The sequence below is a fragment of the Dyadobacter sp. CY351 genome (assembly GCF_021502625.1).
Classification (GTDB): Bacteria; Bacteroidota; Bacteroidia; order Cytophagales; family Spirosomataceae; genus Dyadobacter; species Dyadobacter chenhuakuii.
In genome coordinates this window covers 634,385-692,055 of record NZ_JAKFFU010000002.1, presented here as the reverse complement: position 1 = coordinate 692,055, position 57,671 = coordinate 634,385, and the positions used below count along the sequence as shown (strand labels likewise).

Sequence of the window (57,671 nt, the reverse complement as noted above, 5' to 3'; positions counted from 1 at the left end):
ATTTGTAAACCATACTGTCACGAGGTATACTACCGGATCGGCGACAAGAATTATTTCGCTGCCGGTTTCCAAAACCGGTCGGGCGGCTATGAGCTGAGAAATGCCTACTTCAAGGGCTCGACATCTCCGAAGGACATGTCCCATATCGAGAATGGTCATAGCTCGGTCTGTGTGCTGGAAGGCTTTATTGATTTTTTGTCGCTTCTCTCGCTTCGAAAACAGGAGCAGATCCAGACCGACTTTGTAGTGCTTAATTCGGTGAGTCTGGCAGAGCGAAGCGTGGACATTGTCAAAGGTTACAGCACCGTTTTTCTATATCCGGATCACGATGCAGCTGGGAAAAAGCTGCTTGAAAAATTCGATAGCGCGGGGCTCAATTGCGTTGACGCCTCTGGAATTTATCGGGATTACAAGGATCTGAACCAGATGTTGGTTGCAAGCAAACAGTTGGAAAAGCAGCCCCAGCATCGACACCGTCCCAGCAGATCGCGAGGACTGGGCTTCTAAGTTTCTATAAGGGAGCAAGTTTGTGTTTTCGCTTCGCAAAAACTCGTTCCGGCCGCGCCGGAACTCAAACTTGCTTTTACTCCCGATGGTCGCAAAAGATATTTTACAGACTCTGTAAACAAGATGAAAGAGGTAGAAAGCATGGAACAAAAGTCACACAAATCCAAAGGTGGAAGGCCGCCCAAAAAGGTCAAACGAAACGCGCAACTGATGGTCCGGCTTTCAGAAACCGAGCGGTTTTTGATTGAGTCCAAAGCCAGGGACGCAGGCCTTCGGCCAAGCACTTGGCTGAGGCAAGCGGCCAGGAAAGCCAGGGTTGTTGCGCGGCTCTCCGTGGAGGAAGCAGGTTTCGTCAGAATGCTGGCTGGCTTGGCCAATAACTTAAACCAGCTGCTCAGGTTAACGAACATGCAGGGACTGCTGCACGAGACAAAACAGGCCGCACAGCTTCTATCAGACATTGATCATTTACTCAAAAGACTCACTAACCATGATCGGTAAGATAATGATAGGATCAAGCTTCGGTGGGGCGATCAGGTACGTCATGCAGAAAGAAAAAGCCGTTGTGCTTCATGGCGAAGGGATCAGGACTCAGGATGTAAAGTCAGCTATCCATGACTTCAATGGTCAGCGCCTGATGAATCCCGAGCTGGGCAAGGCTGTCGGCCATTTGGTGCTGAGTTGGAGCGCGTTCGATAAGGATAAACTCTCACAAAAGATCATGGTCCACAGGGCAGCCGAATATATGGCCAAAATGAAAATCCAAAACACCCAATATTTGGTCGTTGAACATCGCGATACCAATCAGCCGCATATTCATATTCTCTACAACCGGGTTGACAATGCTGGCAAATCCATTTCGGACCAGTTCCAGAAGCGAATGAATCAGAAGGTTTGCAAGGAGATGACTCTGAAACATGGCTACTACATTGGTAAGGGAAAGACGTTGGTTAATCGGGGCAAGCTTAGAGGAAAGGATAAAATTCGTTACGAGCTGGCAGATCAGATTAGAATCGCTAGCAGATCGGCAGTGGATTGGAAACAATTGGAAGGCGCGCTTTCATCGAGTGGAATCGCCCTCATCTACAAATACAAGTCTGGGACTAATCAAATACAGGGTATCAGCTTCGAAAAGGACGGAAAGGTGTTGAAAGGGTCAAAGGTAGACCGAAGCATGAGTTTTCCGGCAATCGATAGAACACTGCGGGAAAATTTTCAGCACCAGCTGGCGGTGAGGTGCCGAATGTTGGATCGGGGGATACTACCACCGGCGCAAGAGAAAATGCAAACTCACCGATATGGTTTGCCGAACTATCCTGAGGAAAACTTGCTGAAAGACTTGATGGATCCTGTAAATCAACGTGAGACGATTAATCCAGAGCTTAACCGAAAACACAAACGCAAAAAATCGAGAGGACTACATTTATGAAAGATATTGAAGACAAACTTGACAGTTTTGAGCAGGTACTGGCTATTCTGGTCAAAAAAATCTCAGTGTTGGAAAGCCTAATGACTGATCCAAAAATCCAGGTCCATGATTTAGCTCGCCAAATGCTGGCCGAAATTCAGGCTAGTTTAGCAAAGGCGCCGTCAGGGAACATGATGCTTTCCGAGCTAGCTGCCATTCGAAACCACCTTGACGCATTATCGTATGCTCTGGGAAATCCCAAGCCAGTCACTTTTGACTTGAAGGCTAAAAGTTATCTCGTTTCGTTGGCGGTACTCTTTTGTACTACCGCTGCTTCGCTAGCGACAGTTAAATGTTCGAATGAGGAAATTGAGCAGGGTCGTCGAACAGCGGCAAGGTATGAAGTGGCTCAGCAATTATCTCCTCGTTTAACGAGCATGATTGATCAAGCCTTCGACCAAGAAGTTGAACCCTCGGTAGATTCTCTTAGGCATGCATGGGAGGTACTGGATGCAGATTCACGCAAGCTTGTAAATAGCAAACAAAAACAACGATGACATAGTACGGTTTAACGTCTATACATGTAGTATGCTGTACTTTGATTTCGTGTATCACAAAACTGTGCTGGTAACGACCCGATTTCAAACATTCGTGCTTCCACCTGTGAGCAAAACCAGAGTACAAAAACGACCGTATTTTTAAGGGATCATTGACTGCATACTCCTTTATCCCGTCCTACTGATTCGCTCAAAGTTCCACTATATCAAAAATTTGCTATTGAGCATTTTTGATGTAGTTAGGTGATTCACATTCTTGCCAGTACTCTACAATTTTCACTATCATTTTTTTCAATTTATCATAGTTACTTGGCTTGATAAAGAATCCTTGAATAGACCTTGAATAAGCATTGATCACATGCTCTTGTTCTGCACTTGTAGAAAAGAAAAGATATGGGATGGATTTCAATCTCAAATCTTCGTTGTTATGAATTTTTTCATATAATTCCATCCCATTTAATTTTGGCATATTTATGTCCGAAAGGACTAGAAAAGGTTCTATATCTATATTTGTTAAGTACTCCAAAGCTTGTACACCATCTCCAAAGAAAACCAGCTTATTCTTATAATTCAGTTCTTTAAAGATTTCAGACAGGATATCCTGATCATCCATGTCATCTTCTATAATTACAATAGGTCCTTTTTTGTTCATAATCGCTTACTGTTCTGATGTTTAATTAAGTACTGAAAAAAAGTGTTCATCACCTAATAATTTTCGATCTACCAAGCTACTAAGCCAGAGCCGACGCTTTAATTCTTGTCTCAAAAACCCTGATTTACACGACGTAATCAGTATGCCCACTGCACGTCTAAGTTAGTTAAGTGGGTGTATCCTGAGCAGTCCCCTTGTCATCAGCAAGCAGGATTGCTTTAATCCGGTCAATGTGTACCTGGGACAGTTCTGCTCTTTCGAGCGCCGATTTTTTGATTGCCCCACTCTGTTCTTTGGCAAAAGTGGTTAAAAGATTTCTCCTTTCCTCAAACATGCGAAGGGCTGTCCACATAGTCTCTTCAATTTTCAAAGTTTGCTCGGCGATTAAGGCTTGCGCAGTATAAGCGTGGCCTGTGTGGCAGCGGTAACGCGTTAAGGGGCCTTTATCCACTTTCCATAAAACACCACCACACCCCGGACAATTGAAGGGCACCTGGTCTCCGAGGGAATTAACAGCCGGTAAATCGCTTAACACGCGTTTGGCAATCTTTGCTTCGATCATTATATCTTGGGGAATAGGCTTCCTTTTTTCTGGTTTTACCGCCAGGAGCTGATACAGTAAACCGCCCATTTCCATAAGGGGCAAGCAAAAATCAACATCGACCTGTTTGATGGCATTGGCAGGCATATCAGGATATTCTGCATCTGCCGGATCTTGAACTATGCACGTACCGCCGCACCGCTTGATAGCGATCATCCCGGCTGTGCCATCATCCAGATAACCCGTTAACAAGATCCCAATTACGTTGCTGCCAAACACAACAGCAGCCGAGCGGAACAATGGATCAATCGCTGGACGCGAGCGGTTTTCCTGCGCGCCTTTGGTGACAAGGATCTTCTGGTCGTCACTGATCATCAGATGGTGATCAGAAGGTGCCAGGTACAAATGCCCGTTTTTAAGGATTTCCCCATTTACGGCATGCTCACAGTGGATATTGGTCTGCTTGTTAAGCAGGTCCAAAAGAACGCTGCCCGTCGCGTCCGCTGAAATATGCTGGACAACAAGTATAGGCGCTGGAAAATTTTCTTGCAGCTGATTGATTAGTGTTTTTAATGCATTAAGGCCGCCGGCAGACGTGCCGATGACTACAACTTTTCCTGACGGGGCAAGTTTGTTTTTTGCCATAGTAATTTGGTGATAGAGCGTAAATGATCTTGGTAAACCGTAGTACTCATTAGCTGTCTATTATTGCAGCCCAGCTACCGGGAAATAGATCACAAATTTGCTTCCTGTACCGGGTGCGCTTTCCACCCGGATACTGCCACCGGCAGCATCGATTATTTTCTTTGCCAGATAAAGCCCTATGCCCTGCCCTTCATGATCAGTTTGGAGCCTGTGGTACTTATGAAAGATCTTATCAACGTCGCCTTCGGCCATGCCAGTCCCATTATCCTGGACTGTCAGGGCAGTGAATTCACCGCCACGCAAAGTTTGGATGGTGACAACAGGTGTATCCTCTGATCGGTACTTGATCGCATTTGAAACCAGGTTGAACAAGATGCTTCTCAGGTTCTTTTTAGAAAAGAGGATCTGGCCCACTTTCAGATCACTTGTAATCACCGCCCCACTCTGCTTGATCTTATCGCCCAGGCTCCACAGGATGCTCTCCAAAATTTCATTCATATCTACCATCTCGGTCGAAATGCCTTCGTCCTCAATTCTAGCTACTGTGCCAATATCATGGATCAGTGCCCCAAACTTTTTCACTGAATTGCCAATAATGTTTAAAATGGGCCTTAGCTCCTGGTCGTCTGCACGCATTTCAGTCAATAGGCCAATACTAACACCTATATTACTCAGCGGCCCCAGCAGGTCATGAGATGCCGTATGTACAAAATTGTCCAGGTCGCCGTTTATGCGGGTCAAGATTTCATTCTTTTTGTCCAGCTGGTGTTGTATTTCTTTCAGGCTGGTAATGTCATTGAAAGTAATGATGGCGCCAGTCCTTTTATTACCAAGCTGCTGGACATAGGGCATCGTCATAACCTGGTACCATTTTCCATCATTGGATTGTACTTCCCGGGTAATAGGATAACCGTTTTCCAGGACGTGTGTTATATCATCAGAAAGAGTTTCAAACCTGAAATTAGTCGAGATATTACTGATAGGGCGTCCGATGTCACTTTCAAGCAAATTGATATGGCGGACGGTCCCCGGCGAAAACCGCATCAAGCGAAACTCTGAGCTGACAAAGAGCTGGCCATTGATGTTGCTTTTGAAATAGTTGTTCAGATCATCATTAAGCTCCAACAGCTCCCGGTTTTTTAACTGATAATCCGTATTGATCGTGTGCAGCTCTTCATTGATAGACTGCATTTCTTCGTTGGTGCTCTGCATTTCCTCGTTGGCTGAGAGCAGCTCTTCATTAAAGGACTGCATATTCTCGTTGAGTGCAAACAGCTTTTCGCTTCCAGCAGCCAGTTGCTCTTTCAGGTCTTTGTTTTCTTGCTCCAAAAACCTGGTATAATCGTCCAGATAAAGCTTCTCGTCAAACTGCATTGCGCCTGCTGGCTGGCCGGAACCTTCATCCTCTGTGAACTGTACGACTAATAACCCATTAGGCCGACCTTTAAGGACCATCGGACTAACCGACAAGTTTACTTTGATTGTCTGCTGTCCTTGCTGAATCTGCACCCCTGTGACCACTGCTTTTTTATGGGTTTCATTAACCTTCTTGCAGGCTGTCTTGAAGGCAATGTTTAAGGGGCCCGGCAGAAGTTGGGACAGATCTGACGTTAAAATCTTTTGGGTAAGGAACCTGTCGGTTGGGCCATAAGATTTAAGGACCCTGTTGTTTTCATCAACACAAATCAGCAGGCTCTGGTCTTCGTTAAAGATGGTTTCATGGATTGCCCCATCCAGGGTGCGGTCGGGGATTTTATTTGTTTCCGGCGGAGACGCCCCTAGGCTGGCAGGCTTATGGTATGTATATTCTGGCAGTGTAAACGTTTCAAAGTTTACGGATGGGATAGCATCCAGTTTCTTATAGATCTTTGCATTTTTATCAATGACTTTAAGGCTTTTTAATATGGGCGACGGGTTCTCACTAGACCCTAGAAACAGGTAACCCTCCGGTTTAAGCCCGAAAAGGAGCATGTGATAAATTTTCTGTTGCAGGATCGGGGTCATGTAGATCAAAAGGTTGCGGCAGCTGATCAGATGCATATTGCAGTAGGGCGGGTTTTTTACCAAATCGTGCCTGGAAAAAATAACCATTTTCCGCAAGGCAGCAGTTACCTTGTAATCTTCCCCTTCCTGTACAAAGTAATTTTCCAGGTAGGATTGTGGCATTTTCGATACCACGGCAGCAGTGTAAATGCCTTTGCCAGCATGTGCCAGGGCAGCAGTGTCAATATCGGTAGCAAAGATTTTTACATCATGAGCTTGAATCTTTTCCCCCAATAGCTCCCGCGCCAGGATAGCCATCGAGTAAGCTTCTTCGCCCGTTGCGCAGCCAGTAACCCATATCCTGATCTCCTGACCAGTGGAAAGACTTTTAATGATAGAAGGAAGTACCCGTTTTTCTAGCACCTCAAATGCTTCCATGTCCCTAAAAAAAGCAGTCACGCTGATCAGGAAATCTTTGGCAAGCGCATCTATTTCATTAGGGGAACCTTTGGCGAATTCCAGGTAAGCTTCCAGGTGTTCAAAGTTGTTATATGCGGCCCTTCTTTTAATCCGGCGCAGGATAGTAGACTGCTTGTAATCTGAGAAATCCAATGGCAGCTGCTGGCTGATAAGCTCTATCAAACCAGCCATGTTTTCCCCATCGGAGATGCTGGCAGCCAGTAGTTCAATTTCTCGCTTAACATATTCTTCAATGGCGCCGGGCATCGCCTCGGGCTCCACAATGAAATCCACCATTCCAGTGGCGATTGCATTGGAAGGCATGCTGTTGAATTCGGTGGTTTCCGGGTTTCGGGCAATCACCATCCCGCCTGCCTTCTTAATTGCTTTCACGCCATCGCTGCCATCAGAGCCCAAGCCCGACAGGATGACGCCAATCGCCTTGGAGCCGTAGTCAGCAGCAAGGGAAGAAAAGAAGGTATTGATGGTCATATGGGGACCACGCACGTTGTTTTTATCACTTAAATGTAAATGTCCCCTTTTAATGGTCATAAACTTATTTCCGGGGATCACGTAAACAAAGTTAGACGCAATGCCCGTCCCTTCTACTGCCTGCACCATGGTCAGCTTACTGTACCGGGACAAGACTTCTGCCAATCTGCTTTCATAATCAGCAGATAAATGCTGGACTACAATGTACGCAACGCCATCCAGGGGTGTGTTTTCAAAAAAGGTAATTAGCTCATCCAGGCCCCCGGCCGATGCGCCTATGGCTACGATGTGATTTGGTTCGATTGAATTCATTAAAAGGTAAGGTAGGTGCATGATATGACTATAAGTCCCACATCATCAAATAATTATTCCTATAAGGTACAGAATGTTATTGGGGGTGGCACAATGTTTTTCGCATTAAGCAACCAGCATTAACTAATTACATACCTGTTTGAACATAAGCTATGTGTATCTGACTTAATATAACAAGCTTCATAAGTAGGTGTTTAACCTACGCTAAACTTATTATCAAATGGATAAAAATGGCCCAATTATCATTATAGAAGATGACCCTGACGACAAATTCGTATTGGAAGAAGTTTTCGGTGAATTAGGATACCCCAATCAACGAATGTATTTTACGGATGGCCAATCGGCATTGGATTATCTTTATACCAGCAAAGACCTGCCTTTTATTATTATTTCAGATATCAACCTGCCACAATTAAATGGATTGGAGCTTAGAAGAAAGGTCCAAACTGATGCAGAACTTAGCCTTAAGTGCATTCCCTACGTTTACTTTACCACAGCGATCAACCAGCAGGTCGTTATCGACGCATATAGTACATCTGCACAGGGATTTTTTGTCAAGCCAGGCGAGTACGATGAGATTAAGGCAACGATTAGAGTGATGATTGACTATTGGAAAAGGTGCGCGGCCCCGAATAATTTCTGAAGGCACCACACGACATCGGCTTGGCTCATTTCACGAACCCTCCTTTATTTACTACAATCCAGTTAAACAGTTGACAATGAATACCAGAAGCATACGTCTTCCCAAGTTACATTTAAGGTGGGTGCCATCTCTGTTTGCTATACTAAAAAGCCTAGATTCAGCTTCTATTTCAAGTAAGTCGCATGAACCTCGCCTCTTGGACGAATTTCGAAAAAATACCATCGCATAATCGAACACTGAGTTTTGTTAGTCGATTTAAATAATTCGCTTTTGATGTTTTAGCAGAAGTCGAAGCCTAAAAATGGGTGAGATAAGTGCGAACGGAACCAGAAAAACTCAATGAACTTGACTAAAAATGTTCGACCTATGTTCGACCTAAATAAAAAAACCACTTACAAATAATTTGTAAGTGGTTGATAATAAGGTGGAGAATAACGGATTCGAACCGTCGACCTCTTGCATGCCATGCAAGCGCTCTAGCCAACTGAGCTAATCCCCCATTTCAAGTATGAATTCCCCTCTGTTGAAGGGAGTGCAAAGATGAAACGGAGAAAGCTTATAAGCAAGCTTGCAGCAAACTTTATCTTTTGGCAGAAAGGTCAGTGCGAAGTAATAAATTACCTCCTACCGCCTCCGAATGCTTTTGACAATGCCCAAATTACGATTGCAATTACAGCAACCACGAGAATGACACCCGTCCAGACGCCACCTTTAAAAATGCCGCCAACAACTTCACAGCTTGTAAGTGTAACGGTTAATAGCAAAACGATGAGGAAGTTGATGTATGCTTTCATGTGACGGTAAATTTAGGTTGGTACTTTCCATCATTTACCTAAAGAATCATTCCAAACGGTCCTATCGCACTTATTTAAGCATAAAATCCATAGGGATCAGACTGTTGCGGTCGTTAAAGAGCAGTTTTTCAAATAGTTGGACAGTTGCAGCTGCATCACCGTGAGCACGGTGGCGATTTTCAATATTGATTTCCAGACTTTCGCACAGATTTCCCAAACTGTAAGATTTCAGTCCCGGAAATATTTTCCTGCTCAACTGAACGGTGCACAGTAAATCGCGCTGGAAATATTCATCCAATGCGCCAAACTCGCGTTTGATAAAACCATAATCAAACTTTGCATTGTGGGCAACAAACCAGGCATCCTTGGTCAATGCGCGAACGGAGTCTTGCACATCATAAAATGTCGGCGAGTCTTTCACCATCTCGTTATCTATCCCGGTAAGACGGGTGATAAATGGCGGGATATAAATCTCGGGATTGATTAGGGAATGGAATATATCGACGATCTGCTGGCCGTCGTGCCGGAAAACGGCAATTTCGGTAATGCGTGCTGCTCCTCCCCCACCTGTTGTTTCAATATCTACTATCGCGTACATTAACCTGCTACCTTCCCATTTTGATTTGACTACAAAAAAACAAAAAAATCCCCGGCAAAGCGAGGATTTTTTCAATAACAAGGAGGCATTTACGCAATGCCGTGTGCAACATTTAATTGAGCTGGAAACTGATAGGCAATGTAAAGCGAACCTTTACAGGCACTCCGGCTTGCTTACCGGGAGCCCAATTTTTCATCAGCTTCACAACGCGTACTGCCTCTTCGTCACAGCCAAACCCAATTCCTTTGATTGCAGTTACATTTTCAACTTTTCCATCAGATGCAACGGTGAATTCAACAAATACCTTTCCCTGAATGCCAGCTTGTGCTGCGGGGGCCGGGTATCTCAGGTTTTTTTGGAGGAAAGCACCCATTTCCGCCAGTCCACCTTTATATTGAGGCGCTTGTTCAACGCTCCTGAATATTTCTTCTTTTCTTGTTTCTAATCCTGCTGTGGCCGGCTTTGATGAAGCAACTTCGGGCGCCGGAGGCATGATTAGCGTGATTTCCTCAGAGCCATCCAGCGTTTTTTCTGCTGGCTGCGCATTTTCCAGCTCTTCAATGGCCGGTGGGAGATTTTCAACGGTTACCTGTTCATCCGGCAAAACAACCGGCGGCAGCGAACGGACCGTTTTAGGCATTGGCGCTACTTCCTCTTTCACTGGTGGCTTAGGAAGCATTTCCGGCGTAATGTCAATCGGGTTCGCTTCTACGATATACGCAATATCATCCGGCTTTGACTCCGGCACCAGACGTGCGTACAGGTTGGGAAACATGACCAGCAGCAGGAAAAGCGTCACGCCCATCAGCACGGAGCGCTGGATGGTTTGCCCGTAACTTTTTCTTAAATCATAAGCTCCGTAAAGTTTGTTGCGGCCTTCGAAAACGATGTCATTTAATGATTTTTTCATGGCTAACAGATTTTGGTGATCAACACTCAGGTTCAGGAGCGATTGCCGATCAGCCGTTTCCATCATATTATGATAGATCTGCTCAAACGGTTTCCCATCCCAAAGACGCTCTTCTGCTTCACAAGCCAAATGGTCGAGGATCTCCGGGAGGAGTTCCGGATCCAGTTTGCTTGATTGCAAATATTTATTAATCAAATCAATGCGACTTTCCTGAAGGCGTTTCATCGGATTATCTGTTTAGATATGAGCCATGTAACAAGGTTTTACTCAGTTGCCAAACTTTTCGGGGCCAATAATAATCTTACAGCATCTATAAAACGTTCAAGGTCATTGGTTTTATTACGGGCAGCCTCATTTCCAGGGGTTGTCAGTGAATAATATTTTCTCAAACGTCCATCCACCTCAACCGACTCCGTGATCAGCATTCCTTCTTGTTCCAATTTATGTAAAACAGGATATAATGCGCCAAATGTCAATGCGATAGCGCCGCCTGTTCTTTCTTTTACCTCCTGGGTTATCTCATATCCGTACATCCGGTCATGCTCAGCCAATAGGTTCAAAACTATGGTTTTCAATGTACCGCGTACGTACTCGTTACTCGTTGCGTTATTCTCCATGAGTGATTTTGTTTCTGAACAAATATATATAAGTTTTTTATATATACAATACAAAATTATCAGATTTATTTTGCTCTGCAAATGATTGTCTCAAATTTTAACTCTCGGCCAGCGGAATGGAGCGGTTAATGCGCTCTTCAAGGGAAATGAAGGTTTCGGTTCGCTGGATGCCGTTTACCTTCTGGATCTTGTCGTGGAGGATTTCACGCAAATGTCCCGTATCACGGCATACGATCTTTAAGAATATACTATAAATACCTGTCGTATAATGAATGTTCACAACCTCCGGAATGCCTTCGAGCTCGGTCGCCACTTGTTCGTAGAGCGAGCTCTTATCCAGGTAAATTCCTAAAAATGCACTGATGTCCCACCCCAGTTTGGCAGGGTCGATGACGAGCTGTGAGCCCTTTACAATACCCATCTGTTCGAGCTTTTTCATGCGAACGTGTACGGTACCGCCCGATACAAATACCCTTTTTCCAATTTCTGTATAGGGCAGTGCCGCATTTTCAATAAGCAGAGAAAGTATGCGCAAATCCGTGCTGTCTATATCTGAATATTTCTGCATTTAACATTCAATGTTTGAATTTTTCATAATAATCCTATCCAAATTATGAAACAATTGTAAATTTTAACAATTTTAAATGAAAATATTTTATATTTTAGTCTAGAAGTTTTAGTTTTGCAGAACCAAAGTATGAGGCATGTTTAATAAATGCCTCTTGCAATGAGAAATGTCACATTGTAGGGTGATGAAATTGGCAGCCATGCCCTCCTGTCTCGGGGGTGGTGAATAAGGGATAAACGCGGCATAATGCCGACGCAAGTCGACTGGGGTGGACCACCAACAGTATTTGTACCGTAGCTAACCGCACCGTGGGTGGTTCGAATCCCCCTCCTACAGCAAAAAAAACTTGACAAGCGAATTTTTTCGTATTAGTTTTATTTGGTTTTTAGTTTGTTGATGAAGTGTAATTTGACACGCGGGTTCATTTTGAAACCTGCGTGTTTTTTTTACACCTATTTCTCATCAAGCACCTTACCAATCAGCATTTGGCTCTCATGATTTTCATGCGAATGCATTTTTCCTAACTTGTCATTCAGGCCCTTCAAAACCTTTTTCGAATCTTCTGTCCCGATGGCAGCCACGCGTTGGATGGTATACGGCAGAATTTTCGGCAATTTCGCTTTCTCGGCCATTTGCAATGCCCTTTTCATATCCAATGCCGCCAGCGGTTCAGCAGCATACCAGACCATGAGCGGCAGGTTATGGTCATCTTTATCCTCTTCTTTCTGCATCAACGCACCCACCACATCCCAACGCTGAGCGGGATCAAGCCGGAGCATTCCTGACGCCAGATAAAGCCTTACCATGGCAGATGGGTCATTCTGGGCCATTTCTGTGAATTTCTTTAATGCTTCCGGCGAGACTTGTTTGTCTTCCGTAAGCAACTGCACAGACCAGCTTCTGATGTATTCGTTTTCGTTGCCCAGCAACTCCATGAGATCTTTGTCTTCCAGACCTTTGGTCACATGCAGCGTCCACAATGCACGCAGCTTGCGGGTTACGTCCGGGTTCTTGGCTAACATCTCCTTTAATGCTTTGTGCACTTTCTTATTGGGACCCCGCTCCTGCAAAAGTGTGCGCGCCTGTCTTACGTAGTAATCGTTATCATTAAGCTGATAATTAACCAATTCCATATCCGATTCCTTCGTAAGGTCCACTTTCACCCACTTGTCGTTTTCATGCGTGATCTTGAAAATTCTACCCATCGTTTTGTCATGCACATCCGGGTTAGGACTGTGACATTGGTTTTTGTCGTACCAGTCAATCGCCCAAACCGAGCCACTTGCATCATATTTGAAATTCAGCCATTGCGACCAGGAATCGTTCATTGCCAGAAAATCCGGCCGGTGCTGCGCTACATAACCTGACCCTTTTTTCTCAAAATGGTCAATATTCATGCGCGCGCCGTTAATGTTGTTCATGAAGATTTCATTGCGATATTCCTTTGGCCAGCTGTTTCCAAGATAAATCATCGCCCCGGCATGCGCGTGCCCGCCGCCAGCAGCAGCCGAACGGAAGTTGCCCGCATGCGGACCGCGTTCGCCTAACCAGTGGACGTGGTCGCCGATGGTCTTGATATCGTCGTAAGTATATGGATTAAAGTGCTTGCCCGCCTGACGCTGGTAACGCGCGCCTTGAATGACATGATACATATGCGGGATCACGCACACCGTAATAAACGGATGCCCGTAATCATTGAAATCAATGCCCCATGGATTGCTCGAACCTTCTGCAAAAACCTCGAATTTCTGCAATGTGGGATGGTAACGCCATACGCCCCCATTGATTTTTGCTCTGTCTGCCGCTGGTGTTCCCGGCTTGCCAACCACAGAATTCGTAAAAACGCCGTGCGTTCCGTAAAGCCAGCCGTCAGGTCCCCAGCGGAAGCTGTTCAAAACTTCATGCGTGTCGTCGAGTCCCCAGCCGTCCAGCAAAATTTGCTCGGAGCCAGCCGGTTTGTCCGTTTTAGGGTCAATTGGAATAAAGAGCATATTAGGAGCCGAACCCAGCCAAACGCCGCCCATGCCCACTTCTATCCCACTAATTAAATTGAGGTTTTCTGCAAAAACTTTTTTACTATCCAATGTGCCATCACCATTCGTGTCTTCCAGGATTAAAATGCGGTCCCTACCCTGCCCTTCCGGCGCACGAACGGGATAAGTATGCCCTTCCACCACCCATAACCGGCCTTTTGCATCAATTGTAAAAGCAATAGGCTTCACCACTTCCGGCTCCGATGCGGCCAATGTGACTTTGAAACCTTTCGGCGGCGTCATGGCGGCAGCCGCTTTTTCGCCCGAAAGTCCTGCATTCAGGACCGGGTCCAGCGGCGGGAGGATAATGATATCTTTTTGTTTGAGCTCATTGGGAAATTCGGGGCGGCTTGGGTAAAAAAGGAATTCATCAAAATTGATATGCGCCCATTTATCGTCTGCGATGTAAGGAATTTGCGATATACCCGTCTCATTATCAATAATTCGGATGAAGATTTCTTTGTCTAAGTATTTTTGTAAATCAACAACTGCAGGCTGTAAAGTGGCGCGCCCTTGCCCGGTGATGTGATAAATAATGCTGTCCGTCCCGGCCAGGATCAGCTCCACGCGTGTATCCGCCAATGCGCCGCCCGAAACTTTAAATGCCGCGAAAGGTTGTGTCACTTTAAATGGCGCTGAGGTTAAGGTTCCCGTCGCTTTGTAATTTTTATTGCCGCCGCTGCTCAGGAAATATTTGCCGTCAAAACCGATTTTCATATCTTTTTCATGCACCGGCGAGGGATCCTCGCTGAGTAACGGATTTGTAAAAGCATCGCCCTTTGCCGTCCAGTCATCCAATGTGCCCGTTTCAAAATTCAGGTTCAGTGGCTGGCCGTCCTTCATAGGCAACTGTCCGGCAACTGTCATTTCGTTCACATTCCCTTCCACTACTTCGAAGCTTCCTACCATGCCCGCCGCGCGGTGTCCCGGCACGGAACAGAAATAAGTATCACTTTCCTTCGCCACGAAGTTGATGCTCGTACTAGAACCCTTTTCCAGGATCACCTTGCTTTTAAGCCCCAGTTTTTCCAGCGATATGTCATGCGTCATCAGCTCGCCGTTGGTGATTTTTATGCGGACCTTATCACCCTTATTAGCCTTCAATGTAGGGTTACGCGCACCATCCGGAGCGAAGTAGCCAAGCATGGTCGCCTCTAATGCATATTCCCGATCATATTTACCGGTGTCCGGTTTGGTCTCAGCTGCTTTGGCTGGTGAAGCTTTCGGCTTTTGCGCCATGAGCGGTGTTTGCAATGCCATCAAGCCAACAATAAATGACAGCAACAATGATTTTGGAAGTGTGGACATAGGAATTAAAATATTGGAGCTAAAAATAATCCATTTAAAATCAAAAAAAGCAATAGATATGGCCCAGTTGCAGTTGAGTTTACACCACACTAAACTTTTCAACAATCCGGGACGAGAATAGAGGAGTTTTTTAAAAAGGACGCGACGGCAAGGTTATACTTATTGGCATAAGCCGTCGATAGAGGAGCATTTAAATGTCAGGACTTGGTGTTTTCTTCCAATCGCCAGGCGACAATTTTAGCGATAAGTTCTAGCGGCATCGGTTTGTCAATCGGAAAATGCACCGAACCTCTCGTGCCTTTATAGCCTTCAAGATCCGCTTTCAATGATTCTGCCAATGCCGCAGAAACAGGATATAACGCAATATGCTTTTTCCAAGCCGCGAAATAAATCAGATAAGTCCCATTCAGATTAAATGTTGGCATATCGTAAGCAATGGTCTCCTCCGCCTCCGGAGCAGCCTCCCGCACCACTCCCCGAATCTGCCGCAAAGCATCCTGCACTCCCGAAGGGAAGTTAGCAATGTATTCATCGATGTTTTTTGGTTTTGAGGACTGCATATCAGGCATTAGTTAGGGAACGTAAGTGCTTTGGGTTCCCTAACTTAGTACAGTTTAATGAATCGTAACGCTTAAAAACGAAAAAAGCCCAGATTTCTCTGAGCTTTCTGCGGTCTGGTGGTACGGCATTCCGGCGGGACTCGAACCGTGGCCCGCTTCCCTGCGTGACAGCCTGCGCTGCCCGGCCAACTATTCTACCCAGCTGAACAACCAAACGAAACGCTTAAAAACGAAAAAAGCCCAGATTTCTCTGAGCTTTCTGCGGTCTGGACGGGACTCGAACCCGCGACCCCATGCGTGACAGGCATGTATTCTAACCAACTGAACTACCAAACCATTAAATAAAGAACTTCACTTTTTGCCATCCTTGCAGATAACACTTTAACTCTTCTGGCGGTCTGGACGGGACTCGAACCGGGCTGCGTAAGTCCGCGACCCCATGCGTGACACCTAACGTAGGCCGGGCATGTATTTTAACCAACTGAACTACCAAACCAATAATTTCAAAACTTCAACTTTTCTGGCGGTCTGGACGGGACTCGAACCCGCGACCCCATGCGTGACAGGCATGTATTCTAACCAACTGAACTACCAAACCAGAACAATTTCACAGCACTTTCCTGTAAAACGTGGTGCAAAACTAGTATTATTATTTTCCATTGCAATACTTACGACGCCAATTTAGTTATTTATTTGCAAAATATTAGTGTCAGATTAATGAAGAATCTGAAAGTGAAACAGTTGTATCTTACACAAAAATGACATTTATAAAAGAAATTATTCAGGTTCTCGAACAACTGGCTCCCCCGGCCTATCAGGAAAGTTATGATAATGCCGGATTAATCGTAGGGTCAGGCCAGGTTGAGGTCTCCGGCGTATTGCTGACGCTGGATGTGACTGAGGAAGTGGTTGCCGAGGCGATCGACCGGAATTGCAACCTGATTGTAGCGCATCACCCCATTATTTTTAAAGGGCTTAAAAAACTGAACGGCAAAAATTATGTGGAACGGACTGTGCTGAAAGCCATCAAAAACGATATTGCCATTTATGCCACCCACACCAACCTCGACCACGTTACCAACGGCGTAAACTGGCAAATCGCAAACTTGCTTGGACTGGAAAATATCCGTGTACTAGCGCCGAAAAAGCAGATTTTGTCCAAACTAACATTCTTCTCGCCAGTCGCAAACACGCAATCCATTCTTAACGCGCTTCACGATGCGGGCGCAGGGAACATTGGCAATTATTCAAATTGCAGTTTCAAAACAGAAGGAACGGGAACATTCAGGCCGAATGCTGCGGCCAATCCGGTCATCGGCAAAAATGGCGAGCAAGAGGAAGTGAGGGAACATAGGGCTGAGCTCATTTTCCCTTCCTACCTGGAATCCCCTATCCTACGCGCACTGCGACAGGCACATCCGTATGAGGAAGTGGCCTATTATCTCTCCTCGCTGGAAAACGAAAACCAGGAAGTGGGCGCGGGTGCGTATGGCGAGTTGCCGGAGCCCATCGGAACGGAAGCATTTCTGCATTTGCTAAAAGAAAAAATGAATTTGCATGTGATCAAGCATACCAAACCGGTGAGAAATGCGGTCCAGCGGATTGCTGTTTGCGGAGGGGCCGGGAGTTTTTTATTGCCGAACGCGATTGGGGCAGGTGCAGATATCTTTGTAACCGCCGACTACAAGTACCACGAGTTTTTCGATGCAGAAAGCAGCATTATGATCTGCGATATCGGACATTACGAGAGCGAAGTGTTTACGAAAAATTTACTGTATAACTATTTATCGGGAAAATTCCCTAATTTTGCACTCTGTTTGTCAGAAGTCAATACCAATCCGGTACGATATTTTGTTTAAACCTTCACTTTACGCATTGAAACAAGTCCATTAAAGACATACATGGAAAACACAATCGCACAAAAATTAGACGCTCTCCTGAAATTGCAGGAAATTGATTCAAGCCTTGACGAAATACTAAAAACGCGTGGTGATCTTCCTGAGGAAGTACGGGATCTGGAAGATGAAATTATTGGCTTTGAAACACGTTTAGGCAAGTTTAGAAGTGAAATCGCCAACCTGAACTCTGAGATCGATAATTTCAAGAACGCTCAGAAAGAAGGTGAAAAACTGATCAAAAAATACAAGGATCAGCAAATGAACGTTCGCAACAATCGTGAGTATGATGCGATCACCAAAGAAATTGAATTGCAAGAGCTTGATATGCAATTGGCTGATAAGAAAATCAACGAAGCCAAAGCCCGTATCCGCCTGATCGAAGATGACGCAAATCGTGCGGAGTCCGTTTTAAATGAAAGAAACGAAGATTTGAAAGCGAAAAAAGGTGAATTGAACGTCATTACAAGCGAAAGTGAAGCTGAGGAAAAAGCACTGATCGTAGAGAGAGAAAAGCATGTCAAGAAAATCGAGGACCGCTTATTGAAATCTTATCAGAAAATCCGTGATAACTCAATGAATGGTCTGGCTGTCGTGCACGTGTCACGCGGTGCTTGCGGAGGATGTTTCAGCATCGTTCCCCCACAACGCCAGGCTGATATCCGTGAACGCAAAAAACTGATTGTTTGCGAACATTGCGGACGTATCCTTGCAGACGTTGAAAGTGTTGAGCCTGTTCATCAGCGCAGATAACATTCCATATAAAAGATTAAGAGGTTGTCTTACCCGGACAACCTTTTTTTATGTGCTTACAAACATGAATTGGAAAAGTATCCGGCATATTTCCGTAACTGCATTTCTGGGGCAAGCAATGCTGGCTTTGCTGCTTACATGCGCTTTTTCCGTGCAAGCCGAAGACTTACAATATGACGTTATCTTTACCCCAAAGCTTCAAAAAGCATATTTTGACATTCAAAAATTGCGTTTACCATCTGCCCGGGCATTAATCAATGCGGAACGCAACACGGAAAAGACCAACGCATTTATTCCTTATCTTGACAATTATGCTGACCTGCATTATTTACTGATTTCCGAGGATAAAAAGTCTTATAAGGAATTGTCACAGCTTGAAAATCCCCGTTTACAGGCCATCGGAAATCTGCCTGATAATTCTCCTTACAAACGTTTTCTGCAAGCCGAGATCCGCCTGCATTGGGCATTTGCCAAGCTTAAATTTGGAAATGAAGTCAGTGGATCATGGGAAATTATCAAGGCTTATAAGCTTTTGGAAGAGAATCGAAAACGCTTTCCCGATTTCCTTCCCACACTAAAATCACTAGGGCTTTTACATGTCCTAATCGGCTCTATTCCAGAAAACTATGGATGGGTAGCCAAAATTCTGGGCTTAAAAGGCAACATTCAAAATGGGATCAACGAGTTGCGCATTGTTGAAAAAGAGGTGCCTTTTTTCAAACAGGAGGCCGAGCTGATCGACTTACTATTGCACGCCTACACATTACAACTCTCCCCTGCCCAGCAAACGCGCCTGCGGCAGTGGCCCAAGCAACAGCCGGATAACCTGCTGATACATTTCTTTGCAACAACTGTTTTGATGAAGGAAGGCAAGAGCGATGAAGCAGCACAGTTCCTTGCCGACGCGCCTTCCGGAGATCCGTACATTTCCTTCCCTTTTTTGGAATATTTAAAGGGGGAAATCAGCTTACAAAAGGGTAATTATAAGCAAGCTGGTGAGCATTATACATTATTTTTGAAGCAATATAACGGCTTCAACTACATCAAAGACAGTAATCTTAAACTGTTTATGTCGCACTGGCTTAATGATGAGGACCAGCAAGCGAATGTTTATATTAAAAAAGTTAAGGCAGCCGGCAGTGCAATCATCGAAGCCGATCAACTCGCGGAACGGATTGCGGCAGAATTCCTGTCCGGAAAAATAAATCCACGTCAAAAAATTCTTTACAAAGCACGATACGCGACGGACGGAGGTTATCTGAAAACCGCTTCATCGCTGATGGAAACGGTTACCGAAAAATCATTCATATCGACCGAAGAGAAAGCGGAATTTAATTACAGGAAAGGAAGGATTCTTCAAAAATCGGGTCAGGCTGCATCTGCAATTCCCTATTATAACAGGGCGCTTACCATCGCACAGCAAGAGGCCGCTGGCTTTGGAGCAGCCTCTGCGTTGCAGCTGGGCTATATTTTCTTAGAAAAAAACGACAAGCCCAACGCCATTGCTCACTTCAAGAAAGCAATGGCATTCAAGAAACACGAATACAAAAACAGCATTGACAATAAGGCCCGCGCCGCGCTCACTACACTAGGCCAATAATTTTTTGTGACCATTCTCCCGTAACCACGTCTAAAAGGAAAAGTCATCTATTTCCTTTATGTCAAAAAACGGATTCAAAAACCCTCTGAAAATTTTAAGCTGGTCTGAGGAAGACCGCCCGCGTGAAAAATTCGTTCACAAAGGCAGGACCGCGCTGTCCGATGCAGAACTGATCGCCATCCTTATCGGATCCGGAACGCCTAGCATGTCCGCTGTGGACCTCGCAAAAATCATCATGCAAACTTGCGGCGATAACATTAACGAACTTGCAAAGGCTACTGTCAACGATTTAAAAAAGCATCCCGGGATTGGCGAAGCGAAGGCGATCGCGGTGCTGGCGGCGCTGGAACTAGGCCGCAGGCGAAATGACCTCATAGGCAAGCAAAAACGGAAAATCACGAGCTCGAAATGTGTGTATGAGGAAATGAAGCAATATTTGCTGGATAAGCCCAATGAGGAATTCTGGATCATCCTCTTAAACCGGGCGAACCAGGTGATGCGGTGCGTTCAGATCAGTGTTGGCGGGGTTTCAAGCACGTCGGTAGACGTTAAAGTAATTTTCAAACTGGCCGTAGACAACCTGGCCAGCTCAGTCATTTTGGTCCATAATCACCCGTCGGGCCAGCTTGTGCCGAGCAAAGCCGATACCGCACTTACATTACAAATAAAAGAGGCAGGCCGATTGCTCGACATGCCCGTTCTGGATCATATGATCTTTACAGATAATGGTTATTACAGCTTTATGGATGCCGGTGAAATGTGATCAGAAAACCTTATCGCGGTCAACCACACCATTCAGCTCGGCATAAGGAATTGTAAAATGAATGGCCCCGCGTGCATATGCGGCAATTTCGTAGGGATTGTAATAAAACAAAATTCCGTCAGGCGTGAAAACGTAAGCAACCGGAAGTACAAACTTATGATTCAGCAGGAAATAACCAGCCTCTTCCAGGTCGGTTTCCGCGCTTAGCTTTTCTGTTTTTCTGAATGCCTTGTCAACCAGGCTTAGCAGTTTTGTAGAATCGGAAATGAAGTCTTTCATCTCAATTTCGGCTCCTGTTTTTGTATTAAAAGCATGGTAGGAACGGAATGTATTGGGATGAGCGCCTCCGGTGAAAGCGTAATGATCGAGCTGGTAAAACAAGATTTTAGATGTAGAAAAAGTCGTATCGCCTTTCAGCTCCACTTCCCAGCAACCAGGAGCGTCGGGAAAATCCTTTTTGAAGTCGTTGTAATTTTTCTCAAAAACTTCAAAGGCGCTTTTAATGCTTTTTCCTGCTTCCGGGTTTGCAGCAATGCTGGCCGAATCTCCATAAGAGTTGATTCTTTGAAGGGATTTCTGTGTTAATGTTGCCCGGATTGCCTTTGCAGCCTCGCTGGAATCGGATGGCTCCCATAAATTAAGTTTGATAGAAATGCCTTTGCTATTAGCCGTGTCACAACCTCCAAACTGTGAACTTACTTTGCTGCCAACGAGTTTTTGCTGACCGCCTTCCGAATTTTCCCGCTCGCCGGAACGATTACAGGCCGTAAAAAACGACATAGCTAGCAGGAAAGCACCAATTTTAATCAAATGCATTATATTTTCGATGAAATGGGAAAAGCAATTATAAACTCATCAGCTCCTTAAACCGGATGGCCTGACGGCGCGAAATCTCGATTTTGTCGCCGCCTTGCAGCGTAACAAGCAGCCCGCCGCTAAACCAGGGTTCTATTTTTTCGATCCAGTGCAGGTTTATAATGTGCTTGCGATTGGCGCGGAAGTACGTGTTGGGTTCCAGCCGCTCTTCCAGATTGTTCAGCGATTTCAAGACCAAAGGCTTTTGATCATCAAAATGCAGGCGAACGTAATTTCCCATGGATTCAAAAAGGCGGATCTTGCCCAGTTTTACAAACCAGCATTTCTCACCATCTTTCACGAACACCTGATCATTCTCGCCAAGCACTTTTTCTGCACGTTCATGCGCCTGGGCAGGTGCCTCCGGCTGCGCCTGATTTTCCTCGATGCGATGAATTGTATCCTTTAAACGCTCAGAATCAATTGGTTTTAACAAATAATCCAATGCATTAAACTCAAATGCTTTGATCGCATATTCATCATAAGCAGTTGTAAAAATCACCTCCGGGCTTTTTCCTTCGATGGACGAAAGCAATTCGAAACCATTTTTGCCAGGCATCTGAATGTCCAGGAACAGCAGTTCCGGCTGTAATTCTTCAATCATTACCAAAGCCTCTTCCGCATTGGCCGCTTCCCCTACAATGTCAATCTTGGTATAAGGTTCCAGCAATCTTTTCAATTCGTTTCTTGCAAGGCGTTCGTCGTCGACAATAAGAGTCCTCATAACAGGTCAGTTAGGAATTAAATGAAGTTTAATAATTGATGTAAGCTGTCAGTTGCGTTTTCCTGTCTCCTCACCCACCATCATCACGCCTTCCGACAACATTGGAATCCTTACTTCGGAGCAAACCACGTCTTGTTTCTCCTGAAAAATGCGGAAGGCTGCGCCCTTACCATATAAAATAGACAGCCGCTCGGCCGTATTCTTTAAACCAACGCCTCCCGAATCCGTGTTACCCAGATTTCCCGAATTCAGAATGGTAATAATCAGCAGCTCGTTTGCAATTTCCGATTTTACATCGATAAATCCACCACCCATTTCCTTTGAAACGCCATGCTTAATGCCGTTTTCGACCAAAGTTTGGAGCATCATAGGTGGGACCTGCCAGTAAATGGCTTGCGGATCTGTTGCTATGGAGTAACGTAGACGATCTTCATAGCGGACCTTTTCAAGTTCCAGATAATCTTCAACAGTTCTCAGTTCTTCTTGTAAATCAACCGTTTTGCGTCTGTCGGCAAGTAAAGAATTTCGTAAAATATTGGATAGCTGCGTGATACTGAGCTGTGCTTTTTTAGGATCTTCATACACCAGTGCGCGGATGCTGTTCAATGCATTGAAAGTAAAATGCGGGTTCAACTGTGAACGGAGGACCTTCGCTTCTGCTTCCCGCATGGACATTTTCAGCATGATCTTCTCATAGCCGGCAAGCCTGGTTTGTTCTATATAATGATAAACCGTGTAAGACAAGATCCAGGCAAGAAGGTTTTTGCACCAGTTGGCGTAGTAACCCCAGAAAACAAGCGGCTGATTCAGTAAATTTTGTTCAAGCACTTTCCTGTCCATCGGCTGATTGACCAGTGTCATAATCAGTCCCAATAACAAAACGGAGCCGATCACGCGCAATGAAAGCCGCGGAAGCGGTAAAGAAGACCAGTTCCATTTCCGGATCACAAGCCTGTACACGTGCGTGAGGCAAATGCCTAAAAGAATGTTGGCTAATGCTGTGTAAAATACTCCGACTTCAAAACCAAATTCAAGCGCATAAGGCACATACTCGAACATGATCAGTAAGGTCCAGCCGAGAATTTGTAACGTCCAATAAGTACGTTTTTTGGACATAAAGTTTTTTCTGTTGTGCTGTTTGAACTTTGGCAAATGTATCCCTGTGAACTGCACCTCAGTTCACAAATACACCAAAGGAAACGAATGTACACAAACGGTTTTTACAAAGTTTGAGGAATTTCTAGGGACAACAGGTGGGTAATGTTGTTGGCCACTTCCAGCTCAAACTTCCCTGTGTCGTAAGAATAGTTGATTTTGTACAAACACAGGTTACTATGCTCGTAATCATCCATATTAACAAGAGGCTGATTGAAAAGCGTGGTAAGCAGCACCCGCATGGCGCGGCCGTGCATGGCAATCAGGATATTTCTTTCGTGCGGCCGGGACAGAATGGTCTCGATCACCGGGATCTGGCGCTCGCGCACCTGCAAAGGACTTTCTCCTTCTTCCGCCGCAAGATCAACCTGACCGTTTTTCCAGGCAGTGACCAGCTCGCGGTAATAGTTGTTATCACCCGTGTTCGGTTCGCGGCCCTCGCGGTTTCCCCAGGAGATCTCGTTCAGCCCTGCATAGCTTTCATGAGGGATACCAAGCCTGATGAACCCACGAACAGTTTGATGTGTTCGTTTTAAATCAGAGGTGTAAATTTTATCAAAAGGAACATGTTGATAAGCATTAAAAAAAGCGGCAGCCTGGGCTTCGCCCCATTCATTCAGCAAGGAATCAACACCGCTTCCCTGAACCACTCCCCTGCGGTTAAAATCTGTTTCACCGTGACGAATGAGGTAGATAGACTTTCTTTTCAAAATAATAGGATTTTTTAAATATTAATTTTGCAAATACCTTGTTTTTAACCTTTACAGCAGATACAAATTTATACAATTTTTAGATATGTTCACCAGATCCATTACGTTAGATGCACTTCATTCTTTTAGTCAGAATACAATTTCCAACCATCTCGGAATTGAGTTCACAGAAATTGGGAATGATTATATAACTGCAAGAATGCCAGTGGACAAGCGTACTCATCAGCCATTTGGAATTTTACATGGCGGCGCATCTGTTGTTCTTGCAGAGACATTGGGCAGCATTGCATCATTTCTTTGTCTGCCCGATCCCGATAAACAACATGCGGTGGGTCTGGAAATTAATGCAAATCATATCCGATCTGCCAGGGCGGGTTTCGTCTACGGAACTGTGCGACCGATCCACCTGGGCAGGACGACTCACATTTGGGACATTCAAATCACCAATGAAGAAAGAAAGTTGGTATGTATCAGCCGCCTGACAGTTGCTATTGTGAATGCCGACCGCTGACATTATTTTGCAGAAAAATAACCTAACGATTAGATTAAAGACTAAATGCTTTCAGTACAAACCGACACACGACTTTCCATATTTGAGGGATTACAGGTTGAGGAGCTTTGGACAGCATCCAGACAATTGGGATTTCCGTCGGCATTATGGAGATTACCGCACAGGAATGAAATTCAGCTGCTGATTTCAGTTCGGGACGGAATCCGAAAATGTCAGCCTGAGCTCGAAAAACTCTCACCCGGCTTCGTCGTAAGCAACTTTCATTGGGAAACCGATCAGGAGGTGCTGTTTCTGGAAGGCGACATTATTCTGACTTTTTCTGACGATAATAGTATAAAAGACATCGAAAATAACGTCAGCGAGGAACATCCGGACGTGATAAAGCTGGTAACGCTGGCCACTGAAATTGCCAAAGATGCGAATCCAGATGCCTATCACAATGCTATTGCCATCAAAGAATTACCGGATCTGGATGCCCGCGACCGTTTTAAAAGGACGGTCGAGCTGGCTGTATCTGCTATCCGCCAGGGGAAGTTTAAAAAAGTAGTTTTATCCCGCACAAAGGACTTAGCCTATTCCGAAAACTTTCAGCCCGCCAAAGCATTCTGCAAGCTGGCAAAGGTATATCCGCATGCATTTGTTTCGCTGGTTAACCTGCCCGATCAGAATGAGTTATGGCTTGGGGCCAGTCCGGAGGCATTGGTACGCCAGGATTCGAATGGCACTTTCAGGACAATGTCGCTCGCGGGAACGCAGAACGCGCGGAATGACGCTGGTGAGCTTATCCCAAAGTTTGATATTCGCTGGGGCGAAAAGGAGATTGAGGAACATGCGCTGGTCAGCCGTTACATTGTGGAATGTTTCAAGAAAATCCGCCTTCGGGAATACACGGAGACTGGCCCTAAAACAGTTTTGGCCGGTAATTTATATCATTTAAGGACTGATTTTGAAGTGGACACGGCGACATTGAACTTCCCTGAGCTCGCGTCTGTCATGCTTAAACTCCTGCACCCGACGTCTGCGGTTTGCGGCGTACCCAAGCTTCCCAGCCTGCAATTCCTTACCGAGATCGAAGGCTATGACCGCTCATTTTATAGTGGCTTTATCGGGCCGGCACAAGTGGGCGGCGATACAAATCTTTTTGTAAACCTGCGGACGGTGAGGTTTAAAGATGGAAAAGCAACATTTTTTGCGGGCGCCGGCATCACCGAAGATTCCATTCCTGAGCGGGAATGGGAAGAAACGGAGATGAAATGTGATACACTTCTGAAAGTAATTGCTCAGGAATTCTAAAAATATATTTTCTGCTATTAAACTTTTATAGTAGAAAAAAGTCCAATAGGTTTTAGATTAATATATAATTTTGGGAAAGACCCGAATTTCGATATTATTCACAACAACGCCCCCTAAACCAAAGCTCTGGAATTATTATTTTATGAATCCAAACACAAAGTCTGTATTTTCGAAAATACCGAATCTGAATAAAACCCTCTCCTCTGTAATCCTCTCGGGTACGCTTCTCTTCACATTTTCATGCAAGGAAAAAAAGGACACTTTTCAGGCGAAGGGTGGCGGCGGACCTACGATCGTTGACGTCATCATTGCCAAAACTGAAAATGTAAGCGATAAGGTCGAAGTTAACGGAACAATTGTTGCTAATGAATTTGCCGAGCTCAGACCGGAAGTAAGCGGACTGCTCACATTTCTCAATGTGCCTGAGGGACAAACTGTTTCCAAAGGAACGGTGATCGCCAGGATCAATAATGCGGATTTACAGGCGCAGCTGAACCGTACAAAAGTGCAGCTCGAACTTGCAGAAACCACTGAAAAGCGATTGAAACAGCTTGTGGCCGTAAACGGCATCAACCAGGCCGATTACGATCTGGCTGTGAACCAGGTCAATACATTTAAGGCGGATATGGCTTACACGCAGGCTTTGATCGACAAAACCATTATTCGTGCGCCATTTACCGGTGTTATAGGTTTAAGAAAAGTAAGTGAAGGTTCTTACGTGACGCCAACGAACGTCCTTGCTACCATGCAGCAGCTGGCCAATCTGAGGATCGATTTTACAATTCCCGAAACCTACCAGAAATATGTAAGGAAAGGTGCCAATGTAGAAGTGCTCCTGGACCAGAATTCCGGAAAAAGAGAAAGTGCACGGATTATCGCCCTGGAACCGCAGGTTAACCAGTCTACCAGGAATATTACGGTAAGAGCTGTTCTGAATTCCGGCTCCACAAGTCCGGGTTCGTTTGCGAAAGTATATTTGAATGCGAGTACGAATAAATCCAGTATCCTGATCCCAACCAACTGCATTATACCGGAAGCGATGGGCAAAAAGGCGGTTACCGTGAAGGGCGGCAAGGCGGTTTTTGTAGAAATCCAGACTGGTGACAGACGTGAAGAAGTAGTTGAAGTGACCAGTGGCCTGAGCGTTGGGGATACCGTAGTTGTTTCGGGCGTGTTATTTGCCCGTCCTGATGCCCCAGTGAAAGTGAGAAGCGTAAAAAGCTTGAATGCTGTGAAGTAATTACGGCGGTAGAACAACTATTTCCTTGAACCTGACCTATGAACATTTCTGAATTATCATTAAAACGGCCCGTTTTGGCCGTAGTTATGAACCTGCTCATCATCCTCTTCGGTGTGGTAGGCTATAACTTTCTCTCACTCCGCGACTACCCGGCCATTGACCCTCCGGTTGTAAACGTCCGCACGAGTTACACGGGTGCAAACGCCGATATCATTGAAAGCCAGATCACTGAGCCGCTTGAAAAAAGCATCAATGGTATTCCCGGTATTAAAAGTATCAGCTCATCCAGCCAAATCGGGTCCAGTAACATTACTGTTGAATTCAACCTGGAATCGGATCTTGAAGGCGCAGCCAATGATGTTCGTGACAAAGTAAGCCAGGCGCAGCGCAACCTCCCGCAAGATGTGGACGCGCCGCCGGTGGTAAGCAAGGCGGATGCAAACAGTGATTTTATCCTGCTTCTTGCGGTTCAAAGTCCTTCCAAGGGTTTATTGGAATTGAGTGAATATGCAGAAAACGTATTGCAGCAAAGTCTTCAAACGATTGACGGCGTAAGTGCCATCAATATTTTCGGGCAAAAGCGTTATGCCATGCGCATCTGGCTTGATCCGGATAAAATGAGCGCCTATGGCATCTCTTTCAATGATATTTCAACAACATTAAGCTCTGAAAACGTCGAGTTACCGGCGGGAAAGATTTACGGAGCAAACACCGAGCTGACCATCAGGACAATGGGCCGGCTTACCAGTGAAAAAGAATTCAGCGACCTCGTTATCAGAAATGACAGTGCAGGGATTGTGCGTCTGGCTAATGTTGCAAAAGTAGAGCTTGGCCCTGAAAATGAGGAACAAAGCTGGAAATACAACGGTATGTACGCCGTTGGTCTGGCTGTAATCCCGCAACCGGGAGCCAACTATGTTGAGATTTCAGATGAGTTCAACAAAAGGCTTGCAGAGATCCAGAAATCAAATAAATCGGACATTACATTCAATGTCCTCTTGGATAATACGCGACTGGTTCGTCAGTCTATCCTGGAAGTTGAGGAAACCCTGCTGATCGCCTTTTCACTCGTGGTAATCGTTATCCTGTTCTTTTTCAGGAGCTTTATCGTAGCAGTCCGGCCATTGATCGATATTCCGATATCGCTGGTTGCGACGTTCTTTATCATGTATCTTTTCGGGTTTTCAATTAATATATTGACCCTTCTAGGTATTGTACTGGCAACAGGACTCGTGGTTGATGATGGAATTGTAGTCACGGAAAACATTTTCCGAAAGCTTGAAAGCGGCCTTCCGATAAGGCAGGCTGCATTGGAAGGAAGCCGCGAGATCTTCTTTGCTGTAATTTCTACGTCGCTTACGCTTGCTGTTGTGTTCCTGCCCGTTATTTTCCTCGAAGGTTTTGTCGGGAGTCTGTTCAGGGAATTTGGTATCGTCGTAGCTTCCGCGGTTTTGATCTCAGCATTCGTTTCGCTTACGATCACCCCGGTTTTGAATGTGTTTTTAAATCGTAAAAGTGCAGGCCATGGCTGGTTCTACAATAAGACAGAGCCATTCTTTACAGGCATGGAAGATGGATATAACCGTTCACTGCGCGGCTTTATGAAGGCACGCTGGCTTGCCTGGGTTTTGGTGGCGGCCTGCGGTGTACTTATTTATTTTACCTACACTAATTTACAAAGTGAGCTGGCACCAATGGAAGATAGGAACAGCATCCGTTTCAACCTCTCAGCGCCGGAAGGAACCAGTTTTGACCAGATGCAGGGCGTTTCCGATCAGCTTTCCAACTTCCTGAACGATTCCATTCCCGAAAAAGCATTCACATTCTCCGCAACGCCGGGCTTTGGCGGTGGCGGTGTAAACAGCGGCACGGCACGGATTGGCCTTGTCCCGGCTGGCGAGCGTAAGAAAAGCCAGAACGACCTGGCTCAGGAAATCAACAAAAAGCTGGCGCGTTTCAATGATGCGCGGATTTTCGCAACTCAGGAACAAACCATTGCCGTTGGCCAGGGCTCACGGGGCGGCTTACCCGTTCAGTTTGTATTACAAAACCTTGATTTCAACAAGATTTTTGAAGTATTGCCCAAATTCCTGGAAGAAGCGCGGCAAGATCCGACATTCCAGAATGTGGACGTGAACTTGAAATTCAACAAACCTGAGATCCGGCTTACGATTGACCGCTTGAAGGCAAGAGATCTTGGATTGTCGACAACAGACGTTGCCGGTGCGATCCAATCTGCATTTAGCGGAAGACGACTTGCCTATTTCATCATGAACGGCCAGCAATATCAGGTAATCGGCCAGGTGGAGCGTTCGGAACGGAACAAGCCTGCTGATATTTCTAAACTTTACGTGCGGAATAACCGGGGTGAAAATATTCCGTTGACGGCCGTTGTTCAGATGAAGGAAGAAAGCGGCCCGCCTACGATTTATCACTATAATCGTTACAAAAGCGCAACGGTTTCTGCATCATTAGTGGAAGGAAAAACCATCGGCGACGGTGTGGCCGCTATGCGCAGGATTGCAGCAAAACTGCTGGACGAATCATTCCAGACGTCACTGACAGGCTCTTCGCGTGACTTTGAAGAAAGCTCGTCAAACACCAGCTTTGCATTTGGATTAGCATTATTGCTTGTGTATCTGGTGCTTGCAGGACAGTTTGAAAGCTTTACAGATCCATTTATCATCATGATTACCGTGCCGCTTGCGTTAGCGGGTGCATTGCTGAGCTTGTATCTTTTTGGTCTCACGATCAATATATTCTCTCAGATCGGGATGATCATGCTCATTGGTTTGGTAACCAAAAACGGGATCCTGATCGTGGAGTTTGCCAACCAGAAACGGGAACAGGGAATGGGAAGAATGGCCGCCGCCGTGGAATCGGCCACACAGCGTTTACGACCAATTCTTATGACGAGCCTTGCCACGGCCTTCGGAGCATTGCCGATTGCGCTTAGCCTGGGTGCTGCTGCTACGAGCCGCGTTCCGCTGGGTGTGGTTATCGTGGGAGGGTTAATGTTCTCGCTGATCCTGACATTGTTTGTGATCCCGGCGGTTTACACGTTCATCTCACCGAAAAACCACAAAATGACAGAAGAACAGAAAATGGCAGAAGAGCTGGCTGTTCAGCATTAACAGCCATTTTTCCTGAAATATTTATAAATCAACTATTGTCTTTGCATGAACCCGCTCCTGATTTTGAAATGTAAGAAAAACCTTTTGCTAATGCTCCTGCTGGTCAGCAGCAGCGCGTTTTCCATGCAGGCCGACAGCCTTACGATCACCTTGGAAGATGCGATCGCGACGGCTTTAAAGAATAATTACGAAATAGAAATCGCCAAAAACAATGTGGAAGCCAACACGCTGCTCAACAATTATGGCGTTGCCGGAGGCTTGCCGCTGGTGACAGCTCAGGCTTCCAATACAGAACAGATCACACAGGTCAATCAAAAGTTAACGGACGGAACTGAGATCAATCGGAATGCTGCAGCGGGTAACAACACCCAGGCCAGCTTGAATGCTGGTATTTTGTTATACAATGGTAAAAGGGTTGTTTCCACAAAAAAACGACTGGCCGAGCTGCAATATCAAAGCACAGAGCTGCTTAACTCTCAGATTCAGAACACAATAGCATTGGTAATGACGAGTTATTATGATGTCGTGCGCCAATTGAGTTACCTGAATACGGTGCGAACCTCGATCCAAGCTTCCGAAAAACGACTTGAAATCCTGAAAGTGCGCAAAGAAGCGGGAATGGCGAATAATGCAGATCTTTTTCAAGCCGAAATCGATTTAAATACATTAAACCAGACATTTCTGGACCAGCTGAATGTAGCCCAGGTCGCCAAAACCGAACTGCTTCGCATCCTGACGCTCGATCCGAAGTCGGCGGTAAGCATTAAGGATACAATTATGGTTGATAACACGCTTAAACTTGACGCCATTCTGGACCGGATTGCGGCGAATGCAGACGTGAAAGCAGCGGATCATCAAATCCGCATTAACGAGCTGATCGTCCGCGAAACGGCTGCGTTAAGATACCCGACCGTGCGGTTCAACACGGCTTACAACTTTTCCCGAAACCAAACTGCGGCCGGTTTTACCTTGCTGAACAGGGTTGCAGGTCCTAATGCAGGCCTCACGCTCGCTATCCCGATTTACAACGGTTCGGCGTTTAAAAGACAGCAGCAGGTTGCGGAAATTAACACGGAAAGCGCCAAGTTGCAACGAAGCTCTATTGTCCGTGATTACAATGCAGGTGCTGTGAAAATGTATCAGACTTTCCTGACCTCGCTAGAACAACTTGAAACACAAAAACGCAACTTTAACCTGGCAAAACAGCTCTTGGATCTTACATTACAACGTTTTGAACTGATCCAGGCAACAATCATCGATGTGCGTGAGGCCCAGCGGAGCTTTGAAGATGCCGGTTACCGGATGATCAACCTGAACTATGCAGCCAAAGCAGCCGAAATCGAGCTAAAACGGCTTAGTAACACATTGCAATAGCATTTGAATCTCATTTTTGATTAAAGGGCTGGCTATCAAATAGTCAGCCTTTTCTTTTTGCGCCGGAAGAAGCGTTGGTGGCATAGGTTTTTCTCCTTTTTGTTTATAAAGATTAAAAAAAGATTAAACCTTTCACCATTTCACCCATCTAACAAACTTACTTCCTTCAACTTAACGTCATGAGAAATTTCCGGCTCCCCTTTTTGCTATTGCTTTTGATCAACCTGCAAAGTTTTGCACAGGAAGAGCCAGCGGAGACTTTCTTAATTAAAGGCAAATTGGAGGATGGGGATAAGAATCCGGTTCTGTTTGCCAATGTCGCACTCTATTCTGCAAAGGATTCCAGCCTCGCAGGCGGCATTGCTTCTGACGATAAAGGCCTTTTCGAATTTCCTGCTGCACCGGGAAATTATTTTCTCAAAATCACGTATCTCACTTTGGATGAGAAGATTGTCCCCAATGTGAATGTCGCCAGCCAGAACCTGGACCTTGGACTAATTTCACTTCAATCGAATTCAAAAGTTTTGGAAGAAGTGCTCGTGCGCGGGGAAAAAAGCCAGATGGAATTGCAGCTCGATAAGCGTGTTTTTAATGTTGGAAAAGACCTGAGCAACATTGGAAGCAATGCATCGGACATCTTGAATAATATGCCTTCGGTAACTGTTGATGTGGAAGGAAATGTAGCATTAAGGGGAAGCGGTAACGTCCGGATTCTGATTGATGGAAAGCAATCGGGCATGATCGGCTTAAACCCGGCAGAAGCGCTGCGGCAGATTCCCGGGGACCTGATCGAGAGCATTGAGATCATTACCAATCCTTCCTCGCGTTATGATGCGGAAGGCGAAGTCGGCATCCTGAACATTGTGATGAAGAAAAATATCCGTTACGGATTGAATGGTTCGTTTACGGCGACTGCCGGTTATCCCTCCAATTTCGGCGGCTCTTTCAATCTTAATTATCGACGTAAAAAGGTGAATCTGATTGCGAATTACGGCTTAATGTATCGAGAAGGGCCAGGCAGGGGCAATTCGCGCCAGGAATATAACAGCTCGGATACGAGTTTTGTGTACGAGCAACGTTCGGCGCGGACGCGCTCGGGGACTTCCAATAACTTTATGGTTGGCCTGGATTATTTTCTGAACAATTTTAACACGGTTACAGCGACAGTTTCTTACCGTAAGTCCATGAATAACAACAGGTCACAGCTGGATTACATGGATTATGATTTTAACAATGTGCTGACACAAACCGTTACGCGTACGGAAAGAGAAACCGAGCCAAGAACGAACATTGAGGCAGCATTGAATTATGAAAAGAAATTTGACAAAAAGGGACAAAGCCTGACATTCAATTCCAAATACATCATTAGTGACGAAACGGAATCCGCTCGTTACCGGGAGTTTTCGAATCTCGATCCAACCGGCATTATGCAGCGTGCATATAATACCGAAGATGAAAAGACATTCCTTGCACAGCTTGATTACATTCAACCCATTGGAAAGGATGGAAAAATAGAAGCGGGACTAAAAACGTCCATCCGGTTACTGGACAATGATTTCTCAGTGCATCAGCAGGACGAGCAGATGGATTGGATTATTCTGGACCAGTATGATAACCGGTTTGCTTACGACGAAAAAATCCATGCAGGTTATATCATGGCGAGCAATCAGTTTGGAAAAGTGTTCGTTCAAGCGGGGTTAAGGGGAGAATATTCGGACATTACTACGGAGCTTAAAAAGACGAATCAGCGCAATCACCGTGGCTATTTTAATCTTTTTCCAAGCATTCATACGTCATACAAAGTTGCTGATGCGCAAACTGTTCAGCTGAGTTACAGTTACCGCCTGAGCCGTCCTAATTTCCGCGACCTCCTACCCTTCTCCAATTTCAGCGATTCCCGCGTATTCCGCGCCGGTAATCCATTGCTGAATCCGGAATTTACACATTCGTTTGAAGCCGGACATTTGCTGAATATGCCAAAAGGCTCATTGCTGTCCAGCATTTACTATCGTCACCGGCTGGGCGTTGTGGAGAACATTACTTCCGTTGATTCCACGGGTTTTACCACCATTACACCTATCAATCTTTCTACCGGCGATTCCTATGGATTTGAATTTAACCTCACTTATGACCCGGCTCCCTGGTGGAAACTGACCGGAAACGCAAACATTTTCAGGGCCATTAATGAAGGTTTTCACCAAGATAAAGCTTTAAAAAGCGACACTTATTCCTGGACAAGCCGGTTCTCATCGAGGGTTACATTGTTTAAATCTGTTGATTTTCAGTCTTCATTCAATTACCGTGCACCGCGCAAAACAACGCAGGGACGCGATCTGGCCATTTATTTTATTGATCTCGGGCTTTCCAAAGACATTCTCAAAGGCAGAGGAACGGTTACGGCCAGCGTGCGTGATCTGCTTAATTCTCAGAAAAGACGCAGCATTGTCGAAAATGCAGGTTACTATTCCCGTTCGGAGTTCCAGTGGCGTGCAAGGCAGTTTTTGGTAACATTTGCCTACCGCCTCAACCGCTCCAAAGAGAAGGAAAGAATGGATAACAAAGGCGGCGAAGGTGAAGAAGACTAATCCTACGGTTGAAAACCGTACATTTGCGCAAACTTTTGTACAATAGCGAATGCTTTTTATAGGAAAATACAATCACCTCACCATTGAGCGCTTAACCAGCGTCGGCATGTTCCTGAGTGATGTCGAGGGCGAAGAAGTGCTTTTACCCAATCAATATTTAACGGATGAAATGCAGATCGGCGACACCATTAAGGTGTTCGTTTACCTGGATTCCGAAGACCGGCCCGTAGCGACCACGGAAACGCCGAAAATCATCCGCAATCAGTTTGCTTTTCTGGAAGTAACGGATGTTACGGAACATGGCGCTTTCATGGATTGGGGTTTAATCAAAGACCTTTTCGTGCCGTTCCGCGAACAAAGCACGCCAATGCAGCTCGGAGAATGGCACGTCGTTTTCCTTTATCTCGACCAAAAATCTTCGCGCCTTATTGCATCCACCAAAATCGACCGTTTTCTTGAAAACGAAAGACTTACAGTTGCCGAAGGCGATGAAGTGGATCTGCTGATTTTTTCAAAATCGGATCTGGGTTACAACGCCATTGTGAATCAATATCACAAAGGTCTGATCTACGCGAATGAAGTTTTCCGCGACATTCATGTTGGCGATTCGTTAAGGGGTTATGTCAAAAAAATAAGGGAGGAAAACAAGCTGGACCTCAGCCTGCAAAAAACCGGTTATGAAGTCGTTGAACCGACTGCACAGGCTATTTTGGATCAACTGAAAAAAGCGAACGGTTTCCTGAATTTATCGGATAACAGCTCGCCGGAGGATATTTACAAGAAATTACAGATCAGCAAGAAAGTCTTCAAAAAGGCGATCGGCGGGCTTTACAGACAAGGCCTGATCAAGATCGGTGATGACGGCATTAGGCTGGTTGTAGAAGATTAAAACAAAAATGCCGGCTTGCGACCGGCATTTTTTATGTCATTTCTTCCCGTATTTGACTTTATACTTTTCGTAAAGCCGCTTCTGCTTATCGTCCAGGTTCACTTTCCCGCCCTTAATAAAGGCCATCTGGATCACATTGCCGCGCATATCCAGCATATCCCCCGCCGTCACGAGGAACGAAGCCTGTTTCCCTTTTTCCAATGTTCCTACCAGTTTGTCGGCGCCGATGATTTCAGCAGCATTTTTGGTAACAAATTGCAATGCTTCCTCTGGCGTCACATTGCCAAATCCTGACGAAGTCCCCGCCAAAAAAGCTAGGTTACGCGTCCGCCACCATTCGTCCGCATACGTGATCGCCACTTTTACGCCTGCTTTGTGCAACATGCCGGGCAGCTCGTAAGGCAAGTACACCTGTTCGTCCACACGGCCGGGCAGGCGGTGCGTAGGGTTCAGAACCACGGGAATCTGGTTTTCTTTCAGGAAAGCAGCGACTTTGTAAGACTCATCGCCGCCTACGATCACGATTTTTTTCACCCCGTTTTCCTTCGCAAAATTCACAGCTTCAATAATGTCCTTCCCATATTCTGCACGAATGTACAAATTGGCCGAGCCATCAAAAAGCGGCTTCATCGCAGCCAGGCGCAGGTTCACGGAACCGGGCGACTGCGTTTCCGCATAAGCTCTCGCATCTGCAAATGTGGAACGAAAGACATTAATGGCCTCAGCGCGCTTGTCATTTCTCTTAACCGAAACAGTGAAATCTTCATAATTAAAACTGCTCGTCAAAAATGGCGGCCAGCTCAGCCAGATGCCATCGTCCTTGACCAAAACCGCATCTTCCCAGTTCCAGCCATCGCTGTAAAAAACAGAAGAGGAGCCGGAAATCACGCCGCCCTGCGGCACAGCTTGCGAAAGCAGAATGCCATTGCCGCGCAAGGTAGGGATCACTTCCGAATCGGTGTTGTAAGCCACCAGCGCGCGAACGTGCGGGTTGATCTGGCCGACTTCGTTATAGTCCAAAGTGGCCCTTACCGAAGCAATTTCCTGCAAACCAACGGTCGTGTTGAGCGAAATTATGCCTGGATAAATGTGCTTTCCCTTGGCATCGATCACCTCAGCGCCATTGCCACCGGAAAAAGATCCCGTGGTGCCCACTGCCGTGATAATGCCGTTATCGAAGGCAATGGAGCCGTTTTCAATCACCTGTCCGTTGCCCACGTGAATGGTTGCGCCGGTTACGAGGATCATTTTTGTCTGTTTGACTGCCGGAGCCGGGTTTTGCGCGTTTCCGGTGGTGACGCATGCGGCAATGCCAAGCAGCAAGCCTGTCATCCGGCGCTTAATGTTATGTTTTATCATGATAATGAGTTGGAATCCTGATGATTAAGAAGATTAATGTCCTGTTTCGTGCTCGGTGTGAACGCCTACAATGTCTTCGCAATGCCACATTTTGGGCTGCGTAGCTTGTGGTTTTTGCGTCGGTTTTCCTTCGGCTTTGTCGCCCAGCATTTTCTGGATCAGCCGCTCACGTTCCAAAGCCATTGTTTTCTGCTTTTCTTCATCTTTTTTCCTGTCAAAATAAACGGCGCCTTCCACCATCGTAAACTCAGGTCTTGCATAAATAGAAAGCGGATGCGCATTCCAGAGCACCAGATCAGCATCTTTTCCAGGTTTCACACTTCCCAGGCGATTGTCCACATGCAGCAATTTCGCAGGGTTCAGCGTCACCATTTTCCAGGCTTCTTCCTCCGGCACACCACCATATTCCACCGTTTTAGCCGCTTCCTGGTTCAGTCTGCGCGCCATTTCGGCGTCATCGGAGTTGATCGCCACGGTTACGCCTTCATGATACATTAATGCTGCATTATATGGAATCGCCTCTTTGACTTCCATTTTATAAGCCCACCAGTCACCGAATGTAGAGCCGCCAATGCCACGTTTCGCCATCTTGTCGGCCAGCTTGTAACCTTCCAGAATGTGGGTAAATGTGTTAATCTTAAAATTCAGGGAATCAGCTACATGCATGAGCATATTAATCTCGGACTGCACATACGAATGGCAAGTAATGAAGCGTTCGCTCGCCAGGATTTCGGCCAATGCATCCAGTTCAATATCCCGTCTTGGCGCATTCGCGGCTTGTTTTTTGGAACCCGCATTATAGGATTTCCACTGGGCAGCATAATCTTTTGCTCTCAAAAAATGATCAAAAAACACTTGCTCCACGCCCATTCTGGTTTGTGGGAAACGCGTGCGAACAATGTCGCCCCAGTTGGATTGCTTCACATTTTCTCCCAAAGCAAACTTGATCGTTTTCACCTCGGGAATCAGCATTTCAGATTGACTTGCACCCCATTTCAGCTTAATCAACGCACTTTGTCCGCCAATTGAGTTCGCAGATCCATGCAGCAAATGAGAAGTCGTCACGCCACCCGCCAGTTGGCGATAAATGTTCACGTCATCCGGATTGATCACATCGCTCATTCTCACCTCGGCAGAGCTCGTTTGCCCGCCTTCATTAATGGTAAAGAGCGCAATGTGCGAATGTTCGTCTATAATGCCGCTGGTCAAATGCTTGCCTGTTCCGTCAATGGTTTTTGCTCCCGAAGGCGCCGACAATGCCTTACCTACTTTCGCAATCTTACCATTCTGAACAAGGACATCTGCATTCTGTAAAATGCCTTCTTTCTCGTTGGTCCAGATCGTCGCGTTTTTGATCAAAACCGTTTCCGCCACAGGCAATTTCTCATTTCCAAAGCCTACAAAAGGATAATAAACTGGCCCGGTTTCCTTCACTTTGGCTATCGTGGAATCTTTGGTTGCAGCAGGCTGATATTTCTCGGATAATGTTGCCGACCAGGGGACAACATTCCCGTTCGGCAAGATGCCTTCCCCGGAAATATTTGGTCCGGCGAGCCAACCCGTCAGGCGCGTCGTTCCCGCACTTTTATCAGCCTGGTAAGTCATCGTCAGCAACTTGTCCGACAAGATAACCTTAGGCGTTACTTTCACCGAATCCTGCACAATGATCTTATATTCAGGCTTATCTAATCCACCAGTGATCTGCAATTTGCCCGCAGGCTGGTTGTTCACCGAGAGCGCATAAGTCCCCCGAACATCCGGCGCATTCATGGCCGACAGTACAAATTGCTTTCCCTGAATCCAGTTTTCATAAATCACATTGTCTTTCCCAAACAGATCACCGGAAGTGATGATGAAGTTGGCCAGCAACCCGCTTTTCAGGCTCCCTACCTGCCCTTCCGCCTTGATCAGGCTAGCAGGAATGGTCGTTAATGCTTCCAAGGCCTTTTCTTTCGGCAGGCCGTACTCCACGGCCATTTTTATATTTTTCCAAAAATCGCCCTTGTTTTTCAAGCCGGAAACCGTGAATGCAAATGGAATTTCGGCCTTCGCAACTTCGGATGCATTCTTGGGGGCCATTTCCCAATGTTTCAGCTGTGCCACGCTCACCAGATCCGCGTCCCAGGGATCGGCAACGTCATAAGCATCAGGAAATTGAAGGGGCAGAATCAATGTTGCTTTCGTGGCTTTAATTTCTTTAATGCGCTGATATTCGTCGCCTCCGCCTTTGATAATGTATTGTATTCCAAACTCATCACCGACCTTATCCGCACGCAGAATGCTGTATTTGTCATTGGTTTCAAAAAAGGAAGGAAGGGTTTTGATCTGGTTGAATGCTTCCAGCGAAAGATTGGTTTCCTTGGCTTTTTCTGTTTTGGCATACCAGTCGGCATCGTAATAATTCTGCCTTAGCAGCGCTACTACGCCCATCGTAGACGATGGGTAAGTCTGTGAAGAAGTGCCTTTGCTGAATGAATAATGGGCCGACGCTTTTCGTTTCAACATTGCTTTGTTGGCAGCCTCGTCGGTCAATGTTACTACTGCGCCGTTTCCGCGCACAATCCCGTCATGTGGGTGAACAAGCACGGTCCCGAAACCGATTTTGCGAAGCTCCTCGGCTTTTTTAGCGTCGGGAGTAAACATTAAGCTCGCGTCATTTTCAGGCTGAATAGCCTGGTTCCAGCCAAATGCACCCTTTTTATTGGATTCCAGTTGCGGCGTTTGCCTGCCTCCTCCCGTCCGCTCGCGCTTCACTTCCGGCATTCCATAATCCGAATCCAGGTCAATGAGGGAAGGGTAAATGTATTTTTCTTTCAAATCCATCACCACGGTGCCCGCAGGAATTTTCACCTGCTTGCCCACTTCACGGATGATCCCGTTTTCAATGAGCATGGTCCCTTTCAGGATCGTAGTTTTGGAATCGACAACAATGTTTGCGTTTGTAAAAGCATAGCGCCCCGGCCGGTCGTCATAGGCTCCGTTTTGGGGGAAAGTCTCCTGCGCATGCGCGATCACGCCGATCGTAAGACAGGTCAGCAGGGCTGATAATTGTTTAAACATAGGTTGGGATTTAATTGCAGTTCGGAACTACAATATACAAGTTAAATTGACAAATCAGGGCTTAAAGGGCATTTTCACTGGAAGTTACAATTGCCGCGGGGAATTGTTATGTTGCCTATTTTTTGCATCTTGTCGCTGTGTTTTCAAATGACTATTTAGCTTTTCAAAAATATGGACTATCAAGATTTTAAAGATTCCCTTTCCCAGGATTCACCACCAGAAACAGTCTCAGAGCCGCTTAAAGCGCTTTGGTATGCAGCAAAAGATGACTGGGAAGCCGCTCATAACATTGCCCAAAGCAAAGAAGGAACGCCCGTTTATGATCATTTGCATGCGTATCTGCACCGCGTAGAAGGCGACACCTGGAATGCCGGTTATTGGTACAAGCGCGCCGGAAAGTCTGTTTTTAAGGGTTCCTTGCAAGAAGAATGGGAAGCTTTGGCGCATGCTATGCTTTAAAAATATAAGGCTTTTACCTTATATTCAGTTAATATAAGCTTTTTACCTTATATTTGGCTGATATAAGCTTTTTACCTTATATTTAACCATTATAAGGCAAAAAGCTTATATTTATGAAAAAGCATTATGCTGTAATCACCGCTGATATGGTCAATTCAACGTTTTTCTCACGAGAACAGACCACCGAATGGCTAAGCGAAATGATCGATTTGTTACGGGAAAATCCAGCCTTTGACTGGGTGTTGAAACCTGAAATATATCGCGGGGACAGCTTTCAGGGTGTGTTGAAAAACCCTAACGAAGCCATGTATGCCGCCATTCTGGCCCGCGCTAATATGCGCACACACGCCAAAAACACTGATTTACGCGTAGCGATTGGCATAGGAAAAGCAGAGCAGCTAACCGACCGCGCGGGCACATCCGATGGCGAAGCATTTCGATTGTCGGGGCATTTGGCCGACAATATCAGGAAGCAAAAAGCGCGGATCGGGATTGCATTGCCAACGCCTTCTGAGCCGCTGAATGCGACATTGGATCTTTTAGAAACACTTATTGAGAACTGGACAACCGCTCAGAGCGAGGTGATTGTGGCTTTACTTTTGAAAAAGAACATTAACCAGATTTCCGAGCAGCTTGGCATCAGTCAGCCTGCCGCCAGTCAGCGTGTGGCCTCTTCAAAATGGTGGGCAGTTGAAAATTTTCTTGCTACCTTTCCCAAACATTTATCACTATACACAAAAACAAAATCATGATCGAGTTTCTCCAATTATTGCTCGCACACATTCTTGTCGATTTCTACTGGCAGCCTACGAAATGGGTCATTGAAAAAAGAGAAAAATCTTTCCGCTCCAAATACTTTTATCTCCACATTGCGCTTGTCATCGTTGTTTCTTACGTCGTGCTGGGTTACTGGACCAATCCGGTTCCTGCTCTCGCGTTAGGCGTGGCTCACGGCCTGATTGACATTGCAAAAATCGCGTTTGATAAAAAGGGAACATTGATCTGGTTTGTGGCCGATCAGGTTGCTCACGTGATCAGCATTGCGCTTACCGCGCTTATTATCACCAGTGCTTTACCGGCTGGCGTGGAAACTTTCAAAACCTGGCTTTTCACTACCAAAACGCTCGCCATTTTCACTGGCGCGCTGGTTTCACTCTCTCCTATTTCGTTTTTTGTGGGCATCCTTACCAAACCCTGGCGCGAAGAACTGGCTGCATTGGCGCCTAATGCAGATGATAACCTGGCCAATGCCGGACGCTGGATAGGGATGTCGGAAAGGCTGCTGATCTTTGTTTTTGTGCTGGTTAGTCAGTTTTCAGCCATTGGATTTTTGATTGCTGCGAAGTCGCTTTTGCGTTATAATGACAAATCTGCCAGCGGGGAAATTTCAGCAGCCTACATTAGTAAAAAGTCGGAATATGTGCTGGTGGGGACATTGATGAGCTACACTTGTGCGATCGCAGTGGCGCTGGTGGTGAAAACATTGTATTAAAATCCAACACAATTAAACCTTGCTGCAACAAATTGCTCTAACCTGGGTATCTAAATTTGATAACCATGAAAAAGACAATGTTGGCCATGCTAATGGCTCTTTTCAGCATCGCAGCCTTCGCCCAACGCCAGGATTCTGATATGACGCCTGAAAAACGCGCAGAAAACCAGACCAAGCAAATGACCGAAAAGCTGAACCTTTCCGAAGATCAGCAAAAGCAGGTCTACAACCTGACGCTGGCGAGAACGCAGAAAATGAAGGAGTTAAGGGATGCCCAAACCGCCGACCGCGAGCAAATGCGTGCTTCGATGGAAACCTACAACAACGAAGTCGCGAAAATACTGACGGTGGAGCAACAGGAAAAATACAAAACCATGCTGGAAGATAGGCGCGGTGGCGCCGATCGTCGGGGCGGTGGCAGCAGCAGAGGACCGCGCGAAAATTAAGCTCTCTTTAGTCAAATAAAAAGGGTTGGAATCCAACGATATCCAACCCTTTTCTATTTATAACATTCCAAGTTATATCGCCATTTCGGTCTTAAATTCCGACGTGAAGTGAAAATGGATGGCTGGATTGTTTTCCCGGTTCATACGGATCATCCATTCAGATTCTGCCAGGAAAACCGGGTTTCTATCTTTATCGTAGGCAATCTGGTTTCCTTTGAGGCGGATGAATTGGTCCATAGCAGGCTTTTCATCGGCGGTAAGCCAGCAAGCGCGCGTAATGCTCATCGGAACCCAGCGGCATTTTGCGCCATATTCGTGTTCGAGGCGATATTGGATTACATCAAATTGCAGTTCTCCAACCGTCCCTACTATTTTACGGTTTCCTAAGTCCAATGTAAAAAGTTGCGCAACACCTTCATCTGTAAGTTGTTGAATGCCTTTTTCCAATTGCTTGGACTTCATCGGATCCAGGTTAATCAACTCTTTAAAGATCTCCGGCGAGAAGCTCGGAATCCCTGAAAATTGAAGGTTTTCTCCTTCCGTCAATGTATCGCCGATCTTGAAACTTCCTGTATCATAAAGTCCTACAACATCACCGGGAAAGCCTTCGTCCATTACACTTTTCGCCGAAGCCATGAATGTAAAGGGAGAAGAAAAACGGACATCTTTACCCATTCTGACGTGTTTATAGAATTTACCACGTTCAAATTTCCCTGAACAAATCCTTAAAAAAGCAATCCTGTCACGGTGACGCGGGTCTAGGTTTGCGTGGATTTTAAATACAAAACCGGTGAATTTTGGCTCCATAGGTGACACTTCACGCACATCCGTCGGACGTGGCTGCGGAATGGGTGAGATTTCGCAGAATGTGTCCAGCAGTTCTTTTATACCAAAATTATTGATCGCACTGCCAAAGAAAACAGGCGCTAACTGGCCTTTTTGATAAGCTTCTTCCGAAAACACGTCATAAACACCTTCCACAAGCTCCACATCTTCCGTCAATTGCGAAGCATCTCTTTCTCCCAGCAGATCCACCAAACCTTCATCTTCCAGACTCACTTTCGCAACATCATTTTCGATTTTGGTTTTGTTGATTTTGAAGAAATAAAGCATTTGCTCGTACAAGCTGTAAACGCCTTTGAAATTAGCCCCCATATTGATCGGCCACGTCAAAGGACGCACGCGGATGCTGAGTTTTGTTTCCAGCTCATCCAGCAATTCAAACGGATTCTGGCCTTCCCTATCGAGCTTATTGATAAAAACAATCACCGGCGTGTTCCGCATCCGGCACACTTCCATGAGCCTTTCGGTCTGTTCCTCCACGCCTTTTACGCAGTCAATCACCAGGATAACGCTGTCCACGGCGGTTAATGTGCGATAGGTGTCTTCTGCAAAGTCCTTGTGACCAGGCGTGTCCAGAATATTGATCAGCAGGTCTTTATATTCAAAGGTCATTACCGAAGTTGCGACCGAAATTCCCCTTTGCTTCTCAATTTCCATGAAATCGGAAGTAGCGGTCTTTTTGATTTTATTGGATTTTACCGCGCCCGCCGTTTGGATCGCGCCTCCAAAAAGCAACAGCTTTTCGGTAAGTGTGGTTTTACCAGCATCTGGGTGACTGATAATTGCGAATGTGCGCCGCTTCTTGATCTCTTCTAAATTACTCATATCTAAAATTTGCACAAAGATAAGAATAAACAAAAGCCGCCCCTAACCGGGACGGCTCTAAATTATCTTGTTAAGAAACGATCGGTGTTCAGACCGGATCTCAGTAAAATGAATGCTTGTAATCTTCCACGGAAGTCATGATCACCTCGTGTGCTTCTTCTCTGCCGTATACATTGGTAATTTCAATGTGGGCTTTTTCACCCGGCAAATTCTTGTAAGTCAGGAAGTAGTGTTTCAAACGCTCTACAATTCCTTCCGGCAGCTCGCTAAGATCGGAAAAACCGCCGTAGACTTCGTCACCTTTCAAAACGGCAATGATTTTGTCATCTGCTTCACCACCATCGATCAGACGGATTCCGCCGATAGGCTTCGCAGTGCAAAGAATGTCGCCGTGCGAAATGATTTTTTCACAAAGAACCAAAACGTCCAGCGGGTCACCATCGCCTTCCGTTACGTCTCTTCCCGAACGCTCGCGGGCAAGCGCTGCGATCTTTTCTGAGCAGTACGTTTTAGGGATAAATCCGTAAAGTGCCGGAACGATGTTGGAATATTTTTGCGGGCGGTCGATCATCAGATAGCCCGTTGCTTTATCAATTTCGTATTTAACTGTGTCGGTAGGAACAATCTCAATAAAGGCAGTTACGAGGTTCGGTGCATTATCCCCCATCGGGATTCCATGCCAGGGATGTGCTTTGTGTACGTTAGCGATCATTATTTGTGTAATAGTAATACTTTTTAAATGGATAAATTTTTTAATAACGTTGATTGTGGGGGTTAACCGACCTTATCTGCAATGTTATAATCTCCTGTTTTTGACACAGATTGTTTTACAAATAATTCCCCGAGAAAGCCCGCAAGAAACAACTGTGAACCTACCATGATCGCAACCAGGGCGAGAAAAAACAACGGATTATCGGTGACATTCCGATAGGGCTGCAAATGGTAAATGTTGTAAATCTTTTTGCCTAAAAGCCAGAAAGCTATAATGCTTCCCAGAAAAAACATGAGTGTTCCCAGACTGCCAAACAAATGCATGGGCCTGCGCCCAAACTTATTCACAAAGGCAATCGAAAGCAAATCCAGAAAGCCAAAAATGAAACGTTCCAGTCCGAATTTCGTCGTGCCGTATTTTCTTGGACGATGCTGCACCACTTTCTCCCCGATCTTGCCGAAGCCATTCCACTTGGCGATCACCGGAATGTAACGATGCATTTCCCCGTAAATCGTAATGTTTTTGACCACTTCCTTGCGGTAAGCTTTCAGGCCGCAATTGAAATCGTGCAGCGAAACGCCGGAAATGCTGCGGGTGGCCGCATTGAATATTTTGGTAGGAACAGTCTTGGTAATCGGGTCGTAACGCTTCTTTTTCCAGCCCGAAACCAGGTCATAGCGGTCCTCTTTGATCATTTTGTAAAGCTCCGGGATTTCGTCCGGGCTGTCTTGCAGGTCGGCGTCCATGGTAATGATCACCTCGCCTTTTGCCGCCTGAAAAGCCGTTTGCAATGCGGCCGTTTTGCCATAATTTCTTACAAAACGCAATCCACGAATGTTCGGGTTTTCTTGTGAAATGTTTGAAATAACGTCCCAGGAGCGGTCTTTGCTGCCATCGTCGACAAAAATCACTTCATAGGAAAAGCCATTTTCATTCATCACCCGCGCAATCCATTCACTGAGTTCTGGCAATGATTCTTCCTCATTGTAAAGCGGAACGACAACGGAAATCTGGATAGCTGATAGAGTCATGAATGTATAATAGCAAAGCCCAAAACCGGGATCACCGGGCAAAGTTCGTGTTTTTCCCGATCAAAATATCATATAAAAATCTTTGAGCAAATCCTTGGCCGGCTGATTATAAGTCGTCCCGTCGAGCTCATATATGTAAAGTTCTCCGTTAATGTCCTTATTATGAACCGGTTCTGTTCGCTGAAAGGTCATCAGGTGACGAAATGCTCTCTTGCCTTCCTGGTGAAACAATGTAAGTTTTCTGGTCAAAACCCAGCCGGATGCCAATGCTTTTGTCAAAAACTGTTTGCCCTCATCAACCGGAAAAAGAATGTTGAACTTTCCGCTTTCTGACAAAAGCGTGTCGATAGCAGTCAGTAATTCGGCGAAATCCAGCGATTTTGCGTGGTGGGCAATGTTCTTTTTATCTAACGGAGAAAGCAGATCGGACTGAAAAAAGGGCGGATTGGTGATAATGACGTCATATTTATGCTCGGAAGTAAATTCCTGAACGGCAGAGTGAAAAAGCCTGATCCGGTCATGATAAGGGCTGTTTTCCACATTCTCACCGGCCTGGTAAAAAGCCTCTGCGTCAATTTCAACGGCATCGATGATGCCATAGGAATTCCGTTGTGCGACCATTAAGGAAAGCAAACCCGTTCCCGCTCCAATATCCAGAATGTAGTCGGCGTCGTCGACATCGGCCCAGGCACCCAGCACGCAGGCGTCGGTGCACACTTTCATGGCGCATTTGTCTTGCTGCACCGTAAAATTCTTGAAGCGAAAAGAGGAATTTCGTGCCATAACCGTTCTATTTTCTACCAAAGTCAGCCGGGTTTTCGCCCCAGTATTCGGTTTCCCATTTCAGGATCTTGTTTGAAAATTTGTTGGCCGCAAGCCATCTTTCGGCGCGTTGCAGCATTTCAAAAACAGGTTTATTCCTCGGCGTTAGCGCCAGTTTAGTGTTCGCATGCTTCTTTTTAACCCAGGCAATGGCCGTTCTGGAATCGCTGTAAATGGGCAGATCGCTTTCCTTTTTCTGCAAATAAGCCAATGCGTGCACGATCGCCAGAAACTCCCCAATGTTATTCGTCGCGTCTTTGAATGGCCCCTGCAAGAAAATCCGTTCGCCGGTCTGGTAATAAATGCCCTGATATTCCATGTCGCCCGAAGCCGTATTCCAGGCCGCATCCACGGTAATGCTGTTTTTTATAGGTTTTCCAATGCTCGCGGGCGCTTCTTTGGTGATCGCGGGTTTGTTTTCCTTTTTAGCTACAAATTCCCAATAATTCCGCTGAATGGCCGCTTCCGCCTCTTGTATGGATTCAAAGGACTTGTAACGCGCGTCTTCAAAACCCTTAATCTGTGCCTCACACTCTTTCCAATCCGTAAAAACGCCCGTTTTCCTGCCCTGCCAGACGACGTAGTATTTTGTTTTCTTCGCCATTAAGCTTTTTCTTCCCAGATCTGGGCAATGTTTACGATCACTTCTACTGCTTTTTCCATGTCCTGAACCGACACCCATTCGAGTTTTGAATGAAAAGCGTGTTCTCCTGCAAATATATTAGGGCAAGGCAAACCCATGAATGATAATCTTGAACCGTCAGTGCCTCCCCGAATACTGCGCTGGATTGGATCTAAACCGGCTTTTTGCATCGCTATCAATGCATTTTCTAAAACTTCCGGATGCTGGTCCAGGATTTCCTTCATATTCCGATATTGCTCGGTTACTTTGAATTCCATGCTGGAATGCGGGTAACCGGCCAGCACATTGTCAGCAATCTCCTTCAATTTCGCTTCTTTTTCAAGCAATCCTTCAACTGTGAAATCACGGATGATAAAGCCTAATGTTACTTGTTCCTGGATTCCTTCGATTTGGGTCGGATGGATAAAGCCTTCTTTTCCTTCGGTGGTTTCTGGGGATAATGTATCTTTGGGCAAAGCAGCGAGAATTTCTCCGGCAATTTTCAATGCGTTTTCGAGCTTGCCTAATGCGTATCCCGGGTGCGTGCTCACGCCGTGAATCGTGATTTTGACGCCGTCTGCCGAGAATGTTTCGTCTTCCAATGTGCCTACTGCCTCGCCGTCAACGGTGTAGCCGAAGTCCGCGCCTAGTTTCGCAATGTTCACATGCTCCGTTCCGCGACCAACTTCTTCATCCGGCGTGAACAAAATGCGAATGTTACCGTGCTTGATCTCAGGATGTGTGACCAAATATTCTGCCGCAGCCATAATTTCAGCAACGCCTGCTTTGTTATCCGCGCCAAGAAGCGTGGTTCCGCTGGCTGTAACGATATCATTACCAATCTGTTGATCCAGATCATGCAGTTCACTCATTCTTAAAATCTGCGATGGATCGTCCGGCAAAACAATGTCAGCGCCGTTCCAGTTGTGATGCACGATAGGCTTTACATGCGCGCCTGACACGTCCGGGGACGTGTCCACGTGCGAGCAAAAACAAATGACCGGAATGTCCGTTTTCTCGGAATTGGAAGGAATGGTCGCGTAGACGTAACCATGCTCGTCCAGGTGCGCATCTTCAATTCCAAGTTCCTGTAATTCAACGACAAGCTGATTGCTCAGATCGCGTTGTTTGGCAGTGCTCGGAAAACTCTCGGAATTCGGGTCCGACTGCGTGTCTATTTGCACATACCGAAGAAAACGTTCCAGCACAGATGTCATAAAAGCAGCATTTAATATTTAGGAATCCCTGCGCGATCAGTTCAGGATGGAAGTCAGATCGGCGGGCGAATAATTGATATTTTTCAATGTTTTGTCATCTGCTTTTCTGTAAACCAGATATTTGCCATTGTCTTCTTTGTAATAGCAATCCGTGCCCTTGGCTTCATAATGCGCCACAGTCGCCTCGGCCTCTTCAATGTTAAGGCATGCTTTCGACATATTCGAACGCTGGACTTCATCAAACAAAGCCCTGAACTTTTCCCCTAAACCAAATTCCAGAACTGCCCCCGACAATACATATTGCAGGTCACAAAGCGCATCCGCGATTTCCACAATGTCCTTTTCCAGAATGGCCACTTCCAGCTCTTTCAATTCTTCCGCCAGCAACGCCACACGCAACCGGCTCCGCTCTTCGGACGGAATGGTTGGCGTTTCGAGAATGGGATGTTTAAATGTTTTATGAAATTCAGCGACCTGGTTAAGGCTGTCCAATTGTTGCATGTCTTTTTGTATTAATTAAAAATTTCAAATATAAATGTGCTCTAAATCACCAGATTGGTCTTAAAAAGCTTGATCGCGATCGCCAGCAGGATGATCCCGAAAACTTTCCTGAGAATGTCTGTCCCACCTTGTCCGAGTTTTTTTTCAAGCCAGTTAGAAGATTTCAAAACCAGATAAACAAAGAAAAGATTGAGCATAATGCCGACCAGAATGTTCTCCGTTTGGTAAGCCGAACGCAAGGAAAGCAATGTGGTCATGGTGGCGGCGCCGGCAATGAGCGGAAAGGCAATGGGCACAATGGAAGCGACGCCTACATCTAGATTATCGTGCTTGAAAATATTTCTGCCTAAAATCATTTCCATACCAAGCAAAAACAGGATAATAGCGCCCGCAATGGCAAATGAGGCCACATCCACTCCAAACAAACTCAGCAAACGCTCTCCCAAAAACAGGAAAAGAACCATGATAAACCCTGCTGCCAATGTGGCTTTTTCAGATTCAATCTTGCCCAGCTTCCGGCGGAAATCCACGATCACGGGCAACGAACCCAGGATATCGATGACCGAGAAAAGGATGAGTGTTACGGAAACGATTTCCTTGAAATTAAACATGGGGCTATGCCAGGTGATATGTCCGCAAAGTTGCTTAAAACCCACTGCTTACACAACCCTTAATGCTATTCGAACCAAAATTTAGGCCCTAGGAAGCGCTTCCGGGAAGAAAATTGAGGAATGTGTTGAACTGCTTTTTATACTTTTCCTCGTCAATTTTATAGAAGAAAGCACCCTTTTTAGAAAAGCCCTTTTGTTTCTCGTCCAGCTTGACTAACAAATTGGTAGAAAGCAGCTTGCGCGAGAAGTTTCGCTTATCCAATTCTGTTCCAAAAATTGCTTCATAGAGTTTCTGCAATTGTGGAATGGTGAATTTTTCAGGAAGCAGCTCAAAACCGATCGGATGCTGGGAAGCCTTGTAACGCAAATGCTGAATGGCCATTTCAACCATGGAACCGTGGTCAAAAAGCAATTTGGGCAGTTCCTGGATCGGGAACCATTGTGCTTCGAAGTTTTTAGAAAGCTTATGATCGTAATCCTCTACATTGATCAAGGCGAAATAAGCCACCGAAACGGTCCTTTCGACCGGGTCGCGCTGCGGGCTTCCGAATGTATGGAGCTGTTCTAAGTAAATATCTGTGAGGTTGGTAAGCTCAAAAAGAATGCGGGTTGATGCACCTTCAAGGCTTTCGTCGGGCTGCACCCAGCCGCCCATTAAGGACCACGTGTGATGCTCGTCCTCGATGCCTCTTTTGACCAATAACAATTTTAATTCTTCGCCGTCAAAACCGAAAATAATGGAGTCCAGAGCGACCAGACACTTGGTTTGGGCCTGATATTGTTTTAATATATCTAATCGCACAACTTGATACTGCGGGGGTGAGTAATTAATATTTAGTTAATAAAGCAAATCGCCCCTATTACTACTCATTCGCTATTTTGAAGAGAAGGAAACCAGAAAATCCTTTAATGTCCGGATCTCGCTATCGGTGATCGCCGGAAAATTGGCGATCCGAAAACTGACCTCCTTATCCTTCCCGTAACCATTCCCAAGCACAATTCCGACTTGCAAAGCCGCCTTTTTAATCGCCACAATGCGTTCTTTCGAATCCTTAACCGCAACCACCGTTTCTGAACGGACAGCCTCGTTTTCCACTAAAAGACGGTAACCGTTTTCAGGCAAGAATTTACACCAATCCTGCGCGCGTTTGTGCGTCTGCTCCGCGACGGTTTCAATAGGCAGAACCTGCTTCATAACCCTACCCATCAGGTATATACCCAATGTATTCGGCGTGTAAGGTGTCTGAAATTTCAGGAAATTATCACGGATAAAAAGCAGGCTGTTGTAATGCGACCGGTTGCCAACGGCAATGGCACGTTCCACGGCTTTCGGCGAGACGATCATCACGCCCATGCCAGCAGGCAGGCCAAAACACTTTTGAACCGACCCATACCAAACATCCGCACTGTCCCAGGGAAGCACGACGCCAGCCATCGACGAAGTGGCATCAACGGCGATCATGTTTTCACATTGAGCACGTAATGTGTTCAGGAACTCAGAAGTTAGCGCAGTCCCGTTGGAAGTTTCGTTGTGTGTCAGACAAATGATTTCATTCGCAGCAGGCTTTGTTACCGTATTTAGATCCGGCTCTTCGTTGGTTTCGAAAAAATAAGATCGTGCAGAACCCGTCAGCTTTTGGGTGTATTCCATCCATTTTTCACCGAACGCACCATTGTAAATGTGCAGACTGGCATCCGAAATGAGATTTTCGGCGATGATTTCCCAGCACTCTGTTGCCGATGAAACGAAATAAACCTCGTAATCATCAGGCACATTCAGCTTGGTTTTCAGGTTACGGATCGCGTCTTCCAGCATTTGCATGAAAGCCGTGCTTCTGTGATTGGCACTGATGACGCCACTCTCGAATGCTTCTTGCAAATAGCGGCCAACCTCGTCGTAAACTTTGGAAGGGCCCGGATAAAAGGTTATCATTTTAAGATCAGATAAAGCCTTCGCGCACCATTGCTTTTTCCAGCTTTTCACCCAATGCCTGGGAAGCTTTCAGCAACGGCAAACGCACCGCAGAGCTGCATATCCCTTTGATTTCCAGACATTTTTTAATACCCACCGGATTGGATTCAACGTATAGTAGGGTGTCGAATTCAAGGAAAGCAAGCTGCAACTTGGAGGCTTCTTTGAAACGGCCTTCCAATGCATGCCAGGTCAGTTCGCCAAATTCTTTCGGGAATGCGTTGGCAATCACCGAGATGACACCATGCCAGCCCACGCTTACCATGGTCGTTACAAGGTTATCGTCGCCTGAAAGCAACAGGAAATCATCCGGCACGCGGGAAGCGAGTTCCATACTTTGCTCGATCGAACCACCGGCGTCTTTAATGCCGATAATGTTGGCATGCGCAGCCAGCGCAACGATCGTATCCGGCTTCATATTGATCACCGTGCGACCGGGAACATTATAGAGCAGAACAGGAACAGGAGAGGCGTCTGCTATGGCCGTAAAATGGGCGATTATGCCTTCCTGCGTGGGTTTATTATAATAGGGACAAACCGAAAGAATGGCGTCCACGCCTGTAAAATCCGTTTCCTTAATGCAATCCAGCACGGATTGCGTATCGTTGCCGCCCAATCCGTAGACAATAGGAAGCGATTTGGAGTTATTTTTAATTGTAAATGCCAGGATCTCACGCTTTTCGCGGGAATTTACCGTAGGCGATTCGCCGGTTGTCCCCTGCACCACAAGGTAATCCGATCCGCCTTCTGTTACCAGGTCGATCAGTCTTTTCAAACCCGGGTAATCAATTGCATTCTGCTCATCAAAAGGTGTAATCAGCGCCGCTCCTACCCCTTTGAAACGTTGGTCCAATGGCATTATTTACTTATATAATTGGTTGAAATTTAAAACACAAAGTTAGCTTTCTGAGCCATTTTTCATCACTTATTCTCGATCATCGCTAAAAATTCTTCCTCGCTGAGAATGGTAACGCCCAATTTGCGCGCCTTTTCGAGCTTGGCAGGCCCCATATTATCGCCTGCAAGCAAGTAATTGAGCTTACCCGAAACGCCGCTTAGGACCCGGCCGCCATTGACCTCGATTTTCAATTTGAGATCGTCCCTTTCAAAATTCTCGAAAACGCCGGATATCACAAAGGTTTTGCCTTCCAGCATGTCGCTTTCGAGTTCAACAGGCTTTTCGTCACTTTCCATCTGGATGCCCGCAGCCTGCAAGCGTGCCACCAATTGCTGGTTTTCGGGCACGCTGAAATAGGAAGCAATGCTCTCCGCGATCCTTCCGCCAATTTCCGGGACGGCAATGAGCTGGTCGTAAGTGGCCAATCGCAACGCATTCATGGATTTGAAATAAGCGGCCAGTTTCTCAGCCACCGTCGCCCCCACAAACCTGATTCCCAATGCAAAAAGCACATTTTTAAAAGGAACCGTTTTGGATAGATTTATACCATTCAGAATGTTCTCAACCGTTTTTTCGCGGAAGCTGATCTTCTTCACCTTGCCCGTTTCTTCATTAAGAATGTTCTTTTCGAGGCCGAGAAGCGTTTCATTAGTCAGGTCGTAAAGATCAGCAGGTGTCCGCACAAGGCCGAGATCGAAGAGCAGTTCTATTTTCCCTTCGCCCAGACTTTCAATGTTCATTGCTTTCCGGTGAATAAAATGCTCGATCCGGCCCTTCAGTTGCGGTGGGCAATGGCTGTCATTGGGACAGAAAAAGGCGACTTCACCTTCATTGCGCTGTAATTCGGAGCCGCATTCGGGGCAATGTGTGGGAAAAATTAAAGGTTCAGTTGGGAATTTTTCGCGTTGTGAAATATCTACGCCTGTTATTTTCGGAATGATCTCACCACTTTTTTCGACAAAAACTGTGTCCCCGATTTCCAGTCCCAGCCGCAGCACTTCATTGGCATTGTGCAATGTAGCCCGCTTCACGCGCGTCCCTGAAAGATGAACGCCTTTCACTTTGCTGTAAGGCAATGCGCGTTCGGTAATGTCGCACAGGTTCGCCACCGGCGTCACGGCTCCCGTCCGCCCGACCTGATAAGTCACGATGCGCAGGACGGCGGGTTTATTTTCAGCTTTGTATTTAAATGAAATGGCCCAGCGTGGGCTTTTAGCCGTAAAATCGAGTTCGCGCTGCTGTTCAAAAGAGTTGATTTTGACTACAATTCCGTCCGTTGCGAGCGGAAGAGTCAGTCGTTTTTCCTCCCATTCATGAATAAATTCTAAAACCTCATCAATGGTCTGCACTTTTCTCCAGCCCGGCGAAACATTAAAACCCCAGGATTTAAGCCCCAGCAAGCTTTCTTCGTGGCTTTTGAAAAATTCTGTGTCAGTAAGAAAAGAATAGAGATAGCAATCCAGTCCGCGCCGTGCCGTTTCCGCAGAATCCTGTAACTTGAATGATCCCGACGCCGCATTCCGGGGGTTGGCATATTGATTTTCACCCAATGTGTCCATTTCCTCATTCAGCTTTTGGAAGGACGTAATGGGCATAAAACCTTCGCCGCGAATTTCAAAAACAGGCGGAACATTCTCAGCTTTTACCCTTAATGGCAGCGAACGGATGGTCTTTACATTATTGGTGATCTCATCCCCGCGCGTGCCGTCGCCGCGCGTCACCCCACGCACGAGCACGCCATTTTCGTAAGTAAAACTCAGTGAAATCCCGTCAAATTTGAGCTCACAAATGTATTCATACGGCTCCCCATCCAATCCTCGGCGCACGCGGTCATCGAAATTCCTTAGTTCCTGCTCGTTATAGGTGTTATCCAGCGAAAGCATCGGATAACGATGGTAAACTGTGTTGAAATTCTTGGTAATCGTCCCACCGACCCGCAGCGTTGGAGAATCTTCCTGCCGCAGTTCAGGGTATTGATCTTCAAGCGCCTTTAACTGTTTCAGCAACTGATCGAATTCAAAATCCGAAACCTCAGAAACATTGTCCTGGTAATAACGGTAATTCAAATGCTGCAATTGGTCTACAAGCTCCTGGATTTGTTGTGCTGGGTTCATGGTAAGGCGGCTAAAACAGATAGTGCTCAAATTTAAGAAGCGTTCGCGCCGATTTCAAATAGTGCAGCCCTTCGTTACTTTTTTTGAAAACCGCGTATCAATGGAAAAACAAATCAAACACTTGTCTTTCTTTGATACACAAACTCGTATGAATCATTTCAAAAATTCATTAATTTTCCTAAAAACTCGCTATGCACATGAAAAGCACAGAAACAATCATCTGGCAGGACTGGGATCTCTCACAGATCATAAACGGGGAGGAAATCATGTCTCCTAGCCCACAAAAGCCTCATCAGAATGCGTCCCGGAATTTGCAATGGACTCTTGAAAATTATGTCAGAGAGTGGGATTTGGGTGCTATCTGGAATGCTCCGTTCGATGTTATTTTTGAAGAAGATTACAATCGCCTGCAACCGGATCTTATTTTTGTTTCAAAAGAAAAAGAAGACATTGTCCAGGACTGGATCCGTGGTGTGCCGGATATGGTAGTCGAAATCGTATCAAAAAGCACCATTAAAATGGATACGGTTGTTAAGAAAGAAATTTATGAGCGCTATGGCGTGCAGGAATATTGGCTTTTGAAACCGGAGAAGCGGGTTTTGGAAATTTATGTGTTAAATAATGGCCGATATGAAATGTACGCTTCGTTTGGCGAAAATGATGTGGTTAGCTCACCATTATTTTGCGATTTGGCGTTCAAGTTGAACATTATATTCTAATTTCGGCCTGAACTAAGATTTAAAATTCATGGCGGAAATTGCTCCTTCGATACTTGCTGCTGACTTTGCGAATTTACAACGGGACGTAGAAATGCTGAACGTGAGCCAGGCAGATTATATACACGTTGATATTATGGACGGCATGTTTGTGCCGAATATTTCTTTTGGAATGCCCGTTTGTGAAGCCGTTCACAAGCATGCCACAAAGCCATTGGACGTGCATTTAATGATCGAGCAGCCGGATCGTTATCTGGAAGCATTTGCAAAAGCAGGCGCATCTATACTGACCGTACATTACGAAGCCTGTCCGCATTTGCACCGGACTATCCAGCACATTAAGGAAGTGGGTGCGTTGCCCGGCGTTGCATTGAACCCGCATACGCCGGTGGAAGTGCTTTCGGAGATCCTGGGGGATGTTTCGCTGGTGCTAATTATGTCCGTAAATCCAGGTTTCGGCGGGCAGAAATTTATACAAAACACGTATCAGAAAATTGCCAGATTACAGGCTTTGAAAGAAAAATTTGGCTACACATTCAAGATTGAGGTGGATGGCGGCGTTAATCTTGACAATGCGCCTTTGCTTGTAAAAGAAGGCGTGAACATTCTGGTTGCAGGAAGCTTTGTTTTCAGTTCGGACGATCCGCTGAAAACCATTACCGACCTGAAAACCAGCTGATTTTCAAGGTTCCGAAACACCCCGATATGTTAAAAGATTTTTCCCGACCAGGACTATGAAGTGGCTCAGATACTTCATTTTCAGCATTTTCGCGGCGTCCGGCCTGGCAGCTATTAATGTCTCCCAAAGGCCGGAGCTGGCTGTCGCTAAATTTCCTTTGAAAATCAGCCCGAATGGCCGCCACATCACCGATAATAATGGCGTTCCGTTCCTGATGGTGGCCGATGTGGCCTGGCAAATGCTGCGTAAGCTGAGCTATACCGATGCGATTCATTATATGGATGCGCGCAAGTCTCAGTCATTCAATACATTCCTGGTTCAGCTTTTGCCCGCACTTCCCAATCAGCGGAATTTTAATAAGACCCTTCCATTTCAGGATAACGATATTTCAAAACCCAATAAGCCCTATTTCGACTATTTTGACAAGATTATTGCCGCAGCAAAAGAGCGTAACCTTGTCGTGGGCATTGTGGTTTCCCGCAAAAGCTGGAATGCGATTTTCGATGCGCAAAATCCAACGGTTTGGAAATATTACGGTGCCTATGTCGGTAAGCATTTTGCCAAGTACAGCAATGTGATCTGGATTGTGAGTGAGGAAGAATATCAGACAGCCGCTCAGTTTGAGGCTATTGCGGACGGAATCCGTTCCGTTTCCGAAGGTCAGATCCTAGCGTCGCTGAGCACTTGCTCGCCTTCGAGTGTGAACGACAGCTCAAAAGTCAGATCAGACCTAAAATTCATTATTCCGGATTCTACGGTGACGCCCGCTGAGTATGCGGCGCTGGCCAACTGGCAAAAAAACTCAGCCGAAGTTGCATTAAGGCCATTTTTAATCGCCAATTCGGAGTTCCCCAAAGAAATAACGGATCAGTCTGTCTTGATCAGAAATCAGGCTTACCAGTCCATCATGAGTGCTGCTGCGGGCTTTTGCCATATGAGCACGATCAAAAATTTCAACCCGACATGGAAAGTTAACATCGATAAAGACGGCGCGGAATACATTCATGAACTCGTCAAAATCCTGAAAGGCATTCCCTGGGAATATATGCAACCCGAAAACATCTCAGAACTGCTTCCCGATTCAACCGATAAGGCTGACATAGGCATAGTTTCTTTATCCAATAAGAAAATGTCCATGTTATACTTGCCCGAATCGCGTCCGGTGCGGCTTAACCTCAATTATCTCAACGGGACGGACTTTGGAGCCGTCTGGTATAGTCCGCGCACGGGAAAAAGATGGTCAGGAGGTGAGTTTAGGGCTGCGCCGGAAGCGGTTGTTCAGCCACCCGATTCACAGCCGGGCTGGGATTGGATTCTCTTAATAGGAGCAAAAAAATGAATAAAACCTTACTCTTCAACGTTTTTCTGCTGCTTTCGGCAGTTGTTATAAATAAAGGATACGGTCAGCAGATTTTGTGGGCTAATAAAGTGCTGGGCTATTCTTCCGAAAACCGGCCCGCGCAGTACGGGCACGCCTTCCGCGCAAAACAAATTCTCGGCATTCCTAACAAGCTTCCTGATTTCGGGAATAGTCCGTGCGCCTGGATGCCCGCCGATCCGGATGGCCGGAATGAAGAGTGGATTAAGGTCGGTTTTGAAAAAACAATTTCCCTGAAACAGGTTGCTATCGCAGAAAATTTCAATCCGGGCGCCATTGCCCGGGTGTATGCCTATGATGAGTCTGGGAAGGAATTTCTTATTTCCGACACACCCGCAGCACAGCTCAATGTCAAAGGCAGAATGTTCAGGATCTTTCCAAAACAACAGAATATCCTGGCCAATGCGATCAAGATTGTGATGCAACCTTCGAAAGTTTCGGGAGCGAATCAAATCGATGCAATAGGCATTTCCGACGACACGACGCCCATTGAAGCTGTCATTAACATTGCAAAAGGGCCGCTTTTGAAAACCAAACGTGAAAACATGGGAGCGGCGATCAACAGTCAGGGCCAGGAAGTTGCGCCTATTATTGCCCCCGATGGCAAAACGCTTTATTTCACGAGAGGCAATTTTCTGGGCAATGTAGGCACGTCAGAAACACAGGATATCTGGTATTCCAAACTAAATGAAAAAAATGTCTGGGGCGCAGCGGTGAATATGGGCCCGCCGATCAATAATGCTGCTGATAATGCTATAACAAGCATTTCGGCAGACGGCAAAACCATTTATGTTATCAATGTTTACCGGCCGGACGGCTCCATGGAGTTAGGATTGTCGCGCTGTT

At 45.9% G+C, this 57,671-nt stretch carries 52 protein-coding genes and 4 tRNA genes (2 of these 56 running past the window's edge); 24 read left to right on the top strand and 32 right to left on the bottom strand.

Annotated features, from left to right (window positions below; translation table 11 throughout):
• The 4 genes from L0660_RS04985 to L0660_RS04970 form a co-directional block, all read left to right on the top strand.
• A protein-coding gene (locus L0660_RS04985; RefSeq protein WP_235158408.1) for a toprim domain-containing protein crosses the window boundary here: on the top strand, positions 1 to 507 show its 3' portion. It extends 399 nt beyond the left edge of the window; the window shows 507 of its 906 coding nt (coding positions 400-906); the start codon falls outside the window, past its left edge; its stop codon occupies positions 505 to 507.
• Positions 508 to 630: 123 nt separating this feature from the next.
• Complete coding sequence (locus L0660_RS04980; RefSeq protein ID WP_235158407.1) at positions 631 to 1,008, top strand: MobC family plasmid mobilization relaxosome protein; 378 nt, start codon at positions 631 to 633, stop codon at positions 1,006 to 1,008.
• Positions 998 to 1,936 (top strand): relaxase/mobilization nuclease domain-containing protein, encoded by a 939-nt coding sequence (locus L0660_RS04975; RefSeq protein WP_235158406.1) that lies wholly within the window; start codon positions 998 to 1,000, stop codon positions 1,934 to 1,936. Before L0660_RS04980 ends, L0660_RS04975 begins: the two co-directional genes overlap by 11 nt.
• Positions 1,933 to 2,472 (top strand): hypothetical protein, encoded by a 540-nt coding sequence (locus tag L0660_RS04970; protein ID WP_235158405.1) that lies wholly within the window; start codon positions 1,933 to 1,935, stop codon positions 2,470 to 2,472. Before L0660_RS04975 ends, L0660_RS04970 begins: the two co-directional genes overlap by 4 nt.
• 217 nt (positions 2,473 to 2,689) lie before the next feature.
• On the opposite strand, the gene L0660_RS04965 is transcribed toward L0660_RS04970, so the two are convergent.
• From L0660_RS04965 to L0660_RS04955, 3 genes are all read right to left on the bottom strand, one after another.
• A complete protein-coding gene (locus tag L0660_RS04965) occupies positions 2,690 to 3,124 on the bottom strand; it encodes a response regulator (protein WP_235158404.1) in 435 nt (144 codons plus the stop codon).
• 166 nt (positions 3,125 to 3,290) lie between these two features.
• Positions 3,291 to 4,310, bottom strand: coding sequence for a chemotaxis protein CheB (locus L0660_RS04960; RefSeq protein ID WP_235158403.1), 1,020 nt, complete (start codon positions 4,308 to 4,310; stop codon positions 3,291 to 3,293).
• A gap of 60 nt (positions 4,311 to 4,370) precedes the next feature.
• Positions 4,371 to 7,556: a chemotaxis protein CheB gene (locus tag L0660_RS04955; RefSeq protein WP_235158402.1), complete on the bottom strand. Its 3,186-nt coding sequence runs from the start codon at positions 7,554 to 7,556 to the stop codon at positions 4,371 to 4,373.
• 220 nt (positions 7,557 to 7,776) lie between these two features.
• On the opposite strand from L0660_RS04955, the gene L0660_RS04950 reads away from it, so the two are divergent.
• The gene (locus L0660_RS04950; RefSeq protein WP_235158401.1) at positions 7,777 to 8,199 is read left to right on the top strand and encodes a response regulator; all 423 of its coding nucleotides are present in this window, start codon (positions 7,777 to 7,779) and stop codon (positions 8,197 to 8,199) included.
• Between the two features lie 425 nt (positions 8,200 to 8,624).
• On the opposite strand, the gene L0660_RS04945 is transcribed toward L0660_RS04950, so the two are convergent.
• From L0660_RS04945 to L0660_RS04895, 11 genes are all read right to left on the bottom strand, one after another.
• Positions 8,625 to 8,698: transfer RNA gene (locus L0660_RS04945), tRNA-Ala, on the bottom strand.
• A gap of 118 nt (positions 8,699 to 8,816) precedes the next feature.
• Entirely contained in the window at positions 8,817 to 8,993 is a 177-nt protein-coding gene (locus L0660_RS04940; RefSeq protein ID WP_169720042.1) for a hypothetical protein, read from the bottom strand.
• A gap of 70 nt (positions 8,994 to 9,063) precedes the next feature.
• The gene (locus tag L0660_RS04935; protein ID WP_233795833.1) at positions 9,064 to 9,591 is read right to left on the bottom strand and encodes a PolC-type DNA polymerase III; all 528 of its coding nucleotides are present in this window, start codon (positions 9,589 to 9,591) and stop codon (positions 9,064 to 9,066) included.
• Between the two features lie 112 nt (positions 9,592 to 9,703).
• Positions 9,704 to 10,726, bottom strand: a complete 1,023-nt coding sequence (locus tag L0660_RS04930) for an energy transducer TonB (protein WP_235158400.1) — start codon at positions 10,724 to 10,726, stop codon at positions 9,704 to 9,706.
• A 38-nt stretch (positions 10,727 to 10,764) separates the two neighbouring features.
• On the bottom strand, positions 10,765 to 11,118 hold the full coding sequence (locus L0660_RS04925; protein WP_026630988.1) for a PadR family transcriptional regulator: 354 nt from the start codon (positions 11,116 to 11,118) through the stop codon (positions 10,765 to 10,767).
• Positions 11,119 to 11,215: 97 nt separating this feature from the next.
• A complete protein-coding gene (locus L0660_RS04920; protein ID WP_026630987.1) occupies positions 11,216 to 11,686 on the bottom strand; it encodes an Lrp/AsnC ligand binding domain-containing protein in 471 nt (156 codons plus the stop codon).
• A gap of 452 nt (positions 11,687 to 12,138) precedes the next feature.
• The gene (locus L0660_RS04915; RefSeq protein ID WP_235158507.1) at positions 12,139 to 14,958 is read right to left on the bottom strand and encodes a PVC-type heme-binding CxxCH protein; all 2,820 of its coding nucleotides are present in this window, start codon (positions 14,956 to 14,958) and stop codon (positions 12,139 to 12,141) included.
• Positions 14,959 to 15,224: 266 nt separating this feature from the next.
• The gene (locus L0660_RS04910; protein WP_235158399.1) at positions 15,225 to 15,587 is read right to left on the bottom strand and encodes an iron chaperone; all 363 of its coding nucleotides are present in this window, start codon (positions 15,585 to 15,587) and stop codon (positions 15,225 to 15,227) included.
• A 262-nt stretch (positions 15,588 to 15,849) separates the two neighbouring features.
• A tRNA-Asp gene (locus tag L0660_RS04905) sits at positions 15,850 to 15,923 on the bottom strand.
• A 55-nt stretch (positions 15,924 to 15,978) separates the two neighbouring features.
• Positions 15,979 to 16,083, bottom strand: a tRNA-OTHER gene (locus L0660_RS04900).
• Positions 16,084 to 16,108: 25 nt separating this feature from the next.
• Positions 16,109 to 16,185, bottom strand: a tRNA-Asp gene (locus L0660_RS04895).
• 160 nt (positions 16,186 to 16,345) lie between these two features.
• Here L0660_RS04895 and L0660_RS04890 point away from each other — a divergent pair.
• The 4 genes from L0660_RS04890 to radC all read left to right on the top strand — a co-directional run bounded on the left by L0660_RS04890 (position 16,346) and on the right by radC (position 20,598).
• A complete protein-coding gene (locus L0660_RS04890) occupies positions 16,346 to 17,446 on the top strand; it encodes a Nif3-like dinuclear metal center hexameric protein (RefSeq protein ID WP_235158398.1) in 1,101 nt (366 codons plus the stop codon).
• Positions 17,447 to 17,488: 42 nt separating this feature from the next.
• A complete protein-coding gene (locus L0660_RS04885; protein WP_235158397.1) occupies positions 17,489 to 18,235 on the top strand; it encodes a zinc ribbon domain-containing protein in 747 nt (248 codons plus the stop codon).
• A 64-nt stretch (positions 18,236 to 18,299) separates the two neighbouring features.
• Positions 18,300 to 19,835 carry a tetratricopeptide repeat protein gene (locus tag L0660_RS04880; RefSeq protein ID WP_235158396.1) on the top strand — a complete coding sequence of 512 codons (1,536 nt, stop codon included), beginning with the start codon at positions 18,300 to 18,302 and terminating at the stop codon, positions 19,833 to 19,835.
• 58 nt (positions 19,836 to 19,893) lie between these two features.
• Positions 19,894 to 20,598 carry a RadC family protein gene (gene radC / locus L0660_RS04875; protein WP_235158395.1) on the top strand — a complete coding sequence of 235 codons (705 nt, stop codon included), beginning with the start codon at positions 19,894 to 19,896 and terminating at the stop codon, positions 20,596 to 20,598.
• Here the strand turns inward: radC and L0660_RS04870 are convergent, their stop codons facing one another.
• From L0660_RS04870 to L0660_RS04855, 4 genes are all read right to left on the bottom strand, one after another.
• Complete coding sequence (locus L0660_RS04870; protein ID WP_235158394.1) at positions 20,599 to 21,414, bottom strand: DUF3298 and DUF4163 domain-containing protein; 816 nt, start codon at positions 21,412 to 21,414, stop codon at positions 20,599 to 20,601.
• 28 nt (positions 21,415 to 21,442) lie between these two features.
• Positions 21,443 to 22,177, bottom strand: coding sequence for a LytTR family DNA-binding domain-containing protein (locus tag L0660_RS04865; RefSeq protein WP_233795822.1), 735 nt, complete (start codon positions 22,175 to 22,177; stop codon positions 21,443 to 21,445).
• 48 nt (positions 22,178 to 22,225) lie between these two features.
• Complete coding sequence (locus tag L0660_RS04860) at positions 22,226 to 23,293, bottom strand: sensor histidine kinase (RefSeq protein WP_233795821.1); 1,068 nt, start codon at positions 23,291 to 23,293, stop codon at positions 22,226 to 22,228.
• A 104-nt stretch (positions 23,294 to 23,397) separates the two neighbouring features.
• Entirely contained in the window at positions 23,398 to 24,042 is a 645-nt protein-coding gene (locus L0660_RS04855; protein ID WP_235158393.1) for a histidine phosphatase family protein, read from the bottom strand.
• An 85-nt stretch (positions 24,043 to 24,127) separates the two neighbouring features.
• On the opposite strand from L0660_RS04855, the gene L0660_RS04850 reads away from it, so the two are divergent.
• The 7 genes from L0660_RS04850 to L0660_RS04820 all read left to right on the top strand — a co-directional run bounded on the left by L0660_RS04850 (position 24,128) and on the right by L0660_RS04820 (position 35,068).
• Entirely contained in the window at positions 24,128 to 24,553 is a 426-nt protein-coding gene (locus L0660_RS04850; RefSeq protein WP_233795819.1) for a hotdog fold thioesterase, read from the top strand.
• 45 nt (positions 24,554 to 24,598) lie between these two features.
• Positions 24,599 to 25,846 carry a chorismate-binding protein gene (locus L0660_RS04845; protein ID WP_235158392.1) on the top strand — a complete coding sequence of 416 codons (1,248 nt, stop codon included), beginning with the start codon at positions 24,599 to 24,601 and terminating at the stop codon, positions 25,844 to 25,846.
• A 142-nt stretch (positions 25,847 to 25,988) separates the two neighbouring features.
• The gene (locus L0660_RS04840; protein ID WP_235158391.1) at positions 25,989 to 27,086 is read left to right on the top strand and encodes an efflux RND transporter periplasmic adaptor subunit; all 1,098 of its coding nucleotides are present in this window, start codon (positions 25,989 to 25,991) and stop codon (positions 27,084 to 27,086) included.
• Between the two features lie 38 nt (positions 27,087 to 27,124).
• Positions 27,125 to 30,220, top strand: a complete 3,096-nt coding sequence (locus L0660_RS04835; RefSeq protein ID WP_235158390.1) for an efflux RND transporter permease subunit — start codon at positions 27,125 to 27,127, stop codon at positions 30,218 to 30,220.
• A 45-nt stretch (positions 30,221 to 30,265) separates the two neighbouring features.
• On the top strand, positions 30,266 to 31,594 hold the full coding sequence (locus L0660_RS04830; protein ID WP_233795815.1) for a TolC family protein: 1,329 nt from the start codon (positions 30,266 to 30,268) through the stop codon (positions 31,592 to 31,594).
• 179 nt (positions 31,595 to 31,773) lie between these two features.
• Entirely contained in the window at positions 31,774 to 34,179 is a 2,406-nt protein-coding gene (locus L0660_RS04825) for a TonB-dependent receptor (RefSeq protein ID WP_235158389.1), read from the top strand.
• 49 nt (positions 34,180 to 34,228) lie between these two features.
• Entirely contained in the window at positions 34,229 to 35,068 is an 840-nt protein-coding gene (locus tag L0660_RS04820) for a S1 RNA-binding domain-containing protein (RefSeq protein ID WP_235158388.1), read from the top strand.
• Between the two features lie 36 nt (positions 35,069 to 35,104).
• Here the strand turns inward: L0660_RS04820 and L0660_RS04815 are convergent, their stop codons facing one another.
• Both L0660_RS04815 and L0660_RS04810 read right to left on the bottom strand, forming a co-directional pair.
• Positions 35,105 to 36,427: an amidohydrolase family protein gene (locus tag L0660_RS04815; protein WP_235158387.1), complete on the bottom strand. Its 1,323-nt coding sequence runs from the start codon at positions 36,425 to 36,427 to the stop codon at positions 35,105 to 35,107.
• A gap of 33 nt (positions 36,428 to 36,460) precedes the next feature.
• On the bottom strand, positions 36,461 to 39,487 hold the full coding sequence (locus L0660_RS04810) for an amidohydrolase family protein (protein ID WP_235158386.1): 3,027 nt from the start codon (positions 39,485 to 39,487) through the stop codon (positions 36,461 to 36,463).
• 171 nt (positions 39,488 to 39,658) lie between these two features.
• Here L0660_RS04810 and L0660_RS04805 point away from each other — a divergent pair, with 171 nt between their 5' ends.
• The 4 genes from L0660_RS04805 (at position 39,659) to L0660_RS04790 (ending at position 41,884) form a co-directional block, all read left to right on the top strand.
• Complete coding sequence (locus L0660_RS04805) at positions 39,659 to 39,946, top strand: hypothetical protein (RefSeq protein WP_235158385.1); 288 nt, start codon at positions 39,659 to 39,661, stop codon at positions 39,944 to 39,946.
• Between the two features lie 113 nt (positions 39,947 to 40,059).
• Positions 40,060 to 40,698, top strand: a complete 639-nt coding sequence (locus tag L0660_RS04800; RefSeq protein WP_235158384.1) for a SatD family protein — start codon at positions 40,060 to 40,062, stop codon at positions 40,696 to 40,698.
• On the top strand, positions 40,695 to 41,438 hold the full coding sequence (locus tag L0660_RS04795) for a DUF3307 domain-containing protein (protein ID WP_235158383.1): 744 nt from the start codon (positions 40,695 to 40,697) through the stop codon (positions 41,436 to 41,438). The genes L0660_RS04800 and L0660_RS04795 overlap by 4 nt, the downstream gene beginning before the upstream one ends.
• Positions 41,439 to 41,503: 65 nt before the next feature.
• Positions 41,504 to 41,884, top strand: coding sequence for a DUF4890 domain-containing protein (locus L0660_RS04790; protein ID WP_026630963.1), 381 nt, complete (start codon positions 41,504 to 41,506; stop codon positions 41,882 to 41,884).
• Positions 41,885 to 41,956: 72 nt separating this feature from the next.
• Here the strand turns inward: L0660_RS04790 and L0660_RS04785 are convergent, their stop codons facing one another.
• From L0660_RS04785 to ligA, 12 genes are all read right to left on the bottom strand, one after another.
• Positions 41,957 to 43,552 (bottom strand): peptide chain release factor 3, encoded by a 1,596-nt coding sequence (locus L0660_RS04785; protein ID WP_235158382.1) that lies wholly within the window; start codon positions 43,550 to 43,552, stop codon positions 41,957 to 41,959.
• 100 nt (positions 43,553 to 43,652) lie between these two features.
• Positions 43,653 to 44,264: an inorganic pyrophosphatase gene (locus L0660_RS04780; RefSeq protein ID WP_255699004.1), complete on the bottom strand. Its 612-nt coding sequence runs from the start codon at positions 44,262 to 44,264 to the stop codon at positions 43,653 to 43,655.
• Between the two features lie 62 nt (positions 44,265 to 44,326).
• Positions 44,327 to 45,295 carry a glycosyltransferase family 2 protein gene (locus tag L0660_RS04775; RefSeq protein WP_026630960.1) on the bottom strand — a complete coding sequence of 323 codons (969 nt, stop codon included), beginning with the start codon at positions 45,293 to 45,295 and terminating at the stop codon, positions 44,327 to 44,329.
• A gap of 60 nt (positions 45,296 to 45,355) precedes the next feature.
• Positions 45,356 to 46,078: a tRNA1(Val) (adenine(37)-N6)-methyltransferase gene (locus tag L0660_RS04770; RefSeq protein ID WP_235158381.1), complete on the bottom strand. Its 723-nt coding sequence runs from the start codon at positions 46,076 to 46,078 to the stop codon at positions 45,356 to 45,358.
• Between the two features lie 7 nt (positions 46,079 to 46,085).
• Positions 46,086 to 46,721 carry a viroplasmin family protein gene (locus tag L0660_RS04765; protein ID WP_235158380.1) on the bottom strand — a complete coding sequence of 212 codons (636 nt, stop codon included), beginning with the start codon at positions 46,719 to 46,721 and terminating at the stop codon, positions 46,086 to 46,088.
• Complete coding sequence (gene pepT / locus L0660_RS04760) at positions 46,721 to 47,956, bottom strand: peptidase T (RefSeq protein WP_235158379.1); 1,236 nt, start codon at positions 47,954 to 47,956, stop codon at positions 46,721 to 46,723. Before pepT ends, L0660_RS04765 begins: the two co-directional genes overlap by 1 nt.
• 36 nt (positions 47,957 to 47,992) lie before the next feature.
• Positions 47,993 to 48,457: a nucleoside triphosphate pyrophosphohydrolase family protein gene (locus L0660_RS04755; protein WP_235158378.1), complete on the bottom strand. Its 465-nt coding sequence runs from the start codon at positions 48,455 to 48,457 to the stop codon at positions 47,993 to 47,995.
• A gap of 41 nt (positions 48,458 to 48,498) precedes the next feature.
• Positions 48,499 to 49,068: a MarC family protein gene (locus tag L0660_RS04750; RefSeq protein WP_233795800.1), complete on the bottom strand. Its 570-nt coding sequence runs from the start codon at positions 49,066 to 49,068 to the stop codon at positions 48,499 to 48,501.
• Between the two features lie 88 nt (positions 49,069 to 49,156).
• Positions 49,157 to 49,870 (bottom strand): NrtR DNA-binding winged helix domain-containing protein, encoded by a 714-nt coding sequence (locus L0660_RS04745; RefSeq protein WP_235158377.1) that lies wholly within the window; start codon positions 49,868 to 49,870, stop codon positions 49,157 to 49,159.
• A 72-nt stretch (positions 49,871 to 49,942) separates the two neighbouring features.
• A complete protein-coding gene (locus L0660_RS04740; RefSeq protein ID WP_235158376.1) occupies positions 49,943 to 51,001 on the bottom strand; it encodes an aminotransferase class V-fold PLP-dependent enzyme in 1,059 nt (352 codons plus the stop codon).
• A gap of 7 nt (positions 51,002 to 51,008) precedes the next feature.
• Complete coding sequence (gene dapA / locus L0660_RS04735) at positions 51,009 to 51,899, bottom strand: 4-hydroxy-tetrahydrodipicolinate synthase (protein ID WP_235158375.1); 891 nt, start codon at positions 51,897 to 51,899, stop codon at positions 51,009 to 51,011.
• Positions 51,900 to 51,961: 62 nt separating this feature from the next.
• On the bottom strand, positions 51,962 to 54,052 hold the full coding sequence (ligA, locus tag L0660_RS04730) for an NAD-dependent DNA ligase LigA (protein WP_235158374.1): 2,091 nt from the start codon (positions 54,050 to 54,052) through the stop codon (positions 51,962 to 51,964).
• Between the two features lie 197 nt (positions 54,053 to 54,249).
• Between ligA and L0660_RS04725 the strand changes: the two genes are divergently transcribed.
• The 4 genes in view from L0660_RS04725 to L0660_RS04710 are tightly spaced (at most 55 nt apart) and all read left to right on the top strand, a layout consistent with a single transcriptional unit that may run on beyond the window.
• Positions 54,250 to 54,771 carry a Uma2 family endonuclease gene (locus tag L0660_RS04725; protein ID WP_235158373.1) on the top strand — a complete coding sequence of 174 codons (522 nt, stop codon included), beginning with the start codon at positions 54,250 to 54,252 and terminating at the stop codon, positions 54,769 to 54,771.
• Between the two features lie 28 nt (positions 54,772 to 54,799).
• Positions 54,800 to 55,447 (top strand): ribulose-phosphate 3-epimerase, encoded by a 648-nt coding sequence (gene rpe / locus L0660_RS04720; protein ID WP_235158372.1) that lies wholly within the window; start codon positions 54,800 to 54,802, stop codon positions 55,445 to 55,447.
• A gap of 55 nt (positions 55,448 to 55,502) precedes the next feature.
• A complete protein-coding gene (locus L0660_RS04715) occupies positions 55,503 to 56,786 on the top strand; it encodes a DUF4038 domain-containing protein (protein WP_235158371.1) in 1,284 nt (427 codons plus the stop codon).
• Positions 56,783 to 57,671, top strand: partial view of an OmpA family protein gene (locus tag L0660_RS04710; RefSeq protein ID WP_235158370.1) — the 5' portion only. 1,166 nt of this gene lie beyond the right edge of the window; 889 of the gene's 2,055 nt are visible here — the first part of the coding sequence; the start codon lies at positions 56,783 to 56,785; its stop codon lies off the right edge, out of view. Before L0660_RS04715 ends, L0660_RS04710 begins: the two co-directional genes overlap by 4 nt.

Excerpts from the sequence above, each read along its gene's own strand:
- L0660_RS04825 (WP_235158389.1), top strand. The coding sequence starts at position 31,774 with ATGAGAAATTTCCGGCTCCCCTTTTTGCTATTGCTTTTGATCAACCTG.
- L0660_RS04925 (WP_026630988.1), bottom strand. The coding sequence starts at position 11,118 with ATGGAGAATAACGCAACGAGTAACGAGTACGTACGCGGTACATTGAAA.
- L0660_RS04970 (WP_235158405.1), top strand. The coding sequence starts at position 1,933 with ATGAAAGATATTGAAGACAAACTTGACAGTTTTGAGCAGGTACTGGCT.
- L0660_RS04930 (WP_235158400.1), bottom strand. The coding sequence starts at position 10,726 with ATGAAACGCCTTCAGGAAAGTCGCATTGATTTGATTAATAAATATTTG.
- L0660_RS04815 (WP_235158387.1), bottom strand. The coding sequence starts at position 36,427 with ATGATAAAACATAACATTAAGCGCCGGATGACAGGCTTGCTGCTTGGC.
- L0660_RS04915 (WP_235158507.1), bottom strand. The coding sequence starts at position 14,958 with ATGGCGCAAAAGCCGAAAGCTTCACCAGCCAAAGCAGCTGAGACCAAA.
- L0660_RS04850 (WP_233795819.1), top strand. The coding sequence starts at position 24,128 with ATGTTCACCAGATCCATTACGTTAGATGCACTTCATTCTTTTAGTCAG.
- L0660_RS04835 (WP_235158390.1), top strand. The coding sequence starts at position 27,125 with ATGAACATTTCTGAATTATCATTAAAACGGCCCGTTTTGGCCGTAGTT.
- L0660_RS04755 (WP_235158378.1), bottom strand. The coding sequence starts at position 48,457 with ATGCAACAATTGGACAGCCTTAACCAGGTCGCTGAATTTCATAAAACA.
- pepT (WP_235158379.1), bottom strand. The coding sequence starts at position 47,956 with ATGACATCTGTGCTGGAACGTTTTCTTCGGTATGTGCAAATAGACACG.
- L0660_RS04820 (WP_235158388.1), top strand. The coding sequence starts at position 34,229 with ATGCTTTTTATAGGAAAATACAATCACCTCACCATTGAGCGCTTAACC.
- L0660_RS04920 (WP_026630987.1), bottom strand. The coding sequence starts at position 11,686 with ATGCAGAAATATTCAGATATAGACAGCACGGATTTGCGCATACTTTCT.
- L0660_RS04725 (WP_235158373.1), top strand. The coding sequence starts at position 54,250 with ATGAAAAGCACAGAAACAATCATCTGGCAGGACTGGGATCTCTCACAG.
- dapA (WP_235158375.1), bottom strand. The coding sequence starts at position 51,899 with ATGCCATTGGACCAACGTTTCAAAGGGGTAGGAGCGGCGCTGATTACA.
- L0660_RS04845 (WP_235158392.1), top strand. The coding sequence starts at position 24,599 with ATGCTTTCAGTACAAACCGACACACGACTTTCCATATTTGAGGGATTA.
- L0660_RS04955 (WP_235158402.1), bottom strand. The coding sequence starts at position 7,556 with ATGAATTCAATCGAACCAAATCACATCGTAGCCATAGGCGCATCGGCC.
- L0660_RS04790 (WP_026630963.1), top strand. The coding sequence starts at position 41,504 with ATGAAAAAGACAATGTTGGCCATGCTAATGGCTCTTTTCAGCATCGCA.
- L0660_RS04865 (WP_233795822.1), bottom strand. The coding sequence starts at position 22,177 with ATGAGGACTCTTATTGTCGACGACGAACGCCTTGCAAGAAACGAATTG.
- L0660_RS04940 (WP_169720042.1), bottom strand. The coding sequence starts at position 8,993 with ATGAAAGCATACATCAACTTCCTCATCGTTTTGCTATTAACCGTTACA.
- L0660_RS04805 (WP_235158385.1), top strand. The coding sequence starts at position 39,659 with ATGGACTATCAAGATTTTAAAGATTCCCTTTCCCAGGATTCACCACCA.
- radC (WP_235158395.1), top strand. The coding sequence starts at position 19,894 with ATGTCAAAAAACGGATTCAAAAACCCTCTGAAAATTTTAAGCTGGTCT.
- L0660_RS04765 (WP_235158380.1), bottom strand. The coding sequence starts at position 46,721 with ATGGCGAAGAAAACAAAATACTACGTCGTCTGGCAGGGCAGGAAAACG.
- L0660_RS04950 (WP_235158401.1), top strand. The coding sequence starts at position 7,777 with ATGGATAAAAATGGCCCAATTATCATTATAGAAGATGACCCTGACGAC.
- L0660_RS04935 (WP_233795833.1), bottom strand. The coding sequence starts at position 9,591 with ATGTACGCGATAGTAGATATTGAAACAACAGGTGGGGGAGGAGCAGCA.
- L0660_RS04960 (WP_235158403.1), bottom strand. The coding sequence starts at position 4,310 with ATGGCAAAAAACAAACTTGCCCCGTCAGGAAAAGTTGTAGTCATCGGC.
- L0660_RS04715 (WP_235158371.1), top strand. The coding sequence starts at position 55,503 with ATGAAGTGGCTCAGATACTTCATTTTCAGCATTTTCGCGGCGTCCGGC.
- L0660_RS04965 (WP_235158404.1), bottom strand. The coding sequence starts at position 3,124 with ATGAACAAAAAAGGACCTATTGTAATTATAGAAGATGACATGGATGAT.
- L0660_RS04785 (WP_235158382.1), bottom strand. The coding sequence starts at position 43,552 with ATGAGTAATTTAGAAGAGATCAAGAAGCGGCGCACATTCGCAATTATC.
- L0660_RS04885 (WP_235158397.1), top strand. The coding sequence starts at position 17,489 with ATGGAAAACACAATCGCACAAAAATTAGACGCTCTCCTGAAATTGCAG.
- ligA (WP_235158374.1), bottom strand. The coding sequence starts at position 54,052 with ATGAACCCAGCACAACAAATCCAGGAGCTTGTAGACCAATTGCAGCAT.
- L0660_RS04800 (WP_235158384.1), top strand. The coding sequence starts at position 40,060 with ATGAAAAAGCATTATGCTGTAATCACCGCTGATATGGTCAATTCAACG.
- L0660_RS04870 (WP_235158394.1), bottom strand. The coding sequence starts at position 21,414 with ATGCATTTGATTAAAATTGGTGCTTTCCTGCTAGCTATGTCGTTTTTT.
- L0660_RS04975 (WP_235158406.1), top strand. The coding sequence starts at position 998 with ATGATCGGTAAGATAATGATAGGATCAAGCTTCGGTGGGGCGATCAGG.
- L0660_RS04795 (WP_235158383.1), top strand. The coding sequence starts at position 40,695 with ATGATCGAGTTTCTCCAATTATTGCTCGCACACATTCTTGTCGATTTC.
- L0660_RS04770 (WP_235158381.1), bottom strand. The coding sequence starts at position 46,078 with ATGGCACGAAATTCCTCTTTTCGCTTCAAGAATTTTACGGTGCAGCAA.
- L0660_RS04775 (WP_026630960.1), bottom strand. The coding sequence starts at position 45,295 with ATGACTCTATCAGCTATCCAGATTTCCGTTGTCGTTCCGCTTTACAAT.
- L0660_RS04980 (WP_235158407.1), top strand. The coding sequence starts at position 631 with ATGAAAGAGGTAGAAAGCATGGAACAAAAGTCACACAAATCCAAAGGT.
- L0660_RS04910 (WP_235158399.1), bottom strand. The coding sequence starts at position 15,587 with ATGCAGTCCTCAAAACCAAAAAACATCGATGAATACATTGCTAACTTC.
- L0660_RS04740 (WP_235158376.1), bottom strand. The coding sequence starts at position 51,001 with ATGATAACCTTTTATCCGGGCCCTTCCAAAGTTTACGACGAGGTTGGC.
- L0660_RS04750 (WP_233795800.1), bottom strand. The coding sequence starts at position 49,068 with ATGTTTAATTTCAAGGAAATCGTTTCCGTAACACTCATCCTTTTCTCG.
- L0660_RS04890 (WP_235158398.1), top strand. The coding sequence starts at position 16,346 with ATGACATTTATAAAAGAAATTATTCAGGTTCTCGAACAACTGGCTCCC.
- L0660_RS04860 (WP_233795821.1), bottom strand. The coding sequence starts at position 23,293 with ATGTCCAAAAAACGTACTTATTGGACGTTACAAATTCTCGGCTGGACC.
- L0660_RS04810 (WP_235158386.1), bottom strand. The coding sequence starts at position 39,487 with ATGTTTAAACAATTATCAGCCCTGCTGACCTGTCTTACGATCGGCGTG.
- L0660_RS04840 (WP_235158391.1), top strand. The coding sequence starts at position 25,989 with ATGAATCCAAACACAAAGTCTGTATTTTCGAAAATACCGAATCTGAAT.
- L0660_RS04880 (WP_235158396.1), top strand. The coding sequence starts at position 18,300 with ATGAATTGGAAAAGTATCCGGCATATTTCCGTAACTGCATTTCTGGGG.
- rpe (WP_235158372.1), top strand. The coding sequence starts at position 54,800 with ATGGCGGAAATTGCTCCTTCGATACTTGCTGCTGACTTTGCGAATTTA.
- L0660_RS04830 (WP_233795815.1), top strand. The coding sequence starts at position 30,266 with ATGAACCCGCTCCTGATTTTGAAATGTAAGAAAAACCTTTTGCTAATG.
- L0660_RS04780 (WP_255699004.1), bottom strand. The coding sequence starts at position 44,264 with ATGATCGCTAACGTACACAAAGCACATCCCTGGCATGGAATCCCGATG.